The organism is Hyphomonas sp. CACIAM 19H1 (assembly GCF_003325995.1).
Lineage (GTDB): Bacteria > Pseudomonadota > Alphaproteobacteria > Caulobacterales > Hyphomonadaceae > Hyphomonas > Hyphomonas polymorpha.
This window is the reverse complement of the sequence record NZ_CP016437.1, coordinates 3,490,688-3,539,775: the sequence shown is the minus strand read 5'-3', so window position 1 is coordinate 3,539,775 and position 49,088 is coordinate 3,490,688. Positions and strand designations below refer to the sequence as shown.

At 60.7% G+C, this 49,088-nt stretch carries 44 protein-coding genes and 1 pseudogene (1 of these 45 cut by a window edge); 27 read left to right on the top strand and 18 right to left on the bottom strand.

Annotation, left to right across the window (positions count from 1 at the left end; translation table 11 throughout):
* The 3 genes and pseudogenes from BBF93_RS16465 to BBF93_RS20095 form a co-directional block, all read right to left on the bottom strand.
* Positions 1-426: pseudogene (locus BBF93_RS16465) on the bottom strand (transposase); the annotation flags it as partial.
* 549 nt (positions 427-975) lie between these two features.
* Complete coding sequence (locus BBF93_RS16460) at positions 976-2,070, bottom strand: restriction endonuclease, SacI family (RefSeq protein ID WP_114106637.1); 1,095 nt, start codon at positions 2,068-2,070, stop codon at positions 976-978.
* 8 nt (positions 2,071-2,078) lie between these two features.
* Positions 2,079-2,270 carry a helix-turn-helix domain-containing protein gene (locus BBF93_RS20095; RefSeq protein ID WP_370454428.1) on the bottom strand — a complete coding sequence of 64 codons (192 nt, stop codon included), beginning with the start codon at positions 2,268-2,270 and terminating at the stop codon, positions 2,079-2,081.
* 112 nt (positions 2,271-2,382) lie between these two features.
* Between BBF93_RS20095 and BBF93_RS16450 the strand changes: the two genes are divergently transcribed.
* Positions 2,383-3,606, top strand: coding sequence for a DNA cytosine methyltransferase (locus BBF93_RS16450; protein WP_114106635.1), 1,224 nt, complete (start codon positions 2,383-2,385; stop codon positions 3,604-3,606).
* Between the two features lie 601 nt (positions 3,607-4,207).
* Here the strand turns inward: BBF93_RS16450 and BBF93_RS16445 are convergent.
* The 4 genes from BBF93_RS16445 to BBF93_RS20090 form a co-directional block, all read right to left on the bottom strand.
* Positions 4,208-5,983 (bottom strand): bifunctional diguanylate cyclase/phosphodiesterase, encoded by a 1,776-nt coding sequence (locus BBF93_RS16445; protein ID WP_114106634.1) that lies wholly within the window; start codon positions 5,981-5,983, stop codon positions 4,208-4,210.
* On the bottom strand, positions 5,980-6,534 hold the full coding sequence (locus BBF93_RS16440; RefSeq protein WP_114106633.1) for a GAF domain-containing protein: 555 nt from the start codon (positions 6,532-6,534) through the stop codon (positions 5,980-5,982). Before BBF93_RS16440 ends, BBF93_RS16445 begins: the two co-directional genes overlap by 4 nt.
* Positions 6,535-6,891: 357 nt before the next feature.
* Positions 6,892-7,455 carry a sigma-70 family RNA polymerase sigma factor gene (locus BBF93_RS16435; RefSeq protein WP_233349181.1) on the bottom strand — a complete coding sequence of 188 codons (564 nt, stop codon included), beginning with the start codon at positions 7,453-7,455 and terminating at the stop codon, positions 6,892-6,894.
* Between the two features lie 71 nt (positions 7,456-7,526).
* Positions 7,527-7,646: a NepR family anti-sigma factor gene (locus BBF93_RS20090; protein WP_370454427.1), complete on the bottom strand. Its 120-nt coding sequence runs from the start codon at positions 7,644-7,646 to the stop codon at positions 7,527-7,529.
* A 680-nt stretch (positions 7,647-8,326) separates the two neighbouring features.
* Here BBF93_RS20090 and BBF93_RS16430 point away from each other — a divergent pair.
* The gene (locus tag BBF93_RS16430; protein WP_114106631.1) at positions 8,327-9,073 is read left to right on the top strand and encodes a response regulator transcription factor; all 747 of its coding nucleotides are present in this window, start codon (positions 8,327-8,329) and stop codon (positions 9,071-9,073) included.
* On the opposite strand, the gene BBF93_RS16425 is transcribed toward BBF93_RS16430, so the two are convergent.
* A complete protein-coding gene (locus BBF93_RS16425; protein ID WP_162786613.1) occupies positions 9,040-9,531 on the bottom strand; it encodes a response regulator in 492 nt (163 codons plus the stop codon). The genes BBF93_RS16430 and BBF93_RS16425 overlap by 34 nt on opposite strands.
* Before the next feature lie 18 nt (positions 9,532-9,549).
* Entirely contained in the window at positions 9,550-9,999 is a 450-nt protein-coding gene (locus BBF93_RS16420) for a hypothetical protein (RefSeq protein WP_114106629.1), read from the bottom strand.
* A gap of 267 nt (positions 10,000-10,266) precedes the next feature.
* Here BBF93_RS16420 and BBF93_RS16415 point away from each other — a divergent pair, with 267 nt between their 5' ends.
* The 6 genes from BBF93_RS16415 to BBF93_RS16380 all read left to right on the top strand — a co-directional run bounded on the left by BBF93_RS16415 (position 10,267) and on the right by BBF93_RS16380 (position 24,384).
* Positions 10,267-13,203 carry a chemotaxis protein CheB gene (locus tag BBF93_RS16415; protein WP_114106628.1) on the top strand — a complete coding sequence of 979 codons (2,937 nt, stop codon included), beginning with the start codon at positions 10,267-10,269 and terminating at the stop codon, positions 13,201-13,203.
* Positions 13,193-14,911, top strand: coding sequence for an ATP-binding protein (locus tag BBF93_RS16410; protein WP_162786612.1), 1,719 nt, complete (start codon positions 13,193-13,195; stop codon positions 14,909-14,911). The genes BBF93_RS16415 and BBF93_RS16410 overlap by 11 nt, the downstream gene beginning before the upstream one ends.
* The gene (locus BBF93_RS19880) at positions 14,908-17,943 is read left to right on the top strand and encodes a PAS domain-containing sensor histidine kinase (protein ID WP_233349180.1); all 3,036 of its coding nucleotides are present in this window, start codon (positions 14,908-14,910) and stop codon (positions 17,941-17,943) included. Before BBF93_RS16410 ends, BBF93_RS19880 begins: the two co-directional genes overlap by 4 nt.
* Positions 17,885-18,286 (top strand): response regulator, encoded by a 402-nt coding sequence (locus BBF93_RS19875; protein ID WP_233349179.1) that lies wholly within the window; start codon positions 17,885-17,887, stop codon positions 18,284-18,286. Before BBF93_RS19880 ends, BBF93_RS19875 begins: the two co-directional genes overlap by 59 nt.
* A 16-nt stretch (positions 18,287-18,302) precedes the next feature.
* Positions 18,303-20,003 (top strand): nitrogen regulation protein NR(II), encoded by a 1,701-nt coding sequence (locus BBF93_RS16385; protein WP_162786611.1) that lies wholly within the window; start codon positions 18,303-18,305, stop codon positions 20,001-20,003.
* Between the two features lie 163 nt (positions 20,004-20,166).
* Positions 20,167-24,384, top strand: coding sequence for an autotransporter-associated beta strand repeat-containing protein (locus tag BBF93_RS16380; RefSeq protein ID WP_114106625.1), 4,218 nt, complete (start codon positions 20,167-20,169; stop codon positions 24,382-24,384).
* Between the two features lie 81 nt (positions 24,385-24,465).
* Here BBF93_RS16380 and thpR read toward each other — a convergent pair whose 3' ends face one another.
* Complete coding sequence (gene thpR, locus BBF93_RS16375; RefSeq protein ID WP_114106624.1) at positions 24,466-25,026, bottom strand: RNA 2',3'-cyclic phosphodiesterase; 561 nt, start codon at positions 25,024-25,026, stop codon at positions 24,466-24,468.
* A 73-nt stretch (positions 25,027-25,099) separates the two neighbouring features.
* A complete protein-coding gene (locus BBF93_RS16370) occupies positions 25,100-25,432 on the bottom strand; it encodes a DUF2853 family protein (RefSeq protein ID WP_114106623.1) in 333 nt (110 codons plus the stop codon).
* A 378-nt stretch (positions 25,433-25,810) separates the two neighbouring features.
* On the opposite strand from BBF93_RS16370, the gene BBF93_RS16365 reads away from it, so the two are divergent.
* The 4 genes from BBF93_RS16365 to BBF93_RS16350 all read left to right on the top strand — a co-directional run bounded on the left by BBF93_RS16365 (position 25,811) and on the right by BBF93_RS16350 (position 28,548).
* Positions 25,811-26,584, top strand: coding sequence for a Bax inhibitor-1/YccA family protein (locus BBF93_RS16365; protein ID WP_035595316.1), 774 nt, complete (start codon positions 25,811-25,813; stop codon positions 26,582-26,584).
* A 144-nt stretch (positions 26,585-26,728) separates the two neighbouring features.
* Positions 26,729-27,691 (top strand): malate dehydrogenase, encoded by a 963-nt coding sequence (gene mdh / locus BBF93_RS16360; RefSeq protein ID WP_114106622.1) that lies wholly within the window; start codon positions 26,729-26,731, stop codon positions 27,689-27,691.
* Positions 27,692-27,698: 7 nt separating this feature from the next.
* On the top strand, positions 27,699-28,001 hold the full coding sequence (locus tag BBF93_RS16355) for a putative quinol monooxygenase (protein WP_114106621.1): 303 nt from the start codon (positions 27,699-27,701) through the stop codon (positions 27,999-28,001).
* 4 nt (positions 28,002-28,005) lie between these two features.
* On the top strand, positions 28,006-28,548 hold the full coding sequence (locus BBF93_RS16350; RefSeq protein WP_114106620.1) for a GNAT family N-acetyltransferase: 543 nt from the start codon (positions 28,006-28,008) through the stop codon (positions 28,546-28,548).
* Between the two features lie 68 nt (positions 28,549-28,616).
* Here BBF93_RS16350 and BBF93_RS19605 read toward each other — a convergent pair whose 3' ends face one another.
* Together BBF93_RS19605 and BBF93_RS16340 are read right to left on the bottom strand one after the other, a co-directional pair.
* A complete protein-coding gene (locus tag BBF93_RS19605; RefSeq protein WP_035595310.1) occupies positions 28,617-28,913 on the bottom strand; it encodes a PepSY domain-containing protein in 297 nt (98 codons plus the stop codon).
* A 118-nt stretch (positions 28,914-29,031) separates the two neighbouring features.
* On the bottom strand, positions 29,032-29,322 hold the full coding sequence (locus BBF93_RS16340; protein ID WP_162786610.1) for a PepSY domain-containing protein: 291 nt from the start codon (positions 29,320-29,322) through the stop codon (positions 29,032-29,034).
* Between the two features lie 170 nt (positions 29,323-29,492).
* On the opposite strand from BBF93_RS16340, the gene BBF93_RS16335 reads away from it, so the two are divergent.
* The 6 genes from BBF93_RS16335 (at position 29,493) to BBF93_RS16310 (ending at position 35,416) form a co-directional block, all read left to right on the top strand.
* Entirely contained in the window at positions 29,493-30,065 is a 573-nt protein-coding gene (locus BBF93_RS16335; RefSeq protein ID WP_114106618.1) for a hypothetical protein, read from the top strand.
* A 36-nt stretch (positions 30,066-30,101) separates the two neighbouring features.
* On the top strand, positions 30,102-31,322 hold the full coding sequence (locus tag BBF93_RS16330; protein WP_162786609.1) for a murein hydrolase activator EnvC: 1,221 nt from the start codon (positions 30,102-30,104) through the stop codon (positions 31,320-31,322).
* 32 nt (positions 31,323-31,354) lie between these two features.
* Complete coding sequence (locus BBF93_RS16325) at positions 31,355-32,701, top strand: S41 family peptidase (protein WP_114107128.1); 1,347 nt, start codon at positions 31,355-31,357, stop codon at positions 32,699-32,701.
* 184 nt (positions 32,702-32,885) lie between these two features.
* Positions 32,886-34,130: a divergent polysaccharide deacetylase family protein gene (locus BBF93_RS16320; protein WP_162786608.1), complete on the top strand. Its 1,245-nt coding sequence runs from the start codon at positions 32,886-32,888 to the stop codon at positions 34,128-34,130.
* Positions 34,127-34,642 carry an RNA pyrophosphohydrolase gene (locus BBF93_RS16315; RefSeq protein WP_114106615.1) on the top strand — a complete coding sequence of 172 codons (516 nt, stop codon included), beginning with the start codon at positions 34,127-34,129 and terminating at the stop codon, positions 34,640-34,642. The genes BBF93_RS16320 and BBF93_RS16315 overlap by 4 nt, the downstream gene beginning before the upstream one ends.
* Positions 34,643-34,663: 21 nt before the next feature.
* A complete protein-coding gene (locus BBF93_RS16310) occupies positions 34,664-35,416 on the top strand; it encodes an alpha/beta hydrolase (protein ID WP_114106614.1) in 753 nt (250 codons plus the stop codon).
* A gap of 73 nt (positions 35,417-35,489) precedes the next feature.
* Here the strand turns inward: BBF93_RS16310 and folE are convergent, their stop codons facing one another.
* Positions 35,490-36,110 (bottom strand): GTP cyclohydrolase I FolE, encoded by a 621-nt coding sequence (gene folE, locus BBF93_RS16305; protein WP_035595302.1) that lies wholly within the window; start codon positions 36,108-36,110, stop codon positions 35,490-35,492.
* Between the two features lie 363 nt (positions 36,111-36,473).
* On the opposite strand from folE, the gene cysS reads away from it, so the two are divergent.
* The 8 genes from cysS to BBF93_RS16265 all read left to right on the top strand — a co-directional run bounded on the left by cysS (position 36,474) and on the right by BBF93_RS16265 (position 44,353).
* On the top strand, positions 36,474-37,859 hold the full coding sequence (cysS, locus tag BBF93_RS16300) for a cysteine--tRNA ligase (RefSeq protein WP_114106613.1): 1,386 nt from the start codon (positions 36,474-36,476) through the stop codon (positions 37,857-37,859).
* On the top strand, positions 37,844-38,416 hold the full coding sequence (locus tag BBF93_RS16295; protein ID WP_114106612.1) for a histidine phosphatase family protein: 573 nt from the start codon (positions 37,844-37,846) through the stop codon (positions 38,414-38,416). Before cysS ends, BBF93_RS16295 begins: the two co-directional genes overlap by 16 nt.
* The gene (locus tag BBF93_RS16290; RefSeq protein WP_035595299.1) at positions 38,413-39,033 is read left to right on the top strand and encodes an exopolysaccharide biosynthesis protein; all 621 of its coding nucleotides are present in this window, start codon (positions 38,413-38,415) and stop codon (positions 39,031-39,033) included. The genes BBF93_RS16295 and BBF93_RS16290 overlap by 4 nt, the downstream gene beginning before the upstream one ends.
* A gap of 208 nt (positions 39,034-39,241) precedes the next feature.
* Positions 39,242-39,685, top strand: coding sequence for an iron-sulfur cluster assembly scaffold protein (locus BBF93_RS16285; RefSeq protein ID WP_114106611.1), 444 nt, complete (start codon positions 39,242-39,244; stop codon positions 39,683-39,685).
* Positions 39,685-40,017, top strand: coding sequence for a membrane protein insertion efficiency factor YidD (gene yidD, locus BBF93_RS16280; RefSeq protein ID WP_114106610.1), 333 nt, complete (start codon positions 39,685-39,687; stop codon positions 40,015-40,017). Before BBF93_RS16285 ends, yidD begins: the two co-directional genes overlap by 1 nt.
* 263 nt (positions 40,018-40,280) lie before the next feature.
* The gene (thrS, locus tag BBF93_RS16275) at positions 40,281-42,263 is read left to right on the top strand and encodes a threonine--tRNA ligase (protein WP_114106609.1); all 1,983 of its coding nucleotides are present in this window, start codon (positions 40,281-40,283) and stop codon (positions 42,261-42,263) included.
* Positions 42,264-42,305: 42 nt separating this feature from the next.
* Positions 42,306-43,544, top strand: coding sequence for an O-antigen ligase (locus tag BBF93_RS16270; RefSeq protein WP_114106608.1), 1,239 nt, complete (start codon positions 42,306-42,308; stop codon positions 43,542-43,544).
* The gene (locus BBF93_RS16265; RefSeq protein WP_162786607.1) at positions 43,541-44,353 is read left to right on the top strand and encodes a glycosyltransferase family 2 protein; all 813 of its coding nucleotides are present in this window, start codon (positions 43,541-43,543) and stop codon (positions 44,351-44,353) included. The genes BBF93_RS16270 and BBF93_RS16265 overlap by 4 nt, the downstream gene beginning before the upstream one ends.
* 75 nt (positions 44,354-44,428) lie before the next feature.
* Here BBF93_RS16265 and rpmE read toward each other — a convergent pair whose 3' ends face one another.
* Positions 44,429-44,647 (bottom strand): 50S ribosomal protein L31, encoded by a 219-nt coding sequence (gene rpmE / locus BBF93_RS16260; protein ID WP_011648164.1) that lies wholly within the window; start codon positions 44,645-44,647, stop codon positions 44,429-44,431.
* A 175-nt stretch (positions 44,648-44,822) separates the two neighbouring features.
* Between rpmE and BBF93_RS16255 the strand changes: the two genes are divergently transcribed.
* Positions 44,823-46,655, top strand: coding sequence for an ABC transporter transmembrane domain-containing protein (locus BBF93_RS16255; RefSeq protein WP_114106606.1), 1,833 nt, complete (start codon positions 44,823-44,825; stop codon positions 46,653-46,655).
* 4 nt (positions 46,656-46,659) lie between these two features.
* Here BBF93_RS16255 and BBF93_RS16250 read toward each other — a convergent pair whose 3' ends face one another.
* From BBF93_RS16250 to BBF93_RS16245, 3 genes are all read right to left on the bottom strand, one after another.
* Positions 46,660-47,406 carry an SDR family oxidoreductase gene (locus tag BBF93_RS16250; RefSeq protein ID WP_114106605.1) on the bottom strand — a complete coding sequence of 249 codons (747 nt, stop codon included), beginning with the start codon at positions 47,404-47,406 and terminating at the stop codon, positions 46,660-46,662.
* Between the two features lie 81 nt (positions 47,407-47,487).
* Positions 47,488-47,655 carry a hypothetical protein gene (locus BBF93_RS19700; protein WP_199285902.1) on the bottom strand — a complete coding sequence of 56 codons (168 nt, stop codon included), beginning with the start codon at positions 47,653-47,655 and terminating at the stop codon, positions 47,488-47,490.
* A 170-nt stretch (positions 47,656-47,825) separates the two neighbouring features.
* Positions 47,826-49,088, bottom strand: the 3' portion of a protein-coding gene (locus tag BBF93_RS16245) for an NAD(P)/FAD-dependent oxidoreductase (protein WP_114107127.1). 237 nt of this gene lie beyond the right edge of the window; only the last 1,263 of its 1,500 coding nucleotides appear in the window; its start codon lies beyond the right edge, outside the window — the gene reads right to left on this strand; it ends in the stop codon at positions 47,826-47,828.

Here is a 49,088-nt window from a genome sequence, read left to right as displayed (position 1 = left end):
GCCTGACCAGCCAGTCCGCGATTTCGGCATTCTCATTCGACAGCTTCGCTTCATACCGATAGCAGGTCTCGCTGATGCCAAAGGTGCGGCACGCCAGCGCCACAGGCACCCCCTTCTTCCGAACAGCCTCTCTGGCCATCTCTCGTCTTTGAGATGGCCGAGTTACTTTTTTCCGAGAGCATCTTTCAGCAGCTCGTTCTGCATCGCCAGTTCGGCATACATCTTCTTGAGCCGGCGGTTCTCATCCGCCATCGCTTTCATCTCAGACATCAGCGAGGCGTCCATGCCGCCATACTTGCTGCGCCAGTTGTAATAGGTTGCGTTGCTGATCCCATGCTCGCGGCAGAGATCAGGCACAGGCACGCCGCTCTCGCCCTGTTTCAGGATCGCAAGGATCTGGGGCTCGGTAAATCTCGATTTCTTCATTCTCGTCTCCGTCGATAATCAACGCCGGAGAAGTCCAGTTTTCAAGTCGATTAATTTCTGGGAGGATTACCCGGGGACGGGTCATGGTAGGGTAGTGGGCGCGGAAGAAAAGTTATCCGCTGATGATGCCAGTATGGTGGCTTCGACGGGTTTGGTTCTTTCAGCTTGGCTTCTTCGACACGCAGCAGTTGTAGAAGATTGAGTTCCCATGTCCTTTATCTTGTGAGTCTCGCAAGCGTTCCGTCCGCTAAGCGGCATATCGACGTTTGTCGAGAGGCGAATGAAAGTAATACTAGTATGGTCGCATGAGTCGGGCTGAGGAACACATCAGTCGGTGTTTGTGTTTGACTACCCGAACATTCGTAGGTGCTTCGATTTCGTCTGCTACATGTAGAGTTGGATGCTGAGGTTATAATGCGGGCGATGCGCGCATGCGAGCAGCTCACTCCCGAAGGGCTCGCACTCCTCAACTACCGACAACAAAAGAGACCGAACTTTCTGATTCTATGAGTGTGTGCAGGGCTTCAAGCCTGCCTAGAGAATTTTTGACTAAGGAGCGCTAACTAGTTCCTTCCAGAGTTCGTAGCCCTCAGTTGATACTTCCACTTCGCTTAGTCTTGCTTCAATAAACAAGGCGGCAGCGGCGACTGAAGGCCTCATCGAGAGATCGCTCCAGAATAGCGCTTCCCGGACAATTTGTTCCCATCCGTAGAAGAAGCGGAACGCAATTCCACGAGATGTGGCCCAAGCTGTAAGTTCAGAATGATCTAAGGAATCCTGTTTTGGTGAAACCATGAGAATTGCGACATCTGCAACTCCGTGCTTCTGGCATTTATCGGCAAACACAATGGCGTCTGAAGTGGTTACCGGTTTGTCCCGTACCTCGATCGCCTTAAGGAAAACCTCAGGCTGATCCGCATCTGTTATGCAAACGTCTCCGGGGTGCTTTCGGCTCGGATCATTTACTCGGCCGGCGACAACTCTATCGGGCCCTTCGACAAGGTCCATAAGCCCCGCTGCGACAGCTTGTGCGCGACGGCCACTTTCTGAGTCAGCAGCCACAAATCGCGAGATCATTCCGGGAAACTCTTCAAGCGTAACGGATATGTCCCCTGAAAACTTCGTGTACTGATTGGCGTACTGTTGGCGCACGACTATAAAGGCGCGTAGCGCTGCTGCGACGTCTTCTGATGGCATGTTTTGAAGCTCGTCGATCAATCCCCTCATAAATTTGAAGGGTGGCTCACTCGAGGCTCGAATGGGCGTGCCATCGTCAAGTCGCTTCATCCTGAAATAGGGCTGATTGTTGAGTGGTTCCCGTCCTGTTACTCCAAGATGGATTCCAATTTTTGTTGCCACCGGCACAAGCACGTGTTGAGCGAGGCTCCGTGCCGGATAAGCCGTCGACTTGTTCGGCGCATGACTCGGTTTGAAATCGTTCAGATTAACGTTTGGATTCAGCGACCTCGCCAGCATCGCCGTTGCTAAAAAGGCTATGTGCGTACGAATGTTTGCGGTCTCACAAAGGCGGGAAAGCTCCTCAACTTTATCAACCCAAATCGGATCGAAGGAACCAGCGGCCGCTTTTTCCGCCTGATTTATCAGGAACGTTGTTGCCGCTGCCAAATCAAAACGAATGGACATTGAATTAGCTAACCCTTCACGCGCTTCAAAATGACATCCGGGCCACAGTCCAGCGCATTACACAGCGCTGATATCGTACTCAGGCGCGGATTATAGCTCTTTCGGCTAGCAATTGACTGTAGGGTGGCCAGAGACAGGCCAGTCGCGGCAGCTAACTGCTCATAGGTCAACCGGCTACCGGATCTTATCTCGTAATCCATGAGCGCTTCTTTCAGGGTAACTATCAACATTTTGTATTGCCAGTACAGGTGGTTGGCGACTAACTTGGGGAGCGAGAATCGCTTTAAGCGCAGTTAAGCGGAGAGTCTTTTTATGTTAAAAGCGATTAGTTTGTTTTCCGGAATTGGTGGTTTGGATTTTGGTTTTGAAGCAGCTGGCTTCGAGACCCGTGTTGCCTTGGAGTTGGACGCTACTGCGTGCGCCACGATGCGCCTGAACCGCGACTGGGCAATCCTTGAGGGGGATATCAATAGTATTAGCTCAGAGGACATCTTGAGCGCTGCCAAGCTTGAGCCTGGCGAAGCAGATGTTCTCATCGGAGGGCCTCCATGTCAGCCGTTTTCCAAGTCTTCCTATTGGGTGAACGGAGACTCGTTGCGATTGGATGACCCGAGAGCGGACACTCTAACCGGGTATCTGAGAGTTCTCCGCGACACCCGCCCAAAGACTTTCGTACTCGAAAATGTTGCCGGTTTGGCTTTCAAAAACAAAGATGAGGGCCTTCGCTTAATTCTTGAAAGCATTCAGATCATCAATAAGGAAATCGGAACCAACTATGTCCCTCGCTGGAAGGCGCTGAACTGCGCCGACTATGGTGTTCCTCAGCGTCGCGAGCGGGTTTTTATTGTCGGCGCACGAGACGGCACCGAGTTCAATTTCCCGGAGCCAACGCATTCGGATCCTGAGCTTTTAGCCGAGGATCTTTTTTCCCCCCGACTCCCTTACTCGACAGCTTGGGACGCTCTGCATGACATACCGGAGCCCAATGACATGTCGGGCTTGGTGGTGGGTGGAAAGTGGGGAGATCTACTGCCGACAATACCTGAAGGACAAAATTATCTCTGGCATACCAACCGGAATGGTGGGGTCCCCCTGTTTGGGTGGCGTACCCGTTACTGGAGTTTCCTGTTGAAGCTCTCAAAGCGCTTACCCTCTTGGACAATTCAGGCGCAGCCAGGCTCCGCGATTGGACCATTTCACTGGAACAATCGACGTCTGACTTTTCAAGAACTCTGCAGGCTACAGACCTTTCCTGATGGACTGAAGATGCTGGCCGGACGCACCGAGATGCAGCGGATGCTGGGTAATGCGGTACCATCACTGATGGCTGAGACGTTGGCCCGCCAGATCAGAGCGGAATTGCTCGGCTCGCCCCTAAAGAACCCTCGCCTCTTGTTGCCAAAGGCACAGGATCATATTCCGCCCCCTTCGCCACTAGCGACGTTGCCCAAAAAGTATCGCAGCTTGATTGGCGACCATGACGATCATCCAGGAACAGGGAAGGGGAAGCAGGCTATCCAACGCTCCACCGTATAGGCTGTTTCACGCGGCAAACAAAAAGTCATCTGATACGCCCAAAAACATTGACCACGTTCTTTGCGTCAGTTCCTACAATCGATTCTGGAAGACGTGACGACCTTGTGAGATTGAGGTAGACTGACGTTTTCCACAGCCATTGTGACAGAATCGGGACTCATACCGAATAACAATAAAATTTTGTTGGCATATTTGATGGCCCAGACTCAGGGGGCCAGTTTTTCCATTACAGAACAGGTGCTTGCGAAGACTTCGAGTCCGGCCAGGCCATCCGAACGTTTCAGACGGTCCGAGATAGTCCGAAACGCAATAAAATAGGCAAATAAATTCAAGGTTTAGTGTCCGGATGGGTCCGGGGCGCTCCAAAGCCGTGCGTTGGCATCTTGTCAGTCAAACCGCTCTGTGGTGGCGGGCGTCGCGGCTTTCCCGCTGGATGGCCATTCTCCGCAGTGGTTCGCTTTTCAAAACAGACGCCTGCTACTGCTTCGGGCCAGGCCGTCGGGTCCTTTAAAGCGGTTTGGGATGAAATCTGAGAACATTGGCCCGGTCTGCCGGGAGGGGGCCGTCTGGAAGGGCTGTGGCGCTGCCCGCGGGTGGTTGATCAAGCGGCTGTGCGGCGGCGTTTGGCGATGAGGGCTTCAAACTTGCCCGCTTCCATCGCGGCGCCGAAGAGGTGGCCCTGAAGGTATTCGCAGTGCATGCCTTCAAGATAGGCTGCCTGGGTTTCGTCCTCCACGCCTTCGGCGATCAGTTCGGCGTCAAATACCTGTGCCAGCTGGGCCACGGAGACAATCAGCTTCCGCGCCCGCTCATCGTGCACGGCATCCTCGACAATTGAGCGGTCAATCTTGATGCGGTCGATGGGCAGGTCGAGCAAGGCTCTCAGATTGGAATAGCCCGTGCCGTAATCGTCCAGGGCAATCCGGATCCCCTGGTCCTTGAGGGCCTGTATGTTCATACGTGCGCGGCCAAGATCGTGAATGATGCTCGATTCAACTATTTCTATGCAGATTTTCTGAGCGGGAATGCCGGACCGGCGGATCAGGCTGAGAAACTCATCGGCATATCCGGGCCGGACGATCTCAAGCGCAGACGCGTTGAAGCTGATAAAGTCCAGAGGGCCGGAGAGGACAATATTCCGGAATGTCTCGCACGCCTTTCGAACAATACCGAAATCGAGCGCGGAAATGAGACCGCATTCCACGGCGATGGATATAAATTCCTGCGCGGGAATCCTGCCGAGGGCCGGGTGAGACCAGCGCGCCAGAACTTCAGCGCCGATGATGTTGCGCGTTCGGGCATCCACGATGGGCTGATAAACGGGATAGATGTGCCCCTTGGCGATGGCCTTGCGGAGATCCCGTTCCAGGGTGAGGCGGCGGAATGTGCGCAGGGCGAGCGCCGCATCGAACAGGCGGACCTGTTCCCGTCCGAGCTTCTTGGCTTCGATAAGCGCAGTATCGGCGTTTAGCAGCAGGGTTTCAGCGTCCTCCGCGTCCAGGCCGTGAACGGAAAGCCCAATGGAGCCAGACACGGGGATCAATTTTCCCTGAACCCTGGCGGAGCGAAAAATCCGATTGCGCTGTACACTGATGTGTTCGACGAGTACATGGGGCGCGACGCGCGGATGCTCAAAGAGAATTGCAAATTCGTCCCCGCCCATACGCCCGACGCTGCGTACGCCGGGCCAGGAGACAAGGCGCCTGGATACGGCGCGCAGTATCGCGTCTCCGGCCTTGTGGCCATAGCTGTCATTTATGAACTTGAACCGGTCGAGATCCAGATAGCCCACGCACAGGATACGGTCCGGCGGCAAAGGCGCGTTCAGCGCGGCGCCAAGATCAAGATCGAAGCCGATCCGGTTGCGCAGGCCGGTGGCCGGATCGGTATGAGCCGCTTTGGTGGCGGCCGATTCCGACTGTCTTGCAAGTTCCAGCCGCTCTTCCAGAGAGCGCAACCGGTCCGAATCTGGCTGCCGGGCAGTGGCGACAACAGCCTCGTACTTCCGGATTGATTCTTTTGCCTGACTTGAAGCCGTGTCGGCAACATCCAGAACACTGAGAACAATGCCTGCGATGATCCTCCTGCCTGAGGGCAGTATAATCTGCCGCCTGACCGTGAGAAGGACGGTGCCGGTGATCAGGGTCTCCTCATCGAGGCTGTCTGCGCCGGCAATGACGCGCCGCTCGGCATCCCGGATCCGGTCCAGGCAGGAGGGATGAGTGACGAGGCTATCGTCTTCTCCGATCAGATCTACCTCGCCCGCCAGGGCCTTGAACGCAATGTTGGCGTATATCCAGCGATGCGCATCATCCTTGGCGAAGACGGGGTAGGGGGAGGAATTGATGAAAGCCTCGAGAAACGCCTGATCCATCATTTCTGAAAGCCGGAATCCGCCGACGTGCCTGGAAGATTTCCCGCCATGAACACTCTTTCGATGATGCGGGCTGCGTCTTCTGCATAGCGCCAGAGACGCGGCGCATCTTCAGCTTCGAAACGGCGGGGAATATCGTCAAGCAGGCAGAAGCCACCGATGCGGAATTGTCCGCCCACAGTCAGTGGCGCGCCGGCATAGAACCGGATGTAGGGAGGGTTGCGCACCAAGGGGTTATTGCAGAAGCGGGGATCATCCAGCGTGTTTTCGACAATCAGCAACCGCATCCGCCGGATGGTATGATGACAGAAGGACATATCGCGCGGAATGTCAAAATCTTGGAATCCAACGTTCGATTTGATCCGCTGGCGTTCTGAATCTATCAGCGTCGTAAGTGCCATCGGTACACGGAATTCTGCGGCAGCTTCTCGTGTCAGGGCGTCCAGCTCTGGAATGGCCGGACCATCGAGGATGCCAAGATCATTCAGGAACTGCGCTCGGTCGATTTCCGTGCGGCGGTCCCTCTCAGTTTTGGGTGGAGAAGCAATTGTCATGGCCGGAATCCGGGGTAGGGCGAGCTAAATCTCACCCGGATGATATCGCCGGACTGAGATAGTTTTTCGCAGCGCACAGGCACGCTCGCCTCTGAACCCGCCGGGGTGGAGGTGAGGGTGAAACTGTCGGGAGCGAGGAAGGGGAAGTGCTGTCTCAACCGCGCGGTGCTGTTGGAAACAGCCAGAACCGTCACCGCAAATCCATTGCCTGTGCCATCCAGATAAATGAGCCCTTTGCCCGGTGGCCTTCGGGCTAGGCGGCGGCCCTCTCTAGTCTTCATCGGAATACCCCTCCAGAGCGGAATACGCGGCACTTCCGGTCCGGTTCCATTCCTGGTGGGATATTTTGAGGGCGGACTACGCCGCTCTTGCGGGCAGCTCCGTTTCGGGAGGAATGGCGCCTGAAAGGTGGATGGCGAGCAGCTCTTCCAGCGGATTTGCGGGGGCGGCCTGCAGTTTTATCCGGCTTTCCGATGGTTTGCCGGGCGTCTTGGTCATCAGGGCAACCAGGGCTTCCCGCCCGCGGCTCACCCGGCTTTTGACTGTGCCTTCGCTGCAACCAATGATTCCGGCGGCTTCTTCATAGCTGAAGCCTGCGGCCAGCACGGTGATGAGGGCTTCCCGCTGCTTTTCCGGCAGGTGGCGCAGCGCGTCCTGCATCACCTGAAAGTCGCAGGTCCATTCCTGGGCGCCAGGGGTCGTTAGAGTGGTCTCGGCATCTTCAGGCGCAAGGGAGGAGGCGCGCCAGGCCTTGCGCTGATGCCCGGTATGCAGATTACGGATGATGCGGAAAAGCCAGGGCCGCATGGGAGCGCCTGAAATGAAACGCTCGCGGGCAGCCCACGCTTTGAGGCACGCGTCCTGAACGATATCGTCTGCCAGATCCTTGTTGCGGCAAAGGCTGCGCGCAAAAGCACGCATCTGGGGGATCATCGCCTCCAATTCATCGACAAATGTTTTATCCGTGGGTTCGGATTGGGGCGCCTGCAATGTCATGCTCCGGATTTATCCGCAGCTGCACGCCGTGTTTCTTCTTCTCTCAGTGTCCTGATCAATGCGGCGAACCGCTCCGGGAGAGGTTCGTTCAGGATGGATTCAAAATCCTGTCGCATTGCCTCCGCAGAAGAGTCGCGCAGCCAGGAAATTTTACTCTCAGCGCAGTTTGCGCCGTTACACCGAAGGGAAAACAAGCGGGCAGCCACTGTTGAGATTCCTATGACATCGATCTTGTCGAGCTTCTTCCGCCCGGTCTTTTTTCTGCTTCTTGCAGTTTCCACCAGTGTGCGCAAAATAGGTTAACAGAGTATTTCGCAGCCAAGTTGGCCGATCAAAAAAGATATATATTTCAGGGGGATAACTTGTAAACAAAAAGTTGCCGGCGCGGCTTTGCGCGCCGGCAATCAGGTACAAGATAGATGGCATAGCATCAGATGCTACATCAGGGAGTACGCGCGACCAGAAATACCGTTCCAAGTTTTTTTCATCGCGATGATTGTGTCACTAATCCTGCCGCAAGAATTTTTTGCGCGCACCCTTCAACACCATTTCGTCTTCGTGGAAATGCGGTGGTGTACAGATGAATGAAGATTCACAAGGGTATACCCAGCCTTGCTTCTAAACTGCGGTAAATATTTGCCGCGCAGGGAAATGAAGTTTACCAATTGGGATTGATTCGTCCGGGGGGGGCGGGTGTGGTGATCGATCCACACCGCGGCATTAGGCGCAAATATAAAAATATGGCGTCTGAAACGGGCGGGTTTTAAGTCTGCAGCAGGTGGGGAGGCCTGTCGGGATGCGCGTTCTGCTTATCGATGATGACCCGCTCATCGCGAAAACGCTTCGGCTCGGCTGGCCAGACAAGGCGGATACGATTGAGGCCTGCCGGACGTTCGAACAGGCCAAACCCATCATCCTCTCCTCTCGCCTGAAGACATTTGACTGCGTTATCCTGGACCTTCATCTGCCGGATGCGACCGGGGCGGAGGTTCTCGCTGAAATCAGGCGCAACAGTGACCTTCCAATCGTGATGCTGTCGGGAACAGGGGACGCGGATTTCCGCGCCGAGCTTCTCATCACGGGCGCAGATGATTACGTCATGAAGCCGGTGGGGTTGCGCGAGCTGCACGCGCGCGTTCAGAAGCTTGTGCGTCGCACATCTGTGGCAGCATCGCTGCCTTCGGCACGGTCTCGGGTCCGGATAGGCGATGTGACCTATGATCCGCTGACGCGCCGGCTTGCTGGTGCTGATCAATCAGCGGAGCTGACGCATGCTGAAGCTGGACTTCTGGATGCCATGATCCTTGCGAGTGGGGAAGTGGTTCACCGGGACGATCTCTATCTGCGCGCCTTCGCAAGAGCTTATCGGGACGGGGAGAAAGTCCTCGAAACCTATATCGGACGGCTGCGCCAGAAGCTTTCCGATCTCGGAGAGGACGGCGGCACGCGCCTTCTGACGGTTCGAGGGCTAGGATACCGGCTGGTCTACGATCAGATCACCGGGGAGGATCAGCCGCTGGCCGCAGGCAGGGACCCTGAGTAGCCAAACAGATGTTCCAGTTTCTCTCTCAACTGGAAAAATCTGTAGGGTTTGCTGAGAAGTTGCGCGCCCCGGATTTCGCTCCGGCTGTTGAGCACTTCCATAGCCGCATAGCCTGAAGTCAACAGTACCGGCAGATCTGGATTAATCTTGCGGGCAGCTTCTGCAAGCGCGATTCCATCAATTCCGCCCGGCATCACGATGTCGGTGAACAGAAGGTCTATCGTATTGATTTCAGAAAGTGTCCGAAGCGCCGCATTGCCATCCGTAACCGAATGAACATCGTGACCAAGGGATGTCAGCATTCTGGAAACGTGCCGCCGGACGAGCGAATCGTCTTCCACAAGAAGAATGTTCAACCGGGGGCCTTGCCGAAACTCTTTGTCCGGACTGTCCTGTGGCATGAAAATGACCCGCGCGATTTCCGGTTGCCTTATAATAGCTCCGGTTGCGAGGCTCAAGGCCGTTCTTGGGCCGCCTCAGGCGGCAAGGGGCGGCGTATTGTATATTGGGCAGCTCTGGCATCCGGCCTGTCTTGCCAGGTTGATCCGGCTCTCTACGGAGCTTTTCGTGTCCCCCTGCAAGGTGGAAATCTGGCTGACAGTGAGATTGACAACCGCATGAAGCATTGCCGCTTCCCAGACCGGGAATGGCAGGCAATGAGCCTTATGGGGAACGACTTCTCCGGGTTTTGCCTCGCTTGGGCCGGGCAGCGACATCAGCTCTTGCCGGAGGCAAGAATAGGCCAGAGGGAAAGGGATGGCGTTCAGGTCAATCGAAGCCGACATGTCGACAAGCCGCGAAAGCGCAATCTCCACAAAGACATCGGCTTGCGTTTCTGATTGCGTGAAAAGGCGCGACAGCGCACGCAACTGGCGAACGGTATCTTCGATAGAGCAGGGCTGGTCCAACTCGAGGGTGCTCAGCATAACTACGTTATCCCGGTTTGATTACATTACATTAAGTATGAAGTTGCCGAACCGGTAGTCGGCAAAAAGTCTAAAAGGGTCTAATCGGGTTCGTTGCAAACCGCTCGTTCTGGTGGGGGCTGGCTGATCTTCGCGGGATTTCCGCCTCCCCGCCTCGCGGGCTGGAATGCAGGCCGGGGCGCCTTGCGATCAGACCATCGCCAAGTCTGGTAAACTGCGTTAGCGATCCAGGGCTTGCTCTCAACCGGGCTGGCAGGGAGGCCGGGGATGAGCAATAGCGGTAACGGACGCGCAAGGCCTTATCAGGGGCTGGTGGTCGGGCTGGGTGCCTCTGCCGGCGGGCTTGATGCGCTGGACCGCTTTTTTGCAGCGATCGAGCCTCTGTCAAACTGCGCTTTCGTGGTCATCCAGCACCTGGCGCCAGAGCACAAGACGATGATGGACACTTTGCTCGGCCGCCATACTCAGATGCCGGTGCAGGTGGCCACTCATGACATGCCGCTGGGGGGCGGACATGTCTATGTGATACCGCCCAACTCTGTAATGACCGTTGAGGACGGGCGCCTGAAGCTTGTGCCGCGCGCAGCAACCGGCGTCACTTTGCCGATCAACGTCTTCTTCGAGAGCCTTGCGAGCGACGCTGTGGGCCGCGCGATTGGTATCGTGATGTCCGGGACGGGTTCTGATGGCAGCGCGGGCGTCGTGGCTCTGGCAGGCGCTGGCGCCTGGGTGATGGCGCAGGATCCAGACAGTTGCCGGTTTGACGGAATGCCCCGCAGCGCCATCGCTACGGGCGCGGTTGACCATGTGCTGGCGCCTGAAGGCCTTGCCAAAGAAGTGACCGGCCTCGCCACCAATTGGAGCGGCCCGGATAGTTCGGCGCTGACCCATGCCCGGATCTTTGCCGAGCGGGATGGCATGGAGCAGGCGCTGCGCCTGCTGGCCGGCACGATGCGGATAGACTTCTCCGAATACAAATCAAAGACACTGCTTCGCCGCATCGAGCGCCGGATGAACGCGACGGGTTTTCGCGGCATTGCAGCCTATTCCGATTATGTGGCCAGTCATCCTGATGAGGTGTTGGCGCTGCGTCATGAACTGTTGATCCCTGTGTCGGCATTTTTCCGGGACAGGGACGCATTCAATTCGTTGAGTGAAAATGTTCTGCGCCCGCTTCTGGAAGAGCGCCGCTCGGGCGATGCTACCCCCCTTCGCTTCTGGATAACTGCCTGCTCGACAGGGGAGGAAGCCTACAGCATCGCCATGCTGACGCTCCATCTGATGGAGGAAATTGGCGTTGAGGTGCCCCTGAAGATTTTCGCCACGGATGTGGAGCCTGAGTACGTAAACCGGGCCGCACACGGCAAGTATCCGTCCGCGCAAATGGCAGGTTTGCCCGAGGGTTATCATGAGCGCTGGTTCCAGCCGGCCGGAGAGGGTATCTGGCAGGTCATTCCCCGCCTGCGCCAGCAGATCGTGTTTTCGCGTCATGATCTCCTCGCCGATGCGCCCTTTACCCAGATGGATCTCGTCAGTTGCCGGAATATGCTGATCTATCTCCGGCCAGATGCTCAGCAGAGAGTTTTGCGGCGCCTGGCTTATGGTCTGAAGGCGGGCGGCAGCCTTTTCCTGGGCAGCAGCGAAACACCTGGCGAACTGGCGGGTGACCATACAGCGCTCGACAACCGTCATCGTATATACAAGCTGAACCGGCGAATTCAGCGTCTGTCCCCAGATGATCTTCTTTCCGGCGGAGATGGGCGGGGCCGGCGCGCACTTTTCTCGGATGCGGGGGGAGAGGGCGGCAAGGGCGCCCATGGCTTCCAGGGCGCGGTCGATGCCTTGATGGAAGCCTATGTGCCTCCTTCGGTTCTGATCGACGCCGACAGGTCGGTCCTGCATATGTTTGGAGATATTCAGAGGTACCTGCGCTTCAAGGGACACTCGCCGACACTCGACATTCTCCAATTGCTTCCCAAAACGGCGGCGCCCATTGTCGCGACATTGCTGCACAGCGCCGCGCGGGACAAATCCCTGCAGCGATCAAGGCCCCTGCCGATCGACTGGGGGACTGGGGCCCTTGAGGAGACGTTCCACGTCACTGTGCGTCCCCTGGATACAGACAGCGTGCGCGTCAGCCGCCTGATTGTCAGCTTTGAGCCGGTCCAGCGCGAAGCTGTTCATGAGGCGCGTATTCTGGACGATGAAGCCATTGTGCGGATGAGCTCAAAGCATGTCGCGGATCTCGAACGCGAGCTTGAGCTTACGCGGGCCAATCTCCAGGACTCCATCCAGGAACTGGGCACAGCCAACGAAGAGCTCCAGGCCAGCAATGAGGAATTGATGGCATCGAACGAAGAGCTTCAAAGCACCAATGAAGAGCTTCAGTCGGTGAATGAAGAGCTGCATACGGTCAATGCCGAGTTTCAGTCCAAGATCAGTCAGCTGAATGACGTCAATGCGGATCTTGAGAGCCTGACCCGTGCGGCGCGCATACCGCTGGTGTTCCTCGATGAAGACCTTTGCGTTACCCGTTTTACACCGCAGGCGGTTTCGCTGTTTCAGTTGCGGCCGGGGGATATCGGCCGCCCGATTACCGATCTCAATCACATCCTAGATTTTCCGGACATTTATGACCGCGTGAGGGAGGGGCTCGAAGCGGCAGCCTCCTACCAGACGGAAGTCACTGACCGGAGCGGCGGCCAGTGGCTGGTCACCATCCTTCCGTACACACCACGTGGCGGAAAGGGAGCGAAGGTGGTGATGTCGTTCATTGATCTTTCCAGTGTGAAGGATGTGCGCTGGTTGCAGAATATTCTCAATGCGCTGCCTGAGAATGTTGCCGTTCTGGACACTTACGGGGTTATCCTGCGGACCAATCGCGCCTGGGATGATTTCTGTCTTCGCAATGGCGGAACGCTGGGCGCCTCCGGGCAAGGGGCCAACTATCTTGCCGCATGCCGCAGCGCAGCAGCGTCGGATGCCTATGCCCGCCAGGCCTATGAAGGGCTTCTGGCCCTCCTCGAAGGCCGCATCCCGCATTTTTCGCTCCTTTACCCTTGCCATTCGGCAGACGAGCATCGCTGGTTCCTGCTGAACGCGGCGGCTTTGCAGGGCGGTGGCTGCGTCATCACGCATTTCAACATGACAGGCTGGATCGACCCCAATCGGGTTGACGCCGAAGGGGGTGCCCGTGGCGGCTGACGAGATGGACGACACCGATGCGCAGTCAGATATCCGCCGCAGAAGGATCAGGGATCTGGCGCTGAATGCCCTGAGGCAGGGCCGGGTCGAAGAAACCGAAGCGTTTCTGCAGGCGGAGAATCTCTCGGTCGTGCAGCTCACTCAGGACGTACTGGTTCACCAGGCCGAACTGGAAATGCAGGCCGAAGAACTGTGGGAAGCAAACCTGCAGCTCCAGAAAGCGAGGGAACGCTTCAGCCGATTTTTCCGGTTTCTTCCGCACCCGGCCGTTATCATAGATCCGGTGACGGCGACCATTACAGACGCAAATGAACAGGCGCGCGTGCAGTTCGCCGTGGACGGCGCGCGGGGAGTGGGTGCGCTTCTGCGCCGCCTTGGCCAGGGGCGCGGCGCGCAAGACCTTCTCGCAAGCGCCGTTGCAGAAGCGTATGCGCGAGGTGAAGCGCAGCTGACGGATATCCGCCTTTCGCTCCGGTCAGGGGCGGTCTGGCGCGGCGGAATAAGCCTGGTGCGGATTGATGAAGACAGCCGGAGCGGCGCAGTGATCCTGGCCGTGATTTCCGATGAGACAGAACGATACGCCCAGATTGACAGGCTATCGAGCGAAAGCCGGCTGGAGGGGGCTTTTGCAAGCCTTCTGGATCTTGCCAACCGGCCAACGCTCTCGCTTGAAGCGGTTCTGCAGCAGGCGCCCGACATCTTCCTGGAGGCCATTGGCGTGGAGGCAGATGCCTGCGTGCGCATCCGGTTTGCGGGCCGAGAGTATCTGAGCAATGGATGGGCCGAGCATAGTGACCTACACGTGCTCCCCATCACTTCGCAGGCGGCCGGGGCGGGGACGATTGAGTTTGGAATGCCCGAAGGCGGTTTCCCCGGAGAACCGGCGGACAGCCGGTCAAGACCGTCGCTGCGCACCTATTGGCTTCTGGCAGATCTGCTGGGGCGTATCATTGAAGACCGGCAACTGAGGCGGGATCTGGAAAAGGCCGAACGCCTCGCCGCAGCCGGGCAGATAGCCGCTGGCATAGCGCACGATTTCAACAATCTGCTTACGGTCATTCTGGGGGAGGCTGAAACGATCTCGGGCGCGGATGCGCTGCCATCCTATCTCAAGGAGGGGGCGAGCATTATCGAAGCGGCATCGCTCAAGGCGGCGCGGCTAACGCATTACCTGCTGGCCTATTCGCGCCAGCAGGCCCTGGAGCCTGAACGGGTTCGCCCAGCCCAGCTCATGAAGCGATGCCTTCAGGGCTGGCAGGATCTGCTCGGCCCGAAAATCAATCTCCGCCTGGTGGCGCCCCCCGGTGGCTGGGAGATTGAAGCAGATGCCGGGCAGCTGGAGAACGCTGTCCTGAACCTGATTTCCAATTCCAGGGACGCAATAGAAGAAGACGGCGAGATTGTAATCACGCTTCGCAATCTTGATTTTGCCGGGCAGCTGGAATTGGGTTGGTTTCCGGAGCGGCCAGGGGTCGTCGTGCTCGAGGTGAGGGATACTGGCTGCGGCATGCCCCCGGACGTGCTGGCCAAGGCGCAGGAGCCGTTCTTCACAACCAAGGAAAGAGGAAAGGCCAGCGGCCTCGGGCTGAGCATGATCACAGGCTTTGTTCAGCAAACGGGCGGCATGGTCGATATCGTTTCCTCGCCGGGGCAGGGGACCCGTGTGCTGATGTTTTTCCCGGCAGCGACAGATACGGGTGTGTCATGACAGCTCTCCCAATCGTCACTGACGAAACCTGTGCAGGATACGAACTTATCCCGCATCCGGTTCTGATTGCTGCCCGCGATGATCTCTCGATCCGGCGGGCAAACAGCGCCGGCCGGCAGCTTTTTTCTGCTCAGCCTGGAACCTGGTATCTGACGGGCCTTCTATCTGAAGTCGATGTTGACAGGTTTGCCGAGCTTGCGGCCAGCCTGGGCGCCGGGGACAGGAAATCCATTCGTATACTGGCAAGGACGCCGGGAGAATATCGCGGGTACGTTCTGGAGGTCAGTCTGGTGACGCTGAAGGGCAGGGAGTGCCTCTTTGTCAGCATGAGCGCGGATGTCAGCGACACAAAAGCTTCTGCTCAGCTGCGGACCGTGGATAGATTGCTGGGCTTGGGATGGTGGGAATGTGATGTCGCCCTGCAAGCCTTCTCCTGGTCTGACCGGGTCTATGATCTCATGGGCGTGCCGCTGGGCAGTCCTCCCCCCTCATTCGAGGGGTACATAGATCTCATTCACCCTGCTGATCGGCAGGCGGCCATTCAGGCTTATCAGAAATTTGTGACCGGGGGCGGCGGCTCGATCGAGTTTCAATACAGAATTCTGCGGCCAGGCGGCAGCGTGCTGCATATAAAGGGTTCCGGCGAACGTCAGCAGCAGGACGGCAAGGACGTCATTGTTGGTGTGCTGCAGGACGTAACCTCGCTTGTGGCCGCCCGGCGCCGTGTGGGTGAAATGGAGGAGTTGCTCAAACTCGTCGGCGATCAGGCGAAGTTTGGGGCATGGTATGCGGACCTGGAGACCGGCCGCCTGTTCTGGACAGAGCAGATTAAACGGATATTTGGCCTTCCCGCTGATTTTGCTCCTCGCCCTGGCGATGGCTGGAACTTCATCGCCCCCGAATACCGCGGGGCGGTGAAGACGGCTTATGAAAACTGCAAATCTTCAGGGCAGGAGTTTCAGCTCACCTTCGAGATCATAGATACAGCAGGCCAGCGCGCATGGATCAGTTCTTCGGGCAGGGCAATCCGGGATGAAGCAGGCCGGATCGTAAGTGTGCAGGGCGCCTTTCAGGACATAACGGCAATCCGGGAAGCAGAGGAACGTACTGCACGTTCTGATCTGGAGCGGGTGAAGATACTTCAGAGTATTTCGGATGCTTTCTTCGCCCTGGATCAGGATTGGCGGTTCACCTACATAAATCCGCAGGCGGAGAAACTTTTACAGAGATCGAATGCGGACATCATCGGCAAGAGTATCTGGGAAGAATTCCCGGAAGCTGTGGGGTCTGCGTTTCAGGATAACTATGAGCACGCCGTCACGTTCGGCGAATCCGTCAGCTTTGAAGAATACTTCGGGCCTCTGGGGGCCTGGTTTGAAGTATCGGCATACCCGATGCAGGATGGCCTGACCGTCTATTTTCGGGATGTGACGGCCCAGAGGCGGAGAGACGAGCATCTCCGGCTGCTGGATGCGGCCGTTTCGCGATTGAATGATATTCTTCTGATTACAGAAGCCAACTCGCTGGATGCTTCAGTCGGGGAGCCGAGAATTGTCTATGTGAACGACGCTTTCGTGCGCCTTACAGGGTTCAGCCGGGAAGAGGTGATCGGGCAGACCCCCAGGATTCTTCAGGGGCCAGGAACCGACCGGTCTCAGTTGGACCGTATCCGGAACGCGCTGGAGAATTGGAAGCCGGTTCGCGCCGAGCTCGTTAACTATTCCAAGGATGGCAAGCCCTTCGAACTGGAAATCGATATCGTGCCGCTGGCGGATCAAAGCGGAAAGTATACCCATTGGGTGGCCGTCCAGCGCGACATTTCGGAAAGAAAAAGAGCCGAAGAGGCAAGGCGGCTCAGCGACGAACGGTTCCGGCTCGTTTCCAAAGCCACGAACGACGTTATCTGGGACTGGGATCTGGCATCAAACAAGATGTGGTGGAGTGATGCCATCACGACGGTCTATGGCCATCCGTTTGATGACGACAATGCGGACCCGGGCATCTGGTCAAACTGCATACATATCAGCGACAGGGAAGAGGTGATCCATCAGCTCCGTTCCGTCATCGCTGGCACCGGGAACGTATGGTCGCATGAGTATCGGTTCATGCGCGCGGATGGCACGGTAGCGATTGTATCTGACCAGGCTTTCATCATCCGCGACAAGGCGGGAACGGTGCTCAGAATACTTGGCAGCATGCGAGATATGACCGAGCAGCGGGGGCTGGAGCAGAAGCTTCGCGAATCTCAGAAGCTGGAGGCGATTGGCCAGCTTACGGGCGGCGTGGCGCACGACTTCAACAATCTGCTGACGGTCATTCTCGGAAACGCTGAAGAACTGTCTCATCTTCTGAGTGAGGATAGCCAGCTTCGTCAGATGGCGGAGATGACCGCAACTGCGGCGGCGCGCGGCGCCGAGCTCACAAGCCACCTTCTGGCGTTTGCACGCCGCCAGCCGCTTCAGCCCATGGTGTCGGATCTCAACCGGCTCATTCAGGGCATGGAGGGGCTGTTCCGCCGTACTCTGTCGGAAGATATCGACATCGAGTTTGTCCGGTGCGCTGGCCTCTGGCAAACCGAGGTCGATCCGGGACAGCTTGAGGTGGCGCTGCTCAATCTGATGGTGAATGCGCGCGATGCGATGCCCCTGGGCGGGAAGCTCACCATGGAAACGGCGAATGTCAGGCTCGACGAAGACTACGCCGCAAATCACAACGAAGTGGCGGCGGGGCAATATGTCATGGTGTCGGTAACCGACACAGGCAACGGTATGGATCCGGTCACGGCTTCCCGTGTGTTTGAGCCTTTCTTCACGACAAAGGCGGCCGGCAAAGGCAGTGGCCTCGGGCTCAGTATGGTGTTCGGTTTCGTCAAACAGTCGCGCGGTCACATCAAGATCTATTCCGAGATCGGAGGGCACATCGGTAAAGCTATACTTCCCCAGGTCGCACCTGCCGATAAGTGCCAGCGCGCCGATGCAGGGCGAAGAGGTGGTGCTTGGGGGCACGGAGAAAATCCTCCTGGTGGAGGATGACGAACTGGTGCGGGAACATCTGGCAAATCAGCTCACAGGTCTTGGATACCGGGTGCTGCAGGCCGCCAGCGGGCCAGAAGCGATCGGCGTCCTCTGGGAAACTGAAGGGGTGGACCTTCTGTTGACGGATATCGTGATGCCCGGTGGCATGAATGGCCGGGAACTGGCCGAAAAGGCGTGTCACTTCCGTCCGGGCCTGAAAGTGTTGTTCACATCGGGCTACACAGAGAACGCCATCGTACACCACGGCCGGCTGGACCCTGGCGTAGAGCTGCTCAGCAAGCCGTACACGCGCAAGGAGCTTGCGGCTAAAGTCCGCAAAATTCTCGACGGTGACAGCTAGCGGGGGCGGCAGGCGAGTGACGAAACAAAAAAACCACCGGCGCGGCCCTTTCCTGGGGCTCGATTCCAGAGCGATGATCTTCTTCGGGCTTGTGGTTGGGCTCATTGGCTCCACAATGGGTTATGTGCTGACAGCCTGGCTGGGAACCGCCGGCAAATTGGAGAGCGCTCTCATTGCTGGCTGCGCTGTGACGGTCGTTGTCTTTATCCTTATGCTGGTAAAGCCCTCGCCCGTGCCTGCAAAGAAGGTCTCGAGGTACGCGTCCATCTTCTTCAGTCTTTATCTTCCGGCTGTCGGCCTTGCGGCGATATGGGGTGGCAGCGACTTTTACAGCCTGCTTCCCTATCTCTTCTGGTATTATCCCTTGCTGGCCTACAGCAAGTTCAACAATACCGGAAAAGTCGGCGCATTCCTTGAGCGCGTTATGATTGGTGGGCCGATCATTCTGCTGCTGGTTTATGCGTCTGCCTATCCTGAACGGCTCGAGCCTGATTTGCTGGGCATCATCTGGGCAGCGGGCGTGTCGCATACGGCTTATGTCATCCTGCTGGACCGGCTCGCCGGCTACAGGGAGGCGCTGGCAGATGCACGGGCGCGCGCAGAAGAGATCCGCCGGAGCGCGCATACCCTGAAGCAGAATGAAAGCCGTTTTCTGCAGGTCATGCATGAAGCCGGTATTGGTCTCGGGATGATCGATCCGCATGGCCGCGTGGCCTGGGCGAACGAGACGGTAACCGGCTGGACAGGACGAGAATCGATCATTTCCCTTCCGTTTGCAGAGCTTGTGCCCGGCCGACACAGACAGTCATGGCAAACACAGGTCCGTCTCCTGGAGGCTGGTGACATCCCCCGCATCCGGTTTGAATGTATCGTGGAGTCACAGAACGGGCCGCGGGTCATCGAGAGCAATTTCTTTCTGCCGCTCCCCGCCGGCACGTTGCCGGACGGCATCATCTTTGTTTGCCGGGATATTACCGATGTGCGCGAACTGGACGCGCAGCTCCGCCAGTCCCAGAAAATGGATGCGCTCGGGCGTTTGACCGGCGGCATCGCGCATGATTTCAACAACCTCCTTACCGTCATGCTCGGAAGCGCCGAAGCGCTCAGATACCGCTTTGAGCACAGCACCGAGGAGCGCGAACTGGCCGAGATTATCGAAGAGGCAGGTGAGCGGGGGGCAAGGCTGGTCCGGCATCTTCTGACATTTTCTCAGAAGCAGATGCTCAGACCTCAGAGCATCAGCGCCTCGGGCCTCGTCAAGTCGTCCATCTTGCTGCTGAAGCCCGGTCTTCCGGAGTCCGTGGAGCTTCACACAGACCTTGAAGACGGGGAGTGGCAGATACTGGTCGACCCGGGGCAATTCGAAGCGGCCCTTCTCAACCTGACCGTCAATGCCCGCGACGCCATGCCTTCCGGTGGCCGAATTTCAATCAAGGTATCCCTGCTTGACGCGGAGACCGGCGACACCGGGAGTGTCAAGGGAGACCGGGTCGTCGTCAGTGTTTCCGATACGGGCGAAGGAATGCCACCGGAACAGCTGGCGAGGGTGTTTGAACCCTTCTTCACCACCAAGCCGGCGGACAAGGGAACAGGCCTTGGGCTCAGCATCGTCTATGGCTTTGTCAGACAGTCGGGCGGCGATGTTCAGATACAGTCAATAGTTGGTGCGGGCACGGAAGTGATGATGATCTTCCCCCGTCATTCCGGCGACGTCTGAGCGCCGCTCGTTAAAATTGAAGCCTGTTTTCGTAAGAATATGGCGCCAGAGTCGATTGATTTGTAACGACTATTTCATGATCGGGCGTTACAGCTTCAACCTCAGGATAAGATGGCAAAACACAACAATATCCTTCTTGAGTTGAGTTTTTCCGGAGATATCCATGAATCGTCTTCCCCGTGCGGGCCGCTCTGGCGCCCGCATACAAACACGTTCGCGCTATCTGGCGCGCGTGTCCCATGCCGCTATGGCGGCCTGCATCATCTATGGTGGCTCTGCGTCCGCTGAGACGGCCGTTTTTTTCAATGATGACATCGCCGCCGGCAAGCAGACTTTTGTAGACACGATTGCCGCTGCCGACGCCAATCACAATACAAATAATCCGAGCACCCCACAAACATCCCATGTCTACGAGTTCGACATTCTCAATACGAGTGGCAGCACGTTCCTGGTGATTGGCGCCAACGGAGCCCCCTCCGTTATTGTCCAGACGACCCGCGGCGGAAACGCTGCCCCGAACAATCAGATGGGTAACCGCGGTAGCGATGGTTTCACAAACTGGAGCAACAGCCACAACGGAACCTTCGCCGGCGCAGAGGCTCTTGGTTACACGTTCGCCTTCTTTGAATCAGACGGCACAACCCCATTCTCGATGAACGCCCTCGGGACGCTGGTGAACGATTGGGGCACCTGCTGCACCGTCAACAACCCGACGCCGAGCGGCGGTACGGCCAACGCGTCGGAAGTCTATCTTCGCTTCGGGGCGTCTGCACCCATCCTGCTCGGTGGCATTTCCAGTTCCATTTCGAGTACGGAGCACTTCATCGGCGCCATCAATGATGCGAACTTCTTTGATACCGTCACAGTGATCGCAAGCGGTAACGGCGAGTATTTCGGGGTCGGTGGATATCTGACATTCTCGACCGTGGCGCTCAACAGCGTGCCGGCCGGATCCTCCGTAGTCGAAGGGGACGGACTGGAAAACCCATCGGTCACCATTCCGGACATCGATACAGGCTCATCCTATTATACTGCGGCGCAGCTGGGGGCTTCCCAGGTCAATCCGAACTTTGTCGGCGGCACGCTCCGTTTCAATATGGATACCTTTGTAAACAGCGGCTTCAGCGTCCAGTCGCAAGGCGGCACGATCGATACTGAAGGCAACATCGTATCCGTCACCGGCGGCTTCAGCGGCGCGGGCACCATGCAGAAAACGGGGGAAGGGCTGCTTGTTCTGAGCGGGGCCAACACCAATGCCGGCGGCTTCAGCGTGCTGGATGGTATTCTGCGTGCTTCCTCCGATCAAAATCTCGGCGGTGGCCCTCTCCGCATCGGCAACGCCGTCTTCCAGGCGGGCGCCGACATGGATTCGAGCCGCCAGATGTTCGTCGATCACGCTGGTTCACGCGTCGATGTCCGGTCCCATGAGGTCACCTGGAGCGGCGATATCTCAGGCGAGGGCGCCCTCAATCTTCTTGGCGGCGGCCTTCTGATTCTGTCCGGTGAGAACGACTATGAAGGCGGCACCTTTGTGGACCAGGGCACGCTTGCGGGCGCGGCCGGCGCTCTTCAGGGAAATATCGCCAACAACGGCACGGTGGAATTCCGTCAGTCTCAAGATGGCATCTATTCGGGCGCGATGACCGGCGACGGCGTTCTCCGCAAGCTGGGCGGGGGCGTTCTGGAACTGACCGGCCTCAACACCTATTCGGGCGGCACGGCCGTCATGCAAGGTGTTCTGGCGGGCAACTCCGCTTCGCTCCAGGGAACAATCTGGAACGGCGCGACGGTCGAGTTCCGGGAAACGGAAGCTGGCACCTATGGCGGTCAGATGTCGGGTGAGGGAACCCTTCGCAAGACAGGGGCGGGCGCATTGCTGCTCACCGGTGCAAACTCCTATTCCGGCGGCACCGCCGTTGAGGAGGGCACACTTATCGGCGCGGCCGGCGCCCTCCAGGGCGACATCAGCAATGCCGGCATGGTTGAATTCCTTCAGATGCAGGACGGCATTTTTGCCGGTGCTATTACCGGCGGCGGCGCTGTCCGCAAGACGGGTGCCGGCGTTCTCCTGATGACGGGTCAGAACAGCTACACAGGCGCCACGGAAGTGGTTGAGGGCACGCTGATGGGCGCTGCCGGATCAATCCAGGGTGATGTTCTGAACAATGCCAGCGTGGTGTTCACGCAGGCCGAAGAAGGCACCTATTCCGGCAGCATGTCGGGCGAAGGCGCGCTCATCAAGATTGGCGATGGCCGTCTTGAGCTGGCGGGCGCAAATACGTTCGCAGGCAATATCTCTGTTCTGGAGGGCGTTCTGGCTGCCGGCCATGACACCAATATGGGCGCAGGGTCGCTGACCATCGGCAATGCCGTCTTCCAGGCTGCCGGGGATATCGAGACAAACCGTGAGCTGATCATCGGCCACGCCGCCTCGCGGATGGACGTTCAGTCGAACGATGTCGTCTGGAATGGCGTCATCACCGGCGACGGCGCTCTGAACCTTCTGGGGCAGGGGCGTCTGGTGCTGACGGCCGAGAACTCCTATGCGGGGGGCACCTATATCCAACAGGGCGTGCTGGCAGGCGCGGCCGGTTCTATCCAGGGCGATGTCTGGAATGATGGCACCATCGAGTTCCTCCAGGAGGAAGACGGTGCCTATGCCGGAACCATCGTTGGGGATGGAGAGCTGCGCAAGCTCGGCAATGGTCTTCTCAGGCTCACGGGCCAGAGCGGCATTGCCGGCAGCACCTTCCTTGACGAAGGCAGCCTCAGCGTCGACGGGCTTCTGGGAACCCAACTTCTGATGGTTGCCAACAGCGCGTCCCTGTTCGGCAATGGCGCCATTGACGGGTCTGTCATGGTTCTGTCGGGCGGTATGCTGAAGCCGGGTAATTCTCCGGGTACGCTCTATATCAGCGGCGATGTCACGCTGTCTCAAGGGTCGGTCCTGGAGGCCGAGATCGACGGGCGCGTGTGGAGCGCTGAAGGCGGCGCGGGCACATATGACCGCATCGTCCTGACCGGTGAAGGCGCAACCTTCACAGCTGGCGGATCGATCAATCCGCTGCTGAGGGGCATTACGGGTGACGCAAACAACACGTTCACCCCGGTCATCGGTGACATCTTCACCATCGTGGTGGCCGACAATGTCTCGGGTACCTTCGACACCCTGGGCCAGCCGCAGAGCGGTCTTGCGCCGAACACACGGTTCAAGGTGCTCTACAATGCCGAGACGATCCAGCTGGCGCTGGTCGCGCGCAGCCTTGCCACACTCGCCGAGGAAAATGCACTGCGCTCGAACGCGGTTACCTTCGGGGCGGCGTTTGACCGGGCATCTGCCTTTGGCGAGCAAGCCAGCGGCCAGCTTCTCCCGCTCTTCACCGAGTTTGACGGGATGAGCCAGGCTCAGGTGGCAGGTGCGCTTGCGTCCCTGTCCGGCGATATGCATGCGCATATCCTGGAGAGCACCGAATCGATCCTGCGCAGTTCTGACGAGATCGTCATGACGGCAGCGTTCGGCGGCCGGACGGTCGGCGGTGTTGACCGTGAGCTGAAGGATGGTACCCGCGTCTGGGCCCGTGCGGAAGCAGGCGGTGCCAGCTATGATCCGGATGCGGCAGGTTTCGGCTTTGATGAGGATGTCTATGGCCTGACCATGGGCGCCACCTTCCTCAACACGCCGGACATGCGGGCCGGTATTGCCGGCAGCTACAAGACCGTCGAACTCTACAATGACACGGCCAACGGCGCGACCAATCACATGCTGTCGGCCTATGCTTATAGCAGCCGCACAGTCTCGGCGCGTCTGACGTTGTCGGGTCTCCTGGGTTACACTCAAGCGTCCCCCAAAGTCAGCCGCACCACGCTGCTGACCAGCGGCGCAGCCTTCACCAAATCCGACAAGCAGGTTTCGGCAACGCATGCGCAGCTGGAAGCCCGCTACCGGTTGGTGAATACTGGGGAAACCAGCATCTACGCCATCGGCGGTCTGCGGACGGCATTCATGAATGTCGGCGCCTATCGCGAGACCGGCAATATCGATCATGCCGAGCTGACCCTTGAGGCAGAATCCCGCCACACTGCCCAGACGAACCTGGGCGCAGAGGTGGCCCGCTCCCTTGCGGGTACGGACTTCGCCCTCTTTGCCAACTGGTCGCGTGACATCGGAGATGATCCGACGGTCGAGCGGACGGCCTGGCTGGGTGATGCCGTCTGGCAGGTTCAGTCGACCGAGCGTGACCTCAACACCTACACCTATGGCTTCAACGCCCGCCGCGATCTCAGCGACCGCGTTGGCCTGGAGCTGTCATACAAGGGCCGCTACAACAGCCCGAACTATGATGCGCAGCAGCTGCTGCTTGGTGTCAACATCGCCTGGTAAGGTCAGGTCTGCCCCTTGAAAGAGGCCGGTCACGTTCGCGTGGCCGGCCTTTTTTTGATCTGCTGACCGATCTGCGCCGCCTCAGTCAAAACCGGCGCGCAGATCGCGCAGCGGATAGTCGGCCATGGGGTCGTAGCGGGAAGGGCCGCCGCTGCGGCGGGGAATGCTGGCATAAAGATGGAACAGGCTGGCGCGGAAGGGCGCGCTGCGATGGGCCTGATGGGCCTCTGTCCAGTCCCTCACCGTGTCGAGCGATGTGCCGTGCAGGTAAGCCAGCGTGATGTGCGGCGTGAACGGGTGCTTTTCCAGCGGGATGCCCAGGCGGCGCGCGGCGCGTTCGCACTGGCTGGCCAGCGCGCGCAGTTCGTCGCTCTCGCCAATCCGCGCCCAGACGGCGCTCGGTTCGCGCCGGCCGAACCAGCCCATGCCTTCCACGCGCATGTCAAACGCGTCGGCTTCGATCTCGGCCAGAAGCTCGTCCAGATCGCGAGCCTGCGTGTCGGAAAGCTCGCCATAGAAACACAGCGTGACATGGAAATTCTCTTCCGGCCGCCAGCTGGCGCCGGGAAGATCCTTCTGCAGCTTGCGCAGGGGCGCCGAAATCTCCGGCGGAACGGGAAGGGCAGCGAACAGGCGGTACATTCCGCCTGTTCACCACACTGCTCCGGTCATGAAAACCCGTGCCGGTGGCCGGCCGGTGTTTTCACGCAGATTTTCAACCGGAAAGAGCTTCCAGGCGGCCAAAATGCTCCGCCAGGAGATAATAGAAGGTCACGCGCGATTTCTGGCCCCCTTCGGCCTTCATCTTCTCGCAGACAAACTGGATGGCGGCATCGAGTTCCTGCTGCTTATGCGCCAGGCCCAGCTTGCCGCGACACCATTTCTCGCGCACCCGGTCAAGTTCGCCCGAATCCGAGCAGGCCACGATCGAGCTGTCCTTGTTGCGCAGCGCGATCCCCAGATGGCCTACAATCTTTTCGGCGGCGGCCTGATTGTAACCGTTACTGTATTTCTTGATGTTCTCAGCATAAGCAGAAGCATCAGCCATGAGTTTCCCCTTCTCATTTGATGGAACGCCTCCTGATGGAGGTTCTCCACACGGAGAGGTTTAACCCTCGCCCGTGCCGAGTCAATGATACTTAAAAGGCCGGCACGGCTACATTTGGACAGAATCAGGCTGGATTGAGGCATTGAAGTAAAAATTAAAACTTAAGCACTCTATATTTTGAAATATCGAGTATGAGTACAATAAATACTTATGCTTTCCTGCCGATGGATCCCCGTGCAAAAGAGTTGGCGTACCTGCGCAATCGCTTAACTAAACGCTTGATCCCGGTTTTTGTTGCGGACCGGATGCGAAATGCCCATATTCAGCAATGAACGGCACCCTCGGGTTGCCGGGTTCACAAGAAAGGACTTGAAAAACATGAACGAATTCAACCGGGGCTTCGGCGCGGTCGATGTTCGCTCGATGGACACTTCGGTCAATGTGGGTCTGCGGACCTTCATGCTGGGTGTATATCAGAAGCTTGCGCTCGGCATCGCGCTCTCTGGCGGCGTTGCCTTCCTCGTCGGTTCGGGCCTCGTCCCCGGCCTGACGCAGCTGCTTCTCGGCACGCCGCTCTTCTACCTCTTCCAGTTCGGTCCTCTGGCGCTGATCCTGGGCTCAGCCTTCCTGATGCGGAACCCATCCCCGCTGGCAACCGGTATTCTTTACTGGACCATCGTGGTGATGCTCGGCGTCTGTCTGTCGATCTGGGTCGCCATGGCGGCCGCGCAGACCGGCGTGACCACACGGGGCGGCGCTACGCTCAACGTCACCTTCATGACGATGACCAAGGCCTTCCTGCTGACGGCCTCTGCCTTCGGCGCGCTAAGCCTCTTTGGCTACACCACCAAGACAAACCTCCGCCCGATCGGCATCATCGCCGTCTTCGCGCTGTGGGGCGTGGTGGGCATCTCGCTGCTCAGCTTCCTGTTCCCGCCCTCGGGCATGTTTGAAGTCATCGTCCAGGTTGCCGTGCTCGGCATCTCGGGTGTGCTGGTGGCTTTCCAGACGCAGGAACTGAAAGAAGGCTACTTCGCCAATGAGGGGGACACCCGCTCCCTCGCCGTGATGACGAACTGGGGCGCCCTCAACTTCTTCATCATGTTCTACAACATGTTCACCATCCTGATGTCGCTGCTCTCGCGCGACTGACCGGGAAGGGGAAACCCTCAAATAAAACGCCCCGCGAGCCCGTCTCGCGGGGCGTTTCACATTTTGGCCGCATTGCAACACGCGCGGTCCTCGGCTAGGGGTCCGGCAGCTTGTTTCCACGACCATTTTCCTCAGGAGAAACACATGGCCCGCAATAAGATTGCGCTGATCGGCTCCGGCATGATTGGCGGTACACTTGCCCATATCGCAGCGCGCGAAGAACTGGGCGACGTGATCCTGTTCGACATCGCCGAAGGCCTGCCGCAGGGCAAAGGTCTCGACATTGCCGAGTCCACCCCGGTCTACGGCGCTTCGGTCAATCTGAAGGGCGTCAACGACTATGCCGGCATCGCTGGCGCAGATGTCTGCATCGTCACCGCCGGCGTGCCGCGCAAGCCGGGCATGAGCCGTGACGATCTCCTCGGCATCAACCTGAAAGTCATGAAAGCCGTCGGCGAAGGCATCAAGGCTCACGCCCCGAACGCCTTCGTTATCTGCATCACCAACCCGCTCGACGCGATGGTCTGGGCGCTGCAGAAATTCTCCGGCCTGCCGACCTCCAAAGTCGTCGGCATGGCGGGCGTGCTCGACAGTTCGCGCTTTGCCTACTTCCTCTCCGAGAAGACCGGCGTGTCGGTCGCTGACATCCACGCCTGGACGCTCGGCGGACACGGCGACGACATGGTGCCGATGGTGCGCCACTCCACCGTGGGCGGCCTGCCGCTGACCGAACTGGTCAAGCAGGGCTGGATGAGCCAGGGCGATCTGGACGCCATCGTCGAGCGCACCCGCAAGGGCGGCGGCGAGATCGTCAACCTGCTCAAGACCGGCTCGGCCTATTACGCCCCGGCCGAATCGGCCATCGCCATGGCGAAATCCTACCTCGCTGACCAGAAGCGCGTCCTGCCGGTCGCGGCCTACCTCTCGGGCGAATACGGCCTCAAGGACATGTATGTCGGCGTGCCCACGCTGATCGGTGCAGACGGCGCCGAGAAGATCGTCGAGTTCGACTTCAACGCCGACGAAAAAGCCATGTTCGAAAAGTCCGTCGCTTCGGTGAACGGCCTGATCGAAGCCTGCAAGGGCATTGATCCGTCGCTGGCCTAAGCGCCCGATGATCATAGTCGAAGGCTATGTGCGATTTGCGGATGCGGGGGATTTTCCCCGCATCCGTGATGCGGCCTTCGCCCAGATGAGCGCCAGCCGGGCCGAGCCTGGCTGCCTCGACTATACCTACGCCCTTGATGTCGCCGATCCCTGCCTGATGCGGGTGCTGGAGCGCTGGGAAAGCTGGCAGGCGCTGGAAACTCATTTTGCGCAGCCGCACATGGCGCCCTGGCGCGCGGCGCTGGCGGGGGTCAATGTTGTGGAGCGCCATCTCCACGCCCATGAAGTGGCGCTGTCCCGGAAAGTCTGAAGCGATGCCGGGCGGACCTCTCCTCGAAACGCCGCGTCTCATCCTGCGCCCTCCGCAGGCGGAGGACTTTGAGGGGTTCTGCGCGCTCGCGGCGGATCCGGAAGCTGCGCGTTTCATCGGCGGGGTGCAGCCTCCGGAAACGGTCTGGCGGGCGCTCTGCACGATTACCGGCGCCTGGACGATCAGCGGCTGCTCAATGTTTTCCGTCATCGAGAAGGAAACCGGCCAATGGATCGGCAGGCTTGGGCCGTGGCACCCGCATGGCTGGCCCGGCACTGAGGTCGGTTGGGGGCTGCTGAAATCTGCGTGGGGCAGGGGCTATGCCAGTGAAGGCGCGTCTGCCGCCATGGATTATGCCATCGATATCCTCGGCTGGCAGGAAATCATCCACTGTATCGAAGCGGAAAATGTGCCCTCGATCCGCGTTGCCCAGCGGCTCGGCTCCCGCAAGTTGCGCGCTGTGCCCGCGCCGGCGCCGTTCAAGGACATCGTCTGGGACATCTACGGCCAGTCCGCAGACGACTGGCGCGCCCGCCGCAGGGGCTGAGCCGCGCAAAGCAAAGGGCGCAGAGGTCTCCCTCCGCGCCCTGTCACGTGTGAGCTGTTGCCGTGCGCTTAACCGATCACGCGCAGGCAATCATCATCCGTGTCACGATCAAGATCGTATTTCAGGATGTCGCCGGTGCGGCGATGCAGGTCAATTTCCAGCTCGCGTCCATCGGCGGTGCAGCCTTCGATTTCCCATTCGCCATCATCCAGTTCGATCTCCAGCACATGCACCATGCCTTTCTGGCGGGCGATGTCGATCGCCTGCTCGCGGCTGATCGTGTCGGTGCCGGCAGACTGTGCAAAGGCAAAAGGAACCGGGGCGGCGATTGCGGCGGCAATCAGGGCGGCAGAAATGCGCTTCATGGGGAACTCCTTGTTTTCTCTCGTCGTTCTAACGTGTGAATTGGATCGGGGTTCCGGGCGGATGTGTGCAGGGGAGGAAACCCATCCGCCCGGCCCTTCGCTGAAGGGAGGCTGTCCCTCAGCAATCGTCATCCTCATCAATCTCCAGGTCGAGGACCGCGCCGGTGCGGCCATGGATGTCGATCTCTATCTCGCGGCCATTCCGGGTGCAGCCTTCCAGCTCCCATTTGCCGTCATCCCGCTCGATCTCCTTCACGCGGGTCATGCCCTCGGCGCGCGCAATGCGCACGGCTTCTTCGCGGGAGATCGTGACGCCGCCCGCGCCGGCGCCGCCGCGCAGGCCGTATTCATCGTCGGCGAGCGCGATCGGGGCAGGGGCAGCCAGAGCCAGCAGGGCCAAGGATGTCATCAGTGTTTTCATAATCATCGTCCTTCAGGTTTCGGAGTGTTCTTGCGGGGAAGTTGAGCGTGGTTCTGCCCCGCAGGCCCTGAGCCCGTCCTGACACGCGCTGTCAGGTCGCTGTCAGTTTCGGTTGGGGGCTTGCAGGCCGGGCGATGGCCTGCAACTCAGGAGGCCAGATGGATACAGATCGCCAGTTCAGCTCCGACCCGGAAACACGGATTGCCGACGCGCTCGAGGCCGCCCTTGAAGCGCTGCGCCTGGCCAGCCGGGAGCATGCCGGAACAGAGCTCCAGCCAGAGCGCTGGCGCTGGGTGGCGCTTGGTCTCGTCAGCGCGCTGCAGGCAGCGCTGGTTGCCGCGCTTTCCGGCTACGCTTCGGCCCGGCATGAGGATGTCGCCAACCCCTCCCAGTCAGACCGGGTGGCGCCGATTGCCCTGCTGCTGCGCCGGGCAAGGTCGTCGGAACATCTCAACCCGCCTGAGCGGCTGGATCTCACCGGCGCGCAGGTGCGCGGGCTTGAGGCACTCGTCGCCATGCGCAATGCCGCCGTCCATGGGCTCGGCTTTCAGGTACCGGAAAACCCCGCCGCCCTCGCGCGGACGGCGGTGGACGTCATTCGGCATCTGCTTTTGACCCATCCGACGTTCGATATGTCCGGATTTGTCCTCTTCCTGTCCCTGATTGACCGGGAGTTGACCGCGCTGGACGCGGCCCTGGCGGTGAAAGTCCCCGGAAAACCGCATGATTAACGCCAAAGTGACGCCTCATGGCGCATGTCTGGTGTCATGCGATTTTTCCGGCCGCTTGTCCTTTCCTGCCTCGCGCTCGCGCTGACTGCTGCGGGGCCCGATACCTATACGCGGCAGGATCTGGAAACGCTGGAAAAGGAAAAGCGCGCGGCAGAGCAGAAACTCGAGCAACTTCAGTCCACGGGTGAAAGCACTGTCCGCGATCTCAAATCGCTGGACCAGGATCTCCTCGCCGCTGCCGCTGAAGCGCTCCGGCGGGAGGAACAAGCCGTCTCGGCAGAAAAGGCGCTCATTGACCTGGCAGTCAAACGGGAGAGGGCTTCTGCTCAACTCCTTGAAAATGAAGGCGCTTATGAGGATCTGATTGCCGCGCTCGCCGCTGCCAACCGGCGCCGTCCGCCTGCGCTCGTGGTCTCGCCCGGCCAGTCGGGCACCGCTATCCGCCGCGCTGTGCTGATGCAGGCAACGCTGCCCGAGCTCAATACCCGTGCCCGGCGCATATCCGGTGAAATTACTGCGCTCAACAGGCTGGAAGACCAGATCCGTACGGAACAGGCGCGCCTGGACGCTGCCGAGGCTACTATCGCCTTGAAGAAAGAGGAAATCGAGCGCCTCGCCGCTGCCAAGCGGAATCAGTATGAAGGCCTCGCCGGAGACGTTTCCGCTCTCAAGGCCCGCGCCGAGAAGCTCGGCCGCGAGGCCGATACGCTGCGGGACCTGCTGGCGGCGCTGGAATCCAGCGCGCCCGGCGCCCCCGGCATCAAGCCGAAACAGCGCCCGCAACTGGCCGCGCTGAAGCCCGCGCCGAAGTCCGCCGTGCCCGGCACGAAGACCGCGCCGATCAAAACTTCGTCAAAACCGCTTGGAAAAGCGGCCCTCGGCGGCCTGCTGCAGCCGGTCGCCGGCGATGTGCGCAACCGTTTCGGAGACAAGCTTTCTGGTGGCAGCACTGCAGAATGGGTGAGTTTCGAGACCCGCGCGGAAGCCCAGGTTGTCGCCCCGGCGGCCGGCACCGTCGAATATGCCCGGCCCTTCCGCAGCTATGGGTCGATGCTGATTCTGCGCACAAGCGACGGGTATCATGTTATCCTGACAGGGATGAGCCGGATTTACGTATCCGAAGGCCAGTCTGTTACTGCCGGTGAGCCGGTAGGGTTGATGCCTGATCGCACCGACCCGCCGCCTGAACTCACTCTGGAATTAAGGCTTGGCGACAGGGTGCTTAATCCTGCAGAGTGGATGATGCGTGGCGGCTGATCCGCCGTGTGAGGATTATGATGGAGTGGAATATGCGTTCATTGCTGACCGGAACGGCCCTGGGTGGAGTTCTGGGAGCGCTGGCGGTGGGTTTTGCGGCAATGGCCTGGCCCCAGGGGCAGGACGTCAAGCCGCCTGAAGACCCGCGCGTTGCCACCTATCAGCAGATTGAGCTGTTCGCAGAAATCTTTGCGCGCGCGCAGCGGGATTATGTCGTCCCGATCGATGAGCGCGAAGCGATGGAGTCCGCCATCAACGGCATGCTGACCTCGCTTGACCCGCATTCCAGCTATATGAACCCGGAAGATTTCCGCTCGCTTCAGGTCCAGACCTCCGGCGAGTATGGCGGCCTCGGCATCGAAGTGACGATGGAAGACGGCTTCGTGAAGGTCATTTCCCCGATTGACGACACCCCCGCCCAGCGTGCCGGCATCCAGCCGGGCGATTACATCACTGCCATCAATGGCAAGCCGATCATCGGCCAGACGCTGAACGACGCCGTCAAGGAGATGCGCGGTGAGAAGGGCACCGAGATCGAGATCACCATCCTGCGCGAAGGCGTTGACCCGTTCCCCGTGAAGCTGGTGCGCGATGTGGTGCAGCAGAAATCCGTCACCTGGAAGAAAGAGCCGGGCGACATTGCCTATATCCGTGTCTCCACTTTCAATGAGCGCACCGGAACCCTGCTTGAAGACGCCGTACAGGCGATCAGCCGCGACATTGGCGCCAAGCCTGCCGGTATCGTGCTGGATCTGCGCAATAATGGCGGCGGCCTGCTCGACGAAGCGGTGAAGGTGTCTGACTTCTTCCTTTCCGGCGGCGAGGTTGTCTCGACCCAGGGGCGCCGCCCAATTGACGTTGAGCGCCGCAACGCCACCAAGGCGGAAGTGTTCAAGGGCGTACCTCTGGTCGTGCTGATCAATGGCGGTTCGGCTTCGGCGTCAGAGATTGTTGCCGGCGCGCTGCAGGATCGCGGCCGAGCGCTGGTTGTGGGCACCACCAGCTTTGGCAAGGGATCGGTCCAGTCGGTTATCCCGCTGGGAGCTGAGCGCGGCGCCATCCGCCTCACCACCGCCCGATATTACACGCCTTCGGGCCGCTCCATCCAGGCGCTGGGGATCGAGCCGGACATCATGATCACCCAGGTCCGCCTGACCGAGGAAGAACTCGCCCGGATCCAGCGCTTCTCCGAAGCCGATCTGCCGCACGCCCTCGCCAACGAGTCTGGGGCAGAGCGGTCCAAGCTGCGGATGCCGGATGAGCAGCCGCCCGAAGGCTATGAAGGCGAAGACTTCCAGCTTCAGCGGGCCTTGCAGCTGGTGAAGGACGGGCGGGCGTCCGTCTCGCGTCTCGCCATGCAGGCTGATGAGCCCGGTTAACGATTTCCACTGCTTAAAGGCTCGATTGATTGAGGCCCGGTAAGCATCTGTTTGCCTCCTGTTAACCCTGCGCGGCGATTCTGAAAGCTGCTTTCCCGCAGCCGTCAGATTTTCACGAGGTCGATACATGGGTTACCGGCAATCAGAGCCGTCACCGCTGAAGTCCGGCCTCATGCATGCTGGCATGAGCCTGGGTGTCTTTGGTGGTCTCGCCGTGGCACTGGGCGCGGGTCTCCACATTACGGCTGATCCGGCCGCAGCCGGTCCCCGCCAGACGATTTCGTTGTTCGGAACCACTTCCGGGGACGCGGATGAGAAAGGCGCAGCCTTCGCAGCCATCCGCGCGGCAGATTATGATGAAGATTATATGCCGGCTGACTATCCAGCCTCCGGGGGCATGGACCTTGCCTATACCGAGCTGGATGGCGAGGGCATGCGCATCGACATCACCGGCGGGCAGGGCGGGCCGATCATGGCGCCGGCGGCCGGCATCCGGATCAATGGCCGTCTCGTCCAGCCTGGCCAGTCGTTTGGCGAAGTGGCGGCCGGGGCTCCGTCAGGCGCAGCGCCTGCGGGCGTGCCCCTGAAACTCAACACCGCCGAAACCGCCCCCAAACCCGCCAGCAAGGCACCGGCAGACATCTACGCCCGGCCATTCTCGAACCCGGAGGGGCGCCCCGTTGTGTCTCTTGTGATCGGCGGCCTTGGCATCAACTCCACCCAGACCAAGCTCGCGATTGACGCGCTGCCCGCCGATGTCACCCTGTCGTTTGCGCCGGATGCCAGCCGTCTGGATTACTGGATCAAGATGGCCCGCGCGGACGGGCATGAAGTGCTGATCGAAGTGCCGATGGAGGCCTATGAGTATGGCCGGATGCGGATGCACCCCGACACGCTGACCGCCGGGGCTGACAAGAAGGCAAACCTTGCCAAGCTCAACCAGGTGCTCAGCCGCGCCAGCGGCTATTTCGGCGTCATCAATTATCAGGGTGCCAAGTTTGGTGCCGATACCGGGTCCATCGAGCCCATCTTCGATGTGCTGGCCGAACGCGGCCTGGCCTTCATTGACGATGGCAGCGTTCACAAAGCTTTCTTCGGCCAGGTTGCCGATACAAAGGGCCTGCGCTTTGCCCGCGCTGCCGGTCCGGTCGACACCCGCCAGTCCCCTCAGGATATCGCCGCCGAGTTCATGGAACTTGAGACCCTCGCCCGTCAGCATGGCGGCGCGATCGGAGCTGGCTTTGCCTTCCCGGTAACGATTGAAGCTGCCTCGCTCTGGATCGACACGCTGGACGAGAAAGGCCTGGTGCTGGCGCCGGTGTCCGCCCTCGTGCCGCGCTCGGCAGAGCCTGTGGCCCAGCCTTTGGCTGAGCGCCGCGAGCTTCGCACTGGCAGCGCGGGCAAGGCTGGTCTAAAAACCGGCGGGTGACCCAGACCCGACTCGATCCCCAACTCTATCGCGCCAATGTCGGCCTCGCCATGTTCTCGAAGGCGGGGCATGTGTTCATTGGCCGCCGTATCAATGGCCGCGGCCCCTTCCAGTGGCAGATGCCGCAGGGCGGCGTTGACCCCGGTGAAGATCCCCTGACCGGCGCCCTGCGCGAACTGGAAGAGGAAATCGGCGTGCCCCCCAAGCTTGTCGATGTGCTCGAAGAGACCGCCGACTGGCTCTATTATGATTTCCCGCCAGACCTGAAGAAACGGATGCCGGGGCCATATCTCGGCCAGCGGCAGAAATGGTTCGCCTTCCGCTTCAAGGGGTCTGACAGCGATGTGCGCCTGGATCGCCATACGCCCGAATTTGATGCCTGGCGCTGGGCCAGGCTGGAGGAGACGCCGGACCTGATTGTACCCTTTAAGCGGCCCGTCTATCAGGAAGTGGCGACCCGCTTCCAACAATGGGCAGAGCCTGTGTTGCCGGGCAGGGTGCCGCAGGGCTGACAGGATAAGGGGGTAGGGGACATGGGCGATCTTCTGATGATCCACGGGGTAGGCTGCGATGGCTCGGCCTGGGACCGGATGAAGCCCTTGTTTGAGGCGCGCGGCTGGACCTGCCACACGCCGACCCTTTTCCCGGACCGGCGCGTGCGGGAAAATCCGCCCGCCAATCTCTCGGATCTCGGCTTGCAGGATTATATCCAGGCGATGCGGGCCGAAGCGGCGCGCATCGCTGCCGCCACGGGGCAGAAACCTGCCGTGATCGGACATTCCATGGGCGGCCTGATCGCGCAGGCGCTGGCCGAAAGCGGGGATGTATCCAGGGCTGTTTTTCTGACGCCTGCCCAACCCAAGGGCTGCGCCGTGATCGGCCCTTCTGTTGCCTGGACCTTCTTCAACGTGATCCTGTCGCAGGATCGCAAGAAAGCGCACAAGGTCTGGAAAACCGGCTTCCGTTATGGCGTGCTCAACTGCGTCCCCAAGGCGCGCCATGACGAGATCTATGCCGGCGCGCTCTACGATTCCGGCCGGGTCTATGGCGACATCACCGACGGGATCGAGATAGACGAGAAAAAGATCACCCTCCCCACCCTGACGATTGCTGCCGGCAAAGACCGCGCCACCCTCGCCAAGGCTGTGCGCAAGGTCGCGGCCAAATACGCCGCCAGCCCCGTGCCTGGTGATTTCATCGAATATCCCGGTCATGCCCACTGGATCGTGGAAGAGCCGGGCACGGAAAAGGTCGTCGCGGATATCGCCGACTGGCTGGCGCGTTGATTTCCGCTCAATAGAAAAACGCCCCGCCGGAAGGGCAGGGCGTTTCGAGAAAATTCTTCAGCCGTCTGAAAAATCAGCCGTTCTGGTTGCACATCGCCAGGAAGCGGTTGCGCAGGTCAGCGTCGGATTTGAACACGCCGGTAAACTGCGTGGTGATCGTGGTGACGTGCTTGTGGTGAACGCCGCGGGTGGACATGCACTGATGCTCGGCCTCGATGAACACGGCCGTGCCCATCGGGGCGAGGCTTTCGGTGATCGCGTCGCAGATCTGCGCGGTCATCGTTTCCTGCGTCTGCAGGCGCTTGGCGAAAATTTCCACCACGCGCGCCAGCTTGGAAATGCCGACCACGGCGCTTGACGGCTTGTAGGCCACGAAAGCCTTGCCGATGAAGGGCGCGATATGATGCTCGCAATGGCTCTCCACCTCGATGTTGCGCAGCATGACGATGTCGTCATAGCCCTGCACATCTTCGAAGGTCCGGCTGAGATATTTCACCGGGTCTTCGCCATAGCCTTCAAACCACTCCTTGTAGGCATTCACGACGCGCTTGGGCGTGTCGATCAGGCCCTCGCGGCGCGGATCGTCGCCCGCCCACGCAATGAGCGTGCGGACGGCTTCTTCGGCCTCTTGCTGAGTGGGGCGCCGAACGGGGTCCGCGCGCGGAATATCTTTTTTGGGGGTTACGGCGTCCATAGCCAATTCAGTTGTCCTTCACTGAGGGACGGGGGTCGAGCCGGGGCATCCCTTGAAGGTCTTTGACGCCTTCTTGCCCGGACTTAACGCCCGCCCGGAGTTGATACCCTCAGGGCGATGTGAGGATACATAGGCCCGGCGGGTCTTTGTTTCCAGCGCTTTCTACGGGGAAACCTGGGCGCTGGATTACGGAAATCTTGGCTTTCCCGGCGGAAGGTGATACGCACCGGCTCATGTCGAGCGCCGCGTTTGCATATTCTTGCTGCCGTCCCTGTTGCTGCTGAGGCCGCAACGGGCCATAGGGCTGCCCGGAACATCCAGCCCGCGAGCTGCTCCCCCGACATTCCCGATCCAAGAGATACGATGACCCTTCGCATTTACGATACTGCCGCGCGCAAGAAACGCGTCTTCGAGCCCCAGGACCCGAAGCGGATCACGATGTATGTCTGCGGCCCGACCGTTTATAACTACGCCCATATCGGCAATGCCCGCCCGCCGGTCGTGTTCGATGTGCTGCGCCGGGTGCTGATGGCGAAATATGGCGAGCGCGCGGTCGTTTATGCGCGCAATATCACCGATATCGAAGACAAGATCATCGCCGCCAGCCTGGCCTCAGGCGAGCCGATTGCGGCGATCACGAAGAAATATGCTGCCATCTACAATGCAGACGTGCAGGGCCTGAACGTCATCCCGCCCAGCATCGAGCCATGGGCTACCGGCCATGTGCCGGAGATGATCGAGATGATCGAAAAGCTGGTGCGCAAGAAATACGCCTATGTCGGCGAAACGGGCGTCTGGTTCTCTGTGCCCTCAATGCCCGATTATGGCCGCCTGTCTGGCCGCAAACCCGAGGATAACGAAGCCGGCGCCCGTGTGGCAGTGGACGAGGACAAGCGCGATCCGGCGGATTTCGCACTCTGGAAATTTGCCAAGTCCGGAGAGCCGGAAGACGCGATCTGGGATAGCCCCTGGGGCCGTGGCCGCCCCGGCTGGCACATCGAATGCTCGGCCATGGCCGCCAAGCATCTTGGCCGCACGATCGACATTCATGGCGGCGGCGTGGACCTGACCTTCCCCCACCATGAGAACGAGATCGCCCAGTCCGAATGCGCCCATGGCGAGGAACTGGCGCGCTACTGGATGCATAACGGCTTCCTCGACATGGGCGGGGAGAAGATGTCGAAATCGCTCGGCAACATCGTCACCGTGCATGACCTGCTGAAAAGCTGGCCGGGCGAAGTGCTGCGCTTTGCGCTGCTGACGGCGCATTACCGCGCCCAGCTCGACTGGACCGAAGACCTCCTGAAACAGGCCAAGACCACGCTCGACCGGATTTACGGCGCCCTTCGCCGTGTCTGGGAGGCGGAAGGCGGCGAAGCGCGCGATATCGGCGTCCTACGGGCGCTGGAGGATGATCTCGGCACGCCGGACGCGCTGGCCGAACTTTCCCGCCTGGCAACGGAAGCCAATACGGCGGCCGACATCAAGGATGCCACCGGCATGGCCAATGCACGGGCAAACCTGCTGGCGGCTGGAAAACTGCTTGGTCTGCTCACCAAAACACCCAAGGAATGGGAGCAGGGCGGCGATACGGACGAGAATGCCCGCATCGATGCTCTGGTGCAGGCCCGTATAGATGCCCGCGCGGCCAAGGATTGGGCCGAGGCGGACCGTATCCGCAAGGCGCTGGCGGAAGAGGGGATCGAGATCATGGATGGTCCGGCAGGCAGCACATGGCGGCGCATCTGATCCGCCGCCGCTTTCTTGCATTTGTCGCGGCAGGCCTCTTTTCGGCCTGCCTCACCCCCCTTCAAGCCTCGGCCGAGACTGCCGTGCCTGCCGCCGAAGCGGTGACCCGGCTTTTCCTGGTGCGCCATGGGGAGAAAGAGACCGGCTCTGATCCGGCGCTGTCGCCCGCCGGCGCCCTGCGGGCCGCGGCGCTGGTGGAACGCCTTTCGGCTGAAGGCGTTACCGAAATATGGTCGACCGCAACACGCCGCACACAGGAAACCGCTGCGCCGCTTGCGGGGGCCTTGGGCTTGCCGGTGCAGACCTATGACGCCGCTGAATTGCCTGCCTTTGGCAATAAGCTTGCCGCAACGCCGGGGGTGAAGCTGGTGGTGGGGCATTCCAACACGACCGACGCCCTGGCCGCCCTGATCGGCGCCGATCCCGGCCCGCCGATTGATGATGCGGCCGAGTTTGACCGGCTTTACGTCATTAAGATTACCGGTGGCTATCAGGCCGCCTCGCGGATCGAACGTTATGGCGCCCCGGCATCTGGCGCAGAAACGCCCCTGCCATGAACCGCAACGGCACGGATATTCCCGTCACCAACTTGCGCACCATGATGCGCTCTCTCGTCCTCAATACGGAGGGCGACGAGGTGACCGTTCACGAACTCCTCGTGGCGATCGGCCGGCGGGCCCATGGCCCGGTTTTCCTGCTGCTGGGTTTCATTGCGGTCAGCCCGCTGACCATCATTCCGGGCGCCAATTGGTTCATCGCCACCGTCATCCTGGCCTTTGCCCTGCAGATCGTGTTCGGCCTGCGCCATCCCTGGCTGCCCAAGGGCGTTACCGAGATCAAGTTCAAGCGGGACCATCTCGTCCAGGGTGTCGCCGCCGGGGAGCGGTATGCCCACATGGTCGATGCGCTGGTGAAGCCGCGCCTCACCTTCCTGACAGAGCCACCCTTTCTCCAGATCGTCGCGGTGATCTGTGTGCTGGCGGCGCTCCTCACCTATCCGCTCGGTCTTGTTCCCCTCGGGCCGCTGCTGCCCAGCCTGACGGTGCTGCTCTTTGGCCTCGCGCTGACGGCGCGGGACGGCTTCGTGCTGCTGCTGGCGGGGGCGGCCTTCGCCGGGGCCATCCTGCTGGTGGTGAACCTCGCCCCCCGGCTGATGGCGCTCTGGCCGTTCTGAACGCCGGGCGGACGCGCAGGCGGCAAAGCCTCTCCAATCGTTAAGTTGACCCTAGGGCATGGGGCGGGCATCGACCCCTCATGGCCTTTGGCCTCATTTCTCCACCTCTCGACTTCCGGCCTGCCGGCAAGTGTCTCCACAGACTCGCCCGGCAGGCCTTTTTTCTCGCCTCTTGCCGGTGAAGTCCCGCCGGGCCATCTAGTCAGTCATGAGCGAGCTTTATCACAACCGTATCCTCGAACTCGCCGCCGGCATCCCGAATGTGGGCCAGCTTGCAGGCGCTGAGGGGGAAGCGCTGAAAGTCTCGCGCGTCTGCGGCTCCACCGTGCATGTAGCGCTGACGTTGGATGCGGCGGGGGAGGTGGTGACCGCCATCGCCGTTGATCCCAGGGCCTGCGCGCTGGGGCAGGCGTCCACGTCGATCCTTTCGGCCAATGCGGTCGGGGCAACGGTCAGCGAAATCCGCGCCGCCCTCGAAGCTCTGCGCGCCATGCTGAAAGAAGGTGGCCCGCCGCCGGAAGGCCGCTTCTGGGAACTGCGCCATCTGGAGCCTGTGGCTGATTATCCGCCGCGCCACGCTTCTACGCTGCTCGCCTTCGAGGCCGCAGTGGCCGCTATAGACCAGGCCCTCGCCGCGCGGGCGGCGGTGTGATGACCCTGCGCCGGCGCACGGCCTATGTACTGCTCGCCATCTACAAGCATGGCCCGAGCCAGGCGCTGCAGCTTTTCGGCGCGCGGTGCCAGCATCACCCCACCTGCAGCGAATATGGCGCGGAATGTGTTGCCCGGCATGGCTGGTGGGCAGGGGGATGGATGGCGCTTGCCCGCTTCATCCGCTGCCGGCCCGGCGGCAGCCATGGCATCGACCCGCCCCCGGAAACGAAACCCGCCGTACCGTTCTGGCAGCCCTGGCGCTATGGCGATTGGAAGTCCGGACCCAGAGATGGCACGCCGGGCCTGGTTGAAACCCCGCCCGAGGCGTGACATATGAGCGGCATGAACGCAGGTTTCTTTTTCACCGGGCTCACCCCGCGAACTCGTCAGGGTGCATGACGCACTCCTGAAGGCGCGCCCGCGTGCCCGTTCATGCACCCGCACAAGATGACCCCGTCCCGGCGACCCTGAAAACGGGGTAGGCAGCCCGGTAAAGCCGCGTTAATCACGGCGCGCCAGAAGCCTTAGCCGGATTCCCAGATTTTCCTGCGGGAACATGCCGTTCCGCAGCCCGCCAAAGAAACCAAAGACCCATGATCCAAGTCACGCTGCCCGATGGCTCCAAACGCGAATACCAGGACGGCGCTTCGCCGCTGGACGTTGCCGAGTCGATCTCCAAATCCCTCGCCAAGAAAGCCCTCGCCGCCAAGGTCGACGGCCAGATGTGGGATCTCGTCCGTCCGCTTGAAGGTGATGCCAGTGTCGCCATCATCACGGACCGCGATCCCGAAGGCCTCGAACTGATCCGCCATGACGCAGCCCACGTGCTCGCCCAGGCGGTTCAGGAACTCTACCCCGATGCCCAGGTGACGATCGGCCCCGTCATCGATGACGGCTTCTATTACGACTTCGCCCGCAAGGAGCCTTTCTCCACGGACGAGTTCGAAAAGATCGAAGCGAAGATGCGCGAGATCGTCGATGCCGATTACCCGATCATCCGCGAAGTCTGGGACAAGGACGCCGCCATCGCCGAATTCAAGCGCATTGGCGAAGACTACAAGGCCCAGATCATCGACGACATCATCCCGCCGGGTGAAGCCATCACGGTGTATAAACAGGGCAACTGGTTTGACCTCTGCCGTGGCCCACATCTTCCGTCCACGGGCAAACTGCCCAAGGCGTTCAAGCTGATGAAACTGGCCGGCGCCTATTGGCGCGGCGACCATCGCAATGAAATGCTCCAGCGGATGTACGGCACGGCCTGGGCGAGCGAGAAAGACCTCAAGGAACATCTCCACCGCCTGGAAGAAGCCGAAAAGCGCGACCACCGCAAACTCGGCGCGCAGCTCGACCTGTTCCATCTCGACGGCATGGCGGCGGCTGGCTCTGTCTTCTGGCATCCCAATGGATTCCAAGTCTGGCGTCAGATTGAGGCTTATATGCGCCGGCGTCTGGACGCGTCGGGCTATGAGGAAATCAAGACGCCGCAGCTGATGGATTCCGTCCAGTGGGAAAAATCCGGCCACTGGGGCAAGTATCGCGAGAACATGTTCATCGTGCCGGACTTCATTCCGGAAGGCGAAGAGGGCGTGGAAATCTCCGTGCCGGAAGACGCAAAGCTGATGGCGCTGAAGCCGATGAACTGCCCGGCACATGTCGAGGTGTTCAAATCCGGCCAGAAATCCTATCGCGACCTGCCGCTGCGCCTGGCCGAATTCGGCTGTTGCCACCGCAACGAGCCGCACGGCGCCATTCACGGCATCATGCGCGTGCGCCAGTTCACGCAGGACGACGCCCACATCTTCTGCCGTGAAGACCAGATCGTCGAGGAATCCATCCAGTTCTGCCGCCTGCTGGAAAGCGTCTACCGCGATTTCGGCTTCGAGAAGATCGCAGTGAAGCTGTCTACGCGCCCCGACGTGCGCGCCGGTGATGATGCGACATGGGACCGGGCCGAGGCTGGCCTCCAGGCGGCGGTTGATGCCGCCGGTTTGCCCTGCGAATTGCTGCCGGGGGAGGGCGCTTTCTACGGGCCCAAGCTCGAATTCCAGCTGACGGATGCCATCGGCCGGGTCTGGCAGTGCGGCACGCTCCAGCTTGATTATGTTCTGCCTGAACGTCTGGGGGCGGAATATATTGCCTCTGACGGCTCCAAGCAGCGTCCCGTGATGCTGCACCGCGCGATCCTCGGTTCGATGGAGCGGTTCATCGGTATCCTGATCGAAGAATTCGCCGGGGCCTTCCCGATCTGGCTCGCGCCGGTGCAGGTCGTCGTCGCGGCGATCTCCGATGACGCCGCCGGCAGCTATGCCGAAGAGGTGGCTGCCGAGCTGCGCAAGGCAGGGCTCCGGGCAGAGGTCGACCGGCGCAATGAAACGATCAACTACAAGGTCCGGGAACATTCTCTGCAGAAGGTTCCGGTCATTGCGGTTGTCGGCGCGCGGGAAGCGGAAGAGCGCAAGGTGGCGCTGCGCCGTCTGGGGTCGAACGGTCAGCAAATCCTCTCGCTGGAAGAAGCGCTCGGTTCGCTGGCAGATGAGGCGCTCCCGCCCGATCTGAAGCGCGCTCCCAGTTAAGGGGCGGTGACAACTCCGTTCTCAACGGCCAGAGTGAGCAGAATGGCTTACGGACCTGTCTTTGCCGGACTGCTTCTGCTCTGGCCGCTTCTGGCCGTGCTGGGTACGCTGGGTTTTGCTCCGCTTCTCGGGCTGACCGGCATTGCCGCGCTGATCCTTGCCCGGCCGCGTATGCCGCCCACCCTCTATGCAGGCTTCGCGGTTGCCTTCATCGGCTGGGCGGCCATCAGCGAAGTCTGGTCGCCTGCCACAAGCCGGCTGGTCAGCGGCAATCTGTTTGAAGGCACATTCGCCATTGGCGCGCGCAGCCTGATCATTGTTCTCACCGCCAGCTTTGCGATGTTGACCATTGCCGGGGCCATGCGGTCCCAGCTTGGGCCCCGCACACGCAAGTGGATTTATGGCGTCCTGGCGGCGCAGGGGGCGCTGGTATTCCTCTCGGCCCTGGTTGCCGGCCCGGTCCTGCAGATGCTCTATGGCGACAATCCTCAGGATGTCGTCAACGGCGTCCAGAATATCGGCCGCAACATTAACCTCTTCACCGTGGTTCTACCCATCCTGGCCGCAGCGCTCGGCGCGCGGGGCGACCGGGCCGGCTTGCTCGGCGCCTCGGGCCTGGTGCTGCTGACGGTTTTTGCCGCTCTGATGACGGACAATCATGCCGCCGTCTTTGCCGTCTGCGGTATGATCGGCGCGTTCCTGCTGATCCGGCTGCTGCCTGAAACCGGCTATCGCTGGCTGTTCGGTGTCATTGCCGGCCACATTGCGGCGGCCCCCTTCATGGTCAGCCAGTTCATCCGGCTGATGACGGGGCTCGACAGCCTTCTGCCGGCATCCTTCCGGTCTCGTTTCTGGTCCTGGGAAGTGGTGATGAACCGCATCGGGGAGGCGCCTTATACGGGCCACGGCCTGATGGCCACACGGACATGGCGCGAGACCTATGCCGACTATCCGGCTTGGGCGGCGCAGTTGCCGGAGTTCTGGCAAGACTTTCCCGTCGTGCCGGGGCATCCGCATAACATGCCGCTGCAGATCTGGGCCGAGACCGGCTTTGTGGGGGCCATGCTGGCGGCTTTTGCCATCACGGTGATCGGCTTCCGCCTGCCGCGCCCGTCGCAGCTGCGCCCGGAAATCAGCTTCGCCATTGCCGGCATGGCGGGCGCCGCCTTCAGCATCTTCAACTTCTCCTACAGCGTATGGAACGAAGCGTTCTGGTCGGGGCTCGCCCTGGCGGTGGCCATGCTCATCCTGCTCAACCGAAGCAGCAAGGCAGCCGAATGAGTGGCCGCGCGCAGACTGCTGCCCTGGTCGTGACCTATCACACCGGCCCACGGCTCATCGAATGCCTCTATGCGCTCAAAGCCGATCCGGAGATTTCCGAAATCGTCATCGCGAACAATGGTAACCCGCCCGAAGTGCAGGCCTGGCTGGAAGGCTTCATCACCGGCTGCGCAGGGCAGGCCAAACTTCTGCGGCTGGACAATCCGGGCTTCGGCGCAGCGGTCAATCGCGCCGCCCGGGAGACAGCAGCCGAGCGCCTGCTGGTGATCAACCCGGATTGCGTTATCCGGCGCGGCTCGGCGGGCCAGCTGGCAGCGGCGCTGGAAGGGGCCGCGGCGCCGGCGATTGTGGGCGGCCGCATCTTCGGCATAGACGGGCGGGAACAGCGCGGCGCTCGGCGCAATACGCTGACGCTGATGGCCGCGCTCGGCCTCTCCCGCTGGACACTTGAGAATGAACCCCCACCCTCCGGGCCGGTGGCCGTCGGCGCCATCTCCGGCGCCTTCTTCCTGATGCGGCGGGCTGATTTCGAGCAGCTCGGCGGTTTCGACGAAGGGTATTTCCTGCATGTGGAGGACGTTGATCTCTGCCGCCGGGCAATCGAGGCCGGGGGCAGCGTGATCTACCAGCCGCTGGCTGGCGCGCTGCATTACACCTCCACCTCCGATGTGCCCTCCGCCTTCGTGCAGGCCCAGAAGGCCCGCAGCCTGGCCCGCTATTTCCGGAAGTTCGCCAAAGGCCCGCTTGAGCGGGGTATGGTGGAACTCGCCGTTCCCTTCATCGGGCTGGCCCTGCGGCTGCGCAGCTGACCTTCGCTGCAAAGAAAAAACCCCGGCCAGAGGCCGGGGTTTTTCACGCTACACATCGCGTAGAAGCAGAAAGCCTTACACGAAGCCTTTGAACTTGTCCTTGAAGCGCGAAACGCGGCCGCCGCGGTCCAGGGACTTGCCCTCGCCGCCGGTCCAGGCCGGGTGCACTTTCGGGTCGATGTCGAGCACCATGCGGTCACCCTCTTTGCCCCAGGTGGAGCGGGTCTGATACTCGGTGCCATCGGTCATCACCACGGTGATGAAGTGATAGTCGGGATGCCCTTCTTTCTTCATGGCCTGGGCCTCTCTCTCATAAAGCGGTTCGGAACGGGGTTGACGCACCGGGGTGCGCTGGCATGTCTCAGCCGGAATTCGAAGTGGGCCGTATAAGGGAAAGGCCTCGCCCCCGCAAGGGGCGCTGACAGGGATTCGGCAACAGCCGCGCCCAACAGGGAGAAATGCCGCGCCGATGGCCGATTCCAGCGCCGATATCGTGGACGACCGCCGCACAACCCTGCCCGAAGGCGGGGAGGCGATCGGCCGCCCGCGCGGGCGCAGCCTGAAGCCGCTGGCGCTCCTCTGGCCCTATGCCCGGCGGCACTGGATCACGGTCACCGTGGCGCTGGTCTTCCTGGTGGCCGCCGCCGTGCTCAGCTTGGCGATCCCCATGCTGCTCGGCCGGGCGGCCGATGCCGGCCAGCGGGCCGGGCAGGATCCCGCCCTGCTCAAGGCGCTGATCGACCAGGCTTTCCTCTGGGTGTTCGCCGCCGCGGTGGGCTCCGGGGTTCTGGGCGCGATCCGCTTCTACTTTGTTTCCCGTTTCGGCGAGCGGATCGCCGCCGACCTGCGCCGGGACATCTATGCCCATCTGCTGAAGCTCTCGCCCGCCTATCACGCCAAAATGCGCTCGGGCGAAGCGGTCTCGCGGCTGACGGCGGATATCACCTTGCTGGAGACATTCCTCGGCTCCTCCGCCTCGCTGGCGGCGCGCACGCTGATGACGACGACCGGCGCGCTGGCGCTGATGCTGGCGGTGAACTGGAAACTCGGCCTGACGCTTCTGGCGATGCTGCCGGTGGCGATCCTGCCGGTGATGATCATCGGGCGGACGATCCGGAAGATGTCCAACCGGGCCCAGTCGCGCCTCGCTGATGCGGGCGCGGAAGCAGCCGAAACGCTCGACTCCATCGAACTTGTCCAGGCCTATGGCCGCGAGGCGGGCCAGCTTTCGGTCTTCGAGCGCGCGGTGGAGGCAACCTTTGCCGCCGCGATGCGGCGCACGGGCGCGCGGGCGATCATGATCGTGCTGGTCTCGGTGCTGCTGTTTGGCGGCTTCACCGGCGTTCTGTGGCTGGGCGCGCGGGCGGTGGCCAGCGGCGAGATGAGCTTTGGCGACCTCGCGACCATGGTGCTTTATGCCGCCTATGCCGGATCGGGCTTCGGCATGTTGGCGGAAGTTTACGGCGAAGTGATGCGCGCGGCGGGCGCAGCAGACCGGGCGGCCGAAGTGCTGCGCGCGGTGCCGGAGATTTCCGCGCCCGCCCATCCCAAACCGCTGCCGGCGAAAGGGCCGGGCGCGCTCAGCTTTGACAAGGTATCGTTCCATTATGGCGAGGAGACCGTTTCGGCGCTGAAGGATTTCTCGCTGGATGTGAAGCCGGGCGAGTTCGTCGCGCTGGTGGGGCCGAGCGGGGCGGGGAAAACAACCGTATTCCGGCTGGCGCTGCGCCTGTTTGATCCGCAAGCGGGCGAAATCCGCCTCGACGGGGTTTCCTCCACAGAGGCGGAGCCCCGCGACTGGCGCCGGTGTTTTGCCTATGCGCCGCAGGAAGCGGCCCTGTTTACCGGATCGGCCGCCGACAATATCCGCTTTGGCGACGAAGCTGCCGATGACGCGATCCTGGAACAGGCCGCGCGGATGGCCGAGGCGATGGGCTTCCTCAGCGAGAAAGAGGGCCTCGCCACCGAACTTGGCCAGAAGGGGCGCAGCCTTTCGGGTGGTCAGCGCCAGCGGATTGCGCTGGCCCGCGCGCTGGTGCGCAATGCGCCGGTGCTGCTGCTGGACGAGGCAACCTCGGCGCTGGATTCCGAAAGCGAAGCGGCCGTGCGCCGGGCCATCGAGAACGCCGCCGAAGGGCGCACGACCCTCGTGATCGCCCACCGCCTGTCCACCGTTCGCCGGGCCGACCGTATCCTGGTGATGGAACATGGCCGGATCGTGGAAGAGGGCACCCATGACAGCCTTGTGGCGCAGGGCGGCCTTTATGCCCGGCTGGCCGAGCTTCAGTTCACGGAGCGCTGAAGGCTCAGGCCTTGGTAATCGAATTGCCACCATCGACCAGCATGGCACTGCCCGTGATGAAGCGTGCCTCGTCAGAGGCAAGGAAGAGAGCAGCGTTGGCGATCTCATCTGGCTCTGCCACACGTTTGAGCGCATGGAGCGCAGCGATCTGGGCCTCTGCGCCGTCCACCATCATGCCTGTGCGGGTGCCGCCGGGCAGCAGGGCATTGGCGCGGATACCTTCCGGGCCAAGCTCTACCGCTAGCACCTGGACTAGACCGATCAGCCCCGCCTTACTGGCGGCATAGGCAACCATGCCTGGCAGCCCGATCGTGTGGCCGACAAAGCTGGAGGTGAAAATCATTGATCCGGCGCCGGTTTTCCGCATGGCCGGGATCTGACTCTGTGCGGCATGAAAGGCGCTGGTGAGGTTCACTTCCATTACATCGTGCCAATCAACTTCGGTCAGATCACAGATCAATCCGCCGGTTCCCAATGTGCCGGCATTATTGAAGGCAATATCAAGGCGTCCCGTGATTTCCAGCGCGAGGCCGGTGAGCGCCTCGACATGGCTGCGGGCGGCGATGTTGCCCGCCAGGAAATGTGCCTTGCCGCCTGCGGCACGGATATTCTCCGTCAGTTCCCTGAGCGCATTTTCCCGCCGCCCCGACAGGATGACATGGGCGCCTTCACGGGCAAAGCGGGCGGCAGCGGCCTTGCCTATTCCGGAACTTGCGCCCGTGATGATTGCTGTCTTCCCCGCTAGCCGCATAACCAATCTCCCGGTTTCCAGTGCCGGAGCGATCTATCAGGACCAGAGAGCGTGCCCACCCGTTTCTTGCGGGCACCGCGCTCAGCCGAGCATCTTCTTCCGGTCGCGTTTCAGGGCGCCGTCGAGAGAGAAGGAGAAGGCAAGCGAGAGGATCAGCGGCACCCAGATCGGCAGATTGCCGAGGCCGGGCGTTTCCAGCGCCGCCGCCAGATGATCATCCACACACCACCATAAAAGCCAGAGCCACATCGGGGCCTCCTTTGCATTGAAGGGAGAGTTTAGTCCGAGTGGGCAGGGAGGGCTATGGGGGTGTTTGGAAGGGCAGAACGGCTTGCGTTCCCCCGTCACCCTCGATGCGAGGGTGACGGAACTGGGTGGAGTAGGCATATTCTGCGGGCCGGAGGGTGGGTACCTTCGGATTACTCCGCCGCTTGCAGCGCCGGTTTTGCCTGCGCGGCCTTTGCCGGAATGTGGAACTGCATGACGCCGTCCTCGATGGGCAGCTCCCGGAGGTTTTTCCGGTCCACGAAATAGTTCTGGTTGAGTTTCCAAGGCGCTTCTGTGTGCTGGCGGGGGAACTGGTCCATCACGCGCTGGAAATAGCCCGATGAGAAGTCCACGAACGGTTGAGTCTCGTTCGGGAAGGCGGCGAGATAGGGCATGGCGGAGGTTGCGCCTTTCTCATCCATCAGATTGATCAGGCGGCTGACATATTCGCTGGTGAGGTCTGCCTTCAGCGTCCAGGAGGCGTTGGTGTATCCGAAGGTGACGGCCAGGTTTGGCACGTTCGACAGCATCACGCCTTTATAATTCAGCAGGCGGCCCGGATCGACCTTGGCCCCATCCAGAGAGACTTCGACGCCGTTCATGAAGACGAGGTTGAGGCCGGTGGCGGTGACGATGATGTCGGCCTCCAGCGCCTTGCCGGATTTCAGCAGGATGCCTTTTTCCGTGAAGCGCTCGATATGGTCGGTCTCGATGCTGGCCTTGCCGGATTTCAGGGCGATGAAGAGGTCAGAATCCGGCACCAGGCAGAGGCGCTGCTCCCAGGGATTGTAGGCCGGGTTGAAATGCTTATCGACATCATAATCGGGACCCAGCTCCTCGCGCACCATTTTCAGGAGGCGCTCGCGGGCCGCGGCCGGGTCTGCCCGGGTCTTGCGGAAGAAGAATTGCTGGAAGGCGACGTTCCGCCAGCGGATCAGATTATAGGCCCATTGATCAGGCAGGATCTTGCGCAGGAAATTGGCAAGGCCGTCAACCGCCGGGCGCGAGACCACATAGGTGGGCGAGCGCTGCAGCATGGTGACATGGCCGGCCTTGCTGGCCATTGAGGGCACCAGCGTCATGGCGGTGGCGCCAGAGCCGATGACGACGACCTTCTTGCCCGAATAGTCGAGGTCTTCGGGCCAGTGCTGAGGGTGGATGATCTGTCCCCGGAAGGCCGCCTCACCCGGAAATTCCGGCCGGTAGCCCTGATCGTAGCGGTAATAGCCCCCGCACATGAACAGGAAACGGCAGGTGGTTTTCTCCTGCGCGCCGGTTTTCACATTCTCGCTGGTAACCGTCCAGGCCTGATCGGCGCTCGACCAGTTGGCGGCGACGATCTTGGTGTCAAACCGGATATTCTGGCGGATGCCGTATTCGTCGGCCGTGTCGTTGACGTATTTGCGGATGGAGGG

What these genes read in the sequence shown, in the direction of transcription:
- BBF93_RS16460 (WP_114106637.1), bottom strand. Translation starts at nt 2,070, where the DNA reads ATGTCCATTCGTTTTGATTTGGCAGCGGCAACAACGTTCCTGATAAAT.
- BBF93_RS20095 (WP_370454428.1), bottom strand. Translation starts at nt 2,270, where the DNA reads ATGGATTACGAGATAAGATCCGGTAGCCGGTTGACCTATGAGCAGTTA.
- BBF93_RS16450 (WP_114106635.1), top strand. Translation starts at nt 2,383, where the DNA reads ATGTTAAAAGCGATTAGTTTGTTTTCCGGAATTGGTGGTTTGGATTTT.
- BBF93_RS16445 (WP_114106634.1), bottom strand. Translation starts at nt 5,983, where the DNA reads ATGATGGATCAGGCGTTTCTCGAGGCTTTCATCAATTCCTCCCCCTAC.
- BBF93_RS16440 (WP_114106633.1), bottom strand. Translation starts at nt 6,534, where the DNA reads ATGACAATTGCTTCTCCACCCAAAACTGAGAGGGACCGCCGCACGGAA.
- BBF93_RS16435 (WP_233349181.1), bottom strand. Translation starts at nt 7,455, where the DNA reads ATGCGTGCTTTTGCGCGCAGCCTTTGCCGCAACAAGGATCTGGCAGAC.
- BBF93_RS20090 (WP_370454427.1), bottom strand. Translation starts at nt 7,646, where the DNA reads ATGCGACAGGATTTTGAATCCATCCTGAACGAACCTCTCCCGGAGCGG.
- BBF93_RS16430 (WP_114106631.1), top strand. Translation starts at nt 8,327, where the DNA reads ATGCGCGTTCTGCTTATCGATGATGACCCGCTCATCGCGAAAACGCTT.
- BBF93_RS16420 (WP_114106629.1), bottom strand. Translation starts at nt 9,999, where the DNA reads ATGCTGAGCACCCTCGAGTTGGACCAGCCCTGCTCTATCGAAGATACC.
- BBF93_RS16415 (WP_114106628.1), top strand. Translation starts at nt 10,267, where the DNA reads ATGAGCAATAGCGGTAACGGACGCGCAAGGCCTTATCAGGGGCTGGTG.
- BBF93_RS19880 (WP_233349180.1), top strand. Translation starts at nt 14,908, where the DNA reads ATGACAGCTCTCCCAATCGTCACTGACGAAACCTGTGCAGGATACGAA.
- BBF93_RS19875 (WP_233349179.1), top strand. Translation starts at nt 17,885, where the DNA reads ATGCAGGGCGAAGAGGTGGTGCTTGGGGGCACGGAGAAAATCCTCCTG.
- BBF93_RS16380 (WP_114106625.1), top strand. Translation starts at nt 20,167, where the DNA reads ATGAATCGTCTTCCCCGTGCGGGCCGCTCTGGCGCCCGCATACAAACA.
- thpR (WP_114106624.1), bottom strand. Translation starts at nt 25,026, where the DNA reads ATGTACCGCCTGTTCGCTGCCCTTCCCGTTCCGCCGGAGATTTCGGCG.
- BBF93_RS16370 (WP_114106623.1), bottom strand. Translation starts at nt 25,432, where the DNA reads ATGGCTGATGCTTCTGCTTATGCTGAGAACATCAAGAAATACAGTAAC.
- BBF93_RS16365 (WP_035595316.1), top strand. Translation starts at nt 25,811, where the DNA reads ATGAACGAATTCAACCGGGGCTTCGGCGCGGTCGATGTTCGCTCGATG.
- mdh (WP_114106622.1), top strand. Translation starts at nt 26,729, where the DNA reads ATGGCCCGCAATAAGATTGCGCTGATCGGCTCCGGCATGATTGGCGGT.
- BBF93_RS16355 (WP_114106621.1), top strand. Translation starts at nt 27,699, where the DNA reads ATGATCATAGTCGAAGGCTATGTGCGATTTGCGGATGCGGGGGATTTT.
- BBF93_RS16350 (WP_114106620.1), top strand. Translation starts at nt 28,006, where the DNA reads ATGCCGGGCGGACCTCTCCTCGAAACGCCGCGTCTCATCCTGCGCCCT.
- BBF93_RS19605 (WP_035595310.1), bottom strand. Translation starts at nt 28,913, where the DNA reads ATGAAGCGCATTTCTGCCGCCCTGATTGCCGCCGCAATCGCCGCCCCG.
- BBF93_RS16340 (WP_162786610.1), bottom strand. Translation starts at nt 29,322, where the DNA reads ATGACATCCTTGGCCCTGCTGGCTCTGGCTGCCCCTGCCCCGATCGCG.
- BBF93_RS16335 (WP_114106618.1), top strand. Translation starts at nt 29,493, where the DNA reads ATGGATACAGATCGCCAGTTCAGCTCCGACCCGGAAACACGGATTGCC.
- BBF93_RS16330 (WP_162786609.1), top strand. Translation starts at nt 30,102, where the DNA reads ATGCGATTTTTCCGGCCGCTTGTCCTTTCCTGCCTCGCGCTCGCGCTG.
- BBF93_RS16325 (WP_114107128.1), top strand. Translation starts at nt 31,355, where the DNA reads ATGCGTTCATTGCTGACCGGAACGGCCCTGGGTGGAGTTCTGGGAGCG.
- BBF93_RS16320 (WP_162786608.1), top strand. Translation starts at nt 32,886, where the DNA reads ATGAGCCTGGGTGTCTTTGGTGGTCTCGCCGTGGCACTGGGCGCGGGT.
- BBF93_RS16310 (WP_114106614.1), top strand. Translation starts at nt 34,664, where the DNA reads ATGGGCGATCTTCTGATGATCCACGGGGTAGGCTGCGATGGCTCGGCC.
- folE (WP_035595302.1), bottom strand. Translation starts at nt 36,110, where the DNA reads ATGGACGCCGTAACCCCCAAAAAAGATATTCCGCGCGCGGACCCCGTT.
- cysS (WP_114106613.1), top strand. Translation starts at nt 36,474, where the DNA reads ATGACCCTTCGCATTTACGATACTGCCGCGCGCAAGAAACGCGTCTTC.
- BBF93_RS16295 (WP_114106612.1), top strand. Translation starts at nt 37,844, where the DNA reads ATGGCGGCGCATCTGATCCGCCGCCGCTTTCTTGCATTTGTCGCGGCA.
- BBF93_RS16290 (WP_035595299.1), top strand. Translation starts at nt 38,413, where the DNA reads ATGAACCGCAACGGCACGGATATTCCCGTCACCAACTTGCGCACCATG.
- BBF93_RS16285 (WP_114106611.1), top strand. Translation starts at nt 39,242, where the DNA reads ATGAGCGAGCTTTATCACAACCGTATCCTCGAACTCGCCGCCGGCATC.
- yidD (WP_114106610.1), top strand. Translation starts at nt 39,685, where the DNA reads ATGACCCTGCGCCGGCGCACGGCCTATGTACTGCTCGCCATCTACAAG.
- thrS (WP_114106609.1), top strand. Translation starts at nt 40,281, where the DNA reads ATGATCCAAGTCACGCTGCCCGATGGCTCCAAACGCGAATACCAGGAC.
- BBF93_RS16270 (WP_114106608.1), top strand. Translation starts at nt 42,306, where the DNA reads ATGGCTTACGGACCTGTCTTTGCCGGACTGCTTCTGCTCTGGCCGCTT.
- BBF93_RS16265 (WP_162786607.1), top strand. Translation starts at nt 43,541, where the DNA reads ATGAGTGGCCGCGCGCAGACTGCTGCCCTGGTCGTGACCTATCACACC.
- rpmE (WP_011648164.1), bottom strand. Translation starts at nt 44,647, where the DNA reads ATGAAGAAAGAAGGGCATCCCGACTATCACTTCATCACCGTGGTGATG.
- BBF93_RS16255 (WP_114106606.1), top strand. Translation starts at nt 44,823, where the DNA reads ATGGCCGATTCCAGCGCCGATATCGTGGACGACCGCCGCACAACCCTG.
- BBF93_RS16250 (WP_114106605.1), bottom strand. Translation starts at nt 47,406, where the DNA reads ATGCGGCTAGCGGGGAAGACAGCAATCATCACGGGCGCAAGTTCCGGA.
- BBF93_RS19700 (WP_199285902.1), bottom strand. Translation starts at nt 47,655, where the DNA reads ATGTGGCTCTGGCTTTTATGGTGGTGTGTGGATGATCATCTGGCGGCG.